This is a genomic window from Aeromonas aquatica (genome assembly GCF_000764655.1).
GTDB classification, from domain to species: domain Bacteria; phylum Pseudomonadota; class Gammaproteobacteria; order Enterobacterales; family Aeromonadaceae; genus Aeromonas; species Aeromonas aquatica.
Map to the genome: position 1 here is coordinate 1 of NZ_JRGL01000161.1, position 57,015 is coordinate 57,015.

At 60.3% G+C, this 57,015-nt stretch carries 55 protein-coding genes (1 of these 55 only partly in view); 33 read left to right on the forward strand and 22 right to left on the reverse strand.

The annotated features are described in order from the left end of the window. Positions 1-314 precede the first annotated feature (314 nt). Complete coding sequence (gene umuC, locus LG30_RS0119895) at positions 315-1,598, reverse strand: translesion error-prone DNA polymerase V subunit UmuC (protein ID WP_033132435.1); 1,284 nt, start codon at positions 1,596-1,598, stop codon at positions 315-317. Positions 1,599-1,600: 2 nt separating this feature from the next. Beyond that, entirely contained in the window at positions 1,601-2,017 is a 417-nt protein-coding gene (umuD, locus tag LG30_RS0119900) for a translesion error-prone DNA polymerase V autoproteolytic subunit (protein WP_033132436.1), read from the reverse strand. A gap of 163 nt (positions 2,018-2,180) precedes the next feature. Between umuD and LG30_RS0119905 the strand changes: the two genes are divergently transcribed. The 26 genes from LG30_RS0119905 (at position 2,181) to LG30_RS0120025 (ending at position 25,741) form a co-directional block, all read left to right on the forward strand. Further along, a complete protein-coding gene (locus tag LG30_RS0119905; RefSeq protein WP_052101226.1) occupies positions 2,181-2,819 on the forward strand; it encodes an SOS response-associated peptidase in 639 nt (212 codons plus the stop codon). A gap of 102 nt (positions 2,820-2,921) precedes the next feature. Next, positions 2,922-3,425 (forward strand): hypothetical protein, encoded by a 504-nt coding sequence (locus LG30_RS22290; protein ID WP_152599394.1) that lies wholly within the window; start codon positions 2,922-2,924, stop codon positions 3,423-3,425. 187 nt (positions 3,426-3,612) lie between these two features. Further along, positions 3,613-3,819: a hypothetical protein gene (locus LG30_RS0119910; protein WP_033132437.1), complete on the forward strand. Its 207-nt coding sequence runs from the start codon at positions 3,613-3,615 to the stop codon at positions 3,817-3,819. 11 nt (positions 3,820-3,830) lie between these two features. Beyond that, a complete protein-coding gene (locus LG30_RS0119915) occupies positions 3,831-4,313 on the forward strand; it encodes a lysozyme (RefSeq protein ID WP_274518513.1) in 483 nt (160 codons plus the stop codon). Beyond that, positions 4,313-4,852, forward strand: a complete 540-nt coding sequence (locus tag LG30_RS0119920) for a DUF2514 domain-containing protein (protein ID WP_033132439.1) — start codon at positions 4,313-4,315, stop codon at positions 4,850-4,852. The genes LG30_RS0119915 and LG30_RS0119920 overlap by 1 nt, the downstream gene beginning before the upstream one ends. A 182-nt stretch (positions 4,853-5,034) precedes the next feature. Next, positions 5,035-5,514, forward strand: a complete 480-nt coding sequence (locus LG30_RS0119925; RefSeq protein ID WP_033132440.1) for a terminase small subunit — start codon at positions 5,035-5,037, stop codon at positions 5,512-5,514. 70 nt (positions 5,515-5,584) lie between these two features. Continuing rightward, the gene (locus LG30_RS0119930) at positions 5,585-7,432 is read left to right on the forward strand and encodes a phage terminase large subunit family protein (RefSeq protein ID WP_238566465.1); all 1,848 of its coding nucleotides are present in this window, start codon (positions 5,585-5,587) and stop codon (positions 7,430-7,432) included. Further along, on the forward strand, positions 7,429-7,638 hold the full coding sequence (locus LG30_RS0119935; RefSeq protein ID WP_081966261.1) for a hypothetical protein: 210 nt from the start codon (positions 7,429-7,431) through the stop codon (positions 7,636-7,638). The genes LG30_RS0119930 and LG30_RS0119935 overlap by 4 nt, the downstream gene beginning before the upstream one ends. 53 nt (positions 7,639-7,691) lie before the next feature. Further along, entirely contained in the window at positions 7,692-9,197 is a 1,506-nt protein-coding gene (locus LG30_RS0119940; RefSeq protein WP_238566466.1) for a phage portal protein, read from the forward strand. Further along, entirely contained in the window at positions 9,109-11,202 is a 2,094-nt protein-coding gene (locus LG30_RS0119945) for a ClpP-like prohead protease/major capsid protein fusion protein (protein WP_238566467.1), read from the forward strand. The genes LG30_RS0119940 and LG30_RS0119945 overlap by 89 nt, the downstream gene beginning before the upstream one ends. Positions 11,203-11,260: 58 nt before the next feature. Further along, on the forward strand, positions 11,261-11,575 hold the full coding sequence (locus LG30_RS0119950) for a DUF2190 family protein (protein ID WP_033132443.1): 315 nt from the start codon (positions 11,261-11,263) through the stop codon (positions 11,573-11,575). A gap of 65 nt (positions 11,576-11,640) precedes the next feature. Continuing rightward, positions 11,641-11,874 (forward strand): hypothetical protein, encoded by a 234-nt coding sequence (locus LG30_RS0119955; RefSeq protein WP_033132444.1) that lies wholly within the window; start codon positions 11,641-11,643, stop codon positions 11,872-11,874. Positions 11,875-11,881: 7 nt separating this feature from the next. Beyond that, on the forward strand, positions 11,882-12,490 hold the full coding sequence (locus LG30_RS0119960) for a phage tail protein (protein WP_033132445.1): 609 nt from the start codon (positions 11,882-11,884) through the stop codon (positions 12,488-12,490). Positions 12,491-12,523: 33 nt separating this feature from the next. Next, entirely contained in the window at positions 12,524-12,703 is a 180-nt protein-coding gene (locus LG30_RS0119965; protein WP_033132446.1) for a hypothetical protein, read from the forward strand. Positions 12,704-12,736: 33 nt separating this feature from the next. Continuing rightward, complete coding sequence (gene gpU / locus LG30_RS0119970) at positions 12,737-13,132, forward strand: phage tail terminator protein (protein ID WP_033132447.1); 396 nt, start codon at positions 12,737-12,739, stop codon at positions 13,130-13,132. Beyond that, positions 13,132-13,608, forward strand: a complete 477-nt coding sequence (locus LG30_RS21075; protein WP_052101228.1) for a phage tail tube protein — start codon at positions 13,132-13,134, stop codon at positions 13,606-13,608. The genes gpU and LG30_RS21075 overlap by 1 nt, the downstream gene beginning before the upstream one ends. Further along, on the forward strand, positions 13,605-14,039 hold the full coding sequence (locus LG30_RS0119980) for a hypothetical protein (RefSeq protein ID WP_052101230.1): 435 nt from the start codon (positions 13,605-13,607) through the stop codon (positions 14,037-14,039). The genes LG30_RS21075 and LG30_RS0119980 overlap by 4 nt, the downstream gene beginning before the upstream one ends. Before the next feature lie 101 nt (positions 14,040-14,140). Next, positions 14,141-14,377: a hypothetical protein gene (locus LG30_RS0119985; protein WP_033132449.1), complete on the forward strand. Its 237-nt coding sequence runs from the start codon at positions 14,141-14,143 to the stop codon at positions 14,375-14,377. After that, a complete protein-coding gene (locus tag LG30_RS0119990) occupies positions 14,355-16,487 on the forward strand; it encodes a hypothetical protein (RefSeq protein ID WP_052101232.1) in 2,133 nt (710 codons plus the stop codon). Before LG30_RS0119985 ends, LG30_RS0119990 begins: the two co-directional genes overlap by 23 nt. Then, positions 16,488-17,084, forward strand: a complete 597-nt coding sequence (locus tag LG30_RS0119995) for a hypothetical protein (RefSeq protein ID WP_052101234.1) — start codon at positions 16,488-16,490, stop codon at positions 17,082-17,084. It begins immediately after the preceding gene. Next, positions 17,081-17,665 (forward strand): hypothetical protein, encoded by a 585-nt coding sequence (locus LG30_RS0120000; RefSeq protein WP_033132450.1) that lies wholly within the window; start codon positions 17,081-17,083, stop codon positions 17,663-17,665. The genes LG30_RS0119995 and LG30_RS0120000 overlap by 4 nt, the downstream gene beginning before the upstream one ends. A 5-nt stretch (positions 17,666-17,670) precedes the next feature. After that, positions 17,671-18,072, forward strand: a complete 402-nt coding sequence (locus tag LG30_RS0120005) for a DUF6950 family protein (protein ID WP_033132451.1) — start codon at positions 17,671-17,673, stop codon at positions 18,070-18,072. Next, positions 18,072-23,468, forward strand: coding sequence for a phage tail tip protein J-related protein (locus LG30_RS21205; RefSeq protein ID WP_052101236.1), 5,397 nt, complete (start codon positions 18,072-18,074; stop codon positions 23,466-23,468). Before LG30_RS0120005 ends, LG30_RS21205 begins: the two co-directional genes overlap by 1 nt. Positions 23,469-23,527: 59 nt before the next feature. Next, entirely contained in the window at positions 23,528-25,222 is a 1,695-nt protein-coding gene (locus LG30_RS0120015) for a phage head spike fiber domain-containing protein (RefSeq protein ID WP_033132452.1), read from the forward strand. Further along, the gene (locus LG30_RS0120020) at positions 25,219-25,449 is read left to right on the forward strand and encodes a hypothetical protein (RefSeq protein WP_033132453.1); all 231 of its coding nucleotides are present in this window, start codon (positions 25,219-25,221) and stop codon (positions 25,447-25,449) included. Before LG30_RS0120015 ends, LG30_RS0120020 begins: the two co-directional genes overlap by 4 nt. After that, complete coding sequence (locus tag LG30_RS0120025; protein ID WP_033132454.1) at positions 25,442-25,741, forward strand: hypothetical protein; 300 nt, start codon at positions 25,442-25,444, stop codon at positions 25,739-25,741. Before LG30_RS0120020 ends, LG30_RS0120025 begins: the two co-directional genes overlap by 8 nt. A gap of 356 nt (positions 25,742-26,097) precedes the next feature. Here the strand turns inward: LG30_RS0120025 and LG30_RS0120030 are convergent, their stop codons facing one another. Together LG30_RS0120030 and LG30_RS0120035 are read right to left on the reverse strand one after the other, a co-directional pair. Continuing rightward, positions 26,098-27,000, reverse strand: a complete 903-nt coding sequence (locus tag LG30_RS0120030; protein ID WP_033132455.1) for a nuclease-related domain-containing protein — start codon at positions 26,998-27,000, stop codon at positions 26,098-26,100. A gap of 182 nt (positions 27,001-27,182) precedes the next feature. Further along, complete coding sequence (locus tag LG30_RS0120035; RefSeq protein WP_033132456.1) at positions 27,183-27,899, reverse strand: metallophosphoesterase; 717 nt, start codon at positions 27,897-27,899, stop codon at positions 27,183-27,185. Between the two features lie 295 nt (positions 27,900-28,194). On the opposite strand from LG30_RS0120035, the gene LG30_RS0120040 reads away from it, so the two are divergent. The 3 genes from LG30_RS0120040 (at position 28,195) to LG30_RS0120050 (ending at position 32,508) form a co-directional block, all read left to right on the forward strand. Then, entirely contained in the window at positions 28,195-28,920 is a 726-nt protein-coding gene (locus tag LG30_RS0120040; protein ID WP_033132457.1) for a ferredoxin--NADP reductase, read from the forward strand. Between the two features lie 306 nt (positions 28,921-29,226). Beyond that, entirely contained in the window at positions 29,227-31,782 is a 2,556-nt protein-coding gene (mprF, locus tag LG30_RS0120045) for a bifunctional lysylphosphatidylglycerol flippase/synthetase MprF (RefSeq protein ID WP_033132458.1), read from the forward strand. Between the two features lie 9 nt (positions 31,783-31,791). Further along, the gene (locus LG30_RS0120050; protein ID WP_033132459.1) at positions 31,792-32,508 is read left to right on the forward strand and encodes an AcvB/VirJ family lysyl-phosphatidylglycerol hydrolase; all 717 of its coding nucleotides are present in this window, start codon (positions 31,792-31,794) and stop codon (positions 32,506-32,508) included. 134 nt (positions 32,509-32,642) lie between these two features. Here the strand turns inward: LG30_RS0120050 and LG30_RS0120055 are convergent, their stop codons facing one another. From LG30_RS0120055 to LG30_RS0120065, 3 genes are read right to left on the reverse strand one after another with little or no spacing between them, the layout of a single operon-like run. Then, on the reverse strand, positions 32,643-33,413 hold the full coding sequence (locus LG30_RS0120055; RefSeq protein WP_033132460.1) for an ABC transporter substrate-binding protein: 771 nt from the start codon (positions 33,411-33,413) through the stop codon (positions 32,643-32,645). 45 nt (positions 33,414-33,458) lie between these two features. After that, positions 33,459-34,292 carry a carbon-nitrogen hydrolase family protein gene (locus LG30_RS0120060; protein ID WP_033132461.1) on the reverse strand — a complete coding sequence of 278 codons (834 nt, stop codon included), beginning with the start codon at positions 34,290-34,292 and terminating at the stop codon, positions 33,459-33,461. Positions 34,293-34,300: 8 nt separating this feature from the next. Further along, a complete protein-coding gene (locus LG30_RS0120065) occupies positions 34,301-35,452 on the reverse strand; it encodes a methionine aminotransferase (protein ID WP_033132462.1) in 1,152 nt (383 codons plus the stop codon). Positions 35,453-35,568: 116 nt separating this feature from the next. Between LG30_RS0120065 and LG30_RS0120070 the strand changes: the two genes are divergently transcribed. Next, entirely contained in the window at positions 35,569-36,459 is an 891-nt protein-coding gene (locus LG30_RS0120070; protein WP_033132463.1) for a LysR family transcriptional regulator, read from the forward strand. Between the two features lie 222 nt (positions 36,460-36,681). On the opposite strand, the gene LG30_RS0120075 is transcribed toward LG30_RS0120070, so the two are convergent. Both LG30_RS0120075 and kdgK read right to left on the reverse strand, forming a co-directional pair. Beyond that, the gene (locus tag LG30_RS0120075; protein ID WP_033132464.1) at positions 36,682-37,302 is read right to left on the reverse strand and encodes a bifunctional 4-hydroxy-2-oxoglutarate aldolase/2-dehydro-3-deoxy-phosphogluconate aldolase; all 621 of its coding nucleotides are present in this window, start codon (positions 37,300-37,302) and stop codon (positions 36,682-36,684) included. 8 nt (positions 37,303-37,310) lie between these two features. Beyond that, positions 37,311-38,246 carry a 2-dehydro-3-deoxygluconokinase gene (gene kdgK, locus LG30_RS0120080; RefSeq protein ID WP_033132465.1) on the reverse strand — a complete coding sequence of 312 codons (936 nt, stop codon included), beginning with the start codon at positions 38,244-38,246 and terminating at the stop codon, positions 37,311-37,313. Between the two features lie 314 nt (positions 38,247-38,560). On the opposite strand from kdgK, the gene kdgR reads away from it, so the two are divergent. Then, a complete protein-coding gene (kdgR, locus tag LG30_RS0120085; protein ID WP_033132466.1) occupies positions 38,561-39,355 on the forward strand; it encodes a DNA-binding transcriptional regulator KdgR in 795 nt (264 codons plus the stop codon). A gap of 122 nt (positions 39,356-39,477) precedes the next feature. Here the strand turns inward: kdgR and LG30_RS0120090 are convergent, their stop codons facing one another. The 3 genes from LG30_RS0120090 to kduI form a co-directional block, all read right to left on the reverse strand. Further along, on the reverse strand, positions 39,478-39,999 hold the full coding sequence (locus tag LG30_RS0120090) for a YgjV family protein (RefSeq protein WP_033132467.1): 522 nt from the start codon (positions 39,997-39,999) through the stop codon (positions 39,478-39,480). 66 nt (positions 40,000-40,065) lie between these two features. Beyond that, the gene (kduD, locus tag LG30_RS0120095) at positions 40,066-40,827 is read right to left on the reverse strand and encodes a 2-dehydro-3-deoxy-D-gluconate 5-dehydrogenase KduD (protein WP_033132468.1); all 762 of its coding nucleotides are present in this window, start codon (positions 40,825-40,827) and stop codon (positions 40,066-40,068) included. Positions 40,828-40,912: 85 nt separating this feature from the next. Further along, entirely contained in the window at positions 40,913-41,749 is an 837-nt protein-coding gene (kduI, locus tag LG30_RS0120100) for a 5-dehydro-4-deoxy-D-glucuronate isomerase (protein ID WP_033132469.1), read from the reverse strand. Positions 41,750-41,992: 243 nt separating this feature from the next. Between kduI and LG30_RS0120105 the strand changes: the two genes are divergently transcribed. Further along, positions 41,993-42,325 (forward strand): SemiSWEET transporter, encoded by a 333-nt coding sequence (locus LG30_RS0120105; RefSeq protein ID WP_081966263.1) that lies wholly within the window; start codon positions 41,993-41,995, stop codon positions 42,323-42,325. An 81-nt stretch (positions 42,326-42,406) separates the two neighbouring features. Here LG30_RS0120105 and LG30_RS0120110 read toward each other — a convergent pair whose 3' ends face one another. The 6 genes from LG30_RS0120110 to brnQ all read right to left on the reverse strand — a co-directional run bounded on the left by LG30_RS0120110 (position 42,407) and on the right by brnQ (position 51,873). Continuing rightward, complete coding sequence (locus LG30_RS0120110) at positions 42,407-43,240, reverse strand: sugar phosphate isomerase/epimerase family protein (RefSeq protein ID WP_033132470.1); 834 nt, start codon at positions 43,238-43,240, stop codon at positions 42,407-42,409. Between the two features lie 211 nt (positions 43,241-43,451). After that, complete coding sequence (locus tag LG30_RS0120115) at positions 43,452-45,095, reverse strand: alpha-glucoside-specific PTS transporter subunit IIBC (RefSeq protein WP_033132471.1); 1,644 nt, start codon at positions 45,093-45,095, stop codon at positions 43,452-43,454. Positions 45,096-45,132: 37 nt separating this feature from the next. Further along, positions 45,133-46,206: a beta-galactosidase BglB gene (gene bglB / locus LG30_RS0120120; RefSeq protein ID WP_033132472.1), complete on the reverse strand. Its 1,074-nt coding sequence runs from the start codon at positions 46,204-46,206 to the stop codon at positions 45,133-45,135. Continuing rightward, the gene (locus tag LG30_RS0120125; protein ID WP_202963170.1) at positions 46,203-48,563 is read right to left on the reverse strand and encodes a PA14 domain-containing protein; all 2,361 of its coding nucleotides are present in this window, start codon (positions 48,561-48,563) and stop codon (positions 46,203-46,205) included. The genes bglB and LG30_RS0120125 overlap by 4 nt, the downstream gene beginning before the upstream one ends. Positions 48,564-49,196: 633 nt before the next feature. Next, positions 49,197-49,904 (reverse strand): oligogalacturonate-specific porin KdgM family protein, encoded by a 708-nt coding sequence (locus LG30_RS0120130; protein ID WP_033132474.1) that lies wholly within the window; start codon positions 49,902-49,904, stop codon positions 49,197-49,199. 649 nt (positions 49,905-50,553) lie between these two features. Further along, on the reverse strand, positions 50,554-51,873 hold the full coding sequence (brnQ, locus tag LG30_RS0120140; protein WP_033132476.1) for a branched-chain amino acid transport system II carrier protein: 1,320 nt from the start codon (positions 51,871-51,873) through the stop codon (positions 50,554-50,556). A gap of 812 nt (positions 51,874-52,685) precedes the next feature. Between brnQ and LG30_RS0120145 the strand changes: the two genes are divergently transcribed. Next, complete coding sequence (locus tag LG30_RS0120145; RefSeq protein ID WP_033132477.1) at positions 52,686-52,940, forward strand: DinI family protein; 255 nt, start codon at positions 52,686-52,688, stop codon at positions 52,938-52,940. A gap of 149 nt (positions 52,941-53,089) precedes the next feature. Here the strand turns inward: LG30_RS0120145 and LG30_RS0120150 are convergent, their stop codons facing one another. The 4 genes from LG30_RS0120150 to LG30_RS0120165 form a co-directional block, all read right to left on the reverse strand. Beyond that, positions 53,090-53,845: a DUF2927 domain-containing protein gene (locus LG30_RS0120150; protein ID WP_161785844.1), complete on the reverse strand. Its 756-nt coding sequence runs from the start codon at positions 53,843-53,845 to the stop codon at positions 53,090-53,092. Between the two features lie 80 nt (positions 53,846-53,925). Continuing rightward, the gene (locus LG30_RS0120155) at positions 53,926-54,429 is read right to left on the reverse strand and encodes a M48 metallopeptidase family protein (RefSeq protein WP_033132479.1); all 504 of its coding nucleotides are present in this window, start codon (positions 54,427-54,429) and stop codon (positions 53,926-53,928) included. Positions 54,430-54,577: 148 nt separating this feature from the next. Further along, positions 54,578-56,221, reverse strand: coding sequence for a hypothetical protein (locus tag LG30_RS0120160; RefSeq protein WP_033132480.1), 1,644 nt, complete (start codon positions 56,219-56,221; stop codon positions 54,578-54,580). Between the two features lie 492 nt (positions 56,222-56,713). Beyond that, positions 56,714-57,015: the 3' portion of a bifunctional metallophosphatase/5'-nucleotidase gene (locus LG30_RS0120165; RefSeq protein WP_033132481.1), read on the reverse strand. Its footprint extends 1,345 nt past the window's final position; the window shows 302 of its 1,647 coding nt (coding positions 1,346-1,647); its start codon lies off the right edge, out of view — the gene reads right to left on this strand; the stop codon is at positions 56,714-56,716.

The window sequence follows — 57,015 nt, forward strand, 5'->3', positions numbered from 1 at the left end:
GGTCAATACTCTGTTAGTCCATATAAAATTGAATCGTCAACTGAGCGGGAAGCTCTATTGGAAAAAATGAAAGTGACTTTCCAGAACTCAATTTGAGTCAGATTTTTTTTAAAAAAAAGGGGGCTTCGGCCTCCTTTTTTTATTCTTAAAATTCATCCTGTAGATAATTTATTATGTTATTTTCTCGCTTATGATTCTTGATTTTTCTTTAAAGTATATTTCCACATTCTAAACTACCCCATAATTATTACCTCTATTGCAAACGAGTGCTTTATATGCTTGTTAGCTGTTGTCTATTCGACACTTTTGATCTGTTAGGTGGGATCAATTTTTACCATAGGGAGTTCGCTGATGCAGGTGGTGTAGCGGGGGCTGAGTTGCTCTCGTTTCATCATCCACTCCCGCGTATCTCGGCCCCGGGCCGCGAAGTAGACCTTGCCCAGCTTTCCCCGATTTATCTGGTCAATCACCTTCATCAGCGCCTCGCTGCGAGGGGTCTGTTGCTGGTTGGTGAATAGGTCGCCTTGCTGCATGCCTGCGGGCATGAAGTCCGTCAGCATGACTCCGCCTTTCATATAGCGGACATCATTCCGCCATATCCGGCGCAGCAGTGGTTCAACCAGGGCAAGCAGGTCCCGGGTATCTGAGGTGGGTGTCTGCAACCGGGTCGATATCTGGTTGCTGTAGTAGGTTTCCCGCTCCGAGAAGGGGCTGCTCCGGATAAACAGAGTCACATGGCGGCACCGTTGCCCCTCGGCACGCAGCTTCTCGGCGGCCCGCTCCATGTAGCCGGCCAGCGCCTGCTGCATAGGGCCCAGTTCGGTGATGCGCTCGCCAAAGCTCCGGCTGCAGATGATCTGCTGCTTGGGCTGGGCCAATTGCTCCAGCTCGGCACAGGGGAGCCCCCGCAGCTCTTGTACCGTGCGCTCGACCACCACGCCATACTGTCGACGCAGGCTCTTGGGGTCGGCCGCCACCAGATCAGCCACGGTGTTGATGCCCTGTTTGTTGAGCTTGGCGGTCAGCTTGCGCCCTATCCCCCAGACTTCCTCAACTGGGGTAATGGCCATCAGCTTGGCGCAGCGCCTCTCATCACGCAGATCCACTACGCCGCCGGTGGCGGGCCACTTCTTTGCGGCATAGTTTGCCAGCTTGGCCAAGGTCTTGGTTGGTGCAATACCCACCCCGACGGTGAGGCCGGTCCACTGCTGCACCCGTTCGCGGATCTGGCGGCCATAGGCCAGCAGGTCACCAGCCCAAGATTCCCCGAGTTCAATGAATGCTTCATCAATGCTGTAGACCTCGACGGTTGGGGCCATGCTCTCCAGGGTCGTCATCACCCGGTTCGACATGTCGCCGTAGAGGGCGTAGTTGGAGCTGAACCAGATGCCGCCCTGCTCTTCATAGACCTCGCGGATCTGGAAGTAGGGTACCCCCATCTTGACCCCCAACCTCTTGGCCTCTGCCGATCTGGCCACCACGCAGCCATCGTTGTTGGAGAGCACGACGATCGGCACCCCCTTGAGGTCGGGGCGGAACAAGCGCTCGCAGGAGGCATAGAAGTTGTTCACGTCGACCAGAGCAATGGCAGTTGGCATGGCTACCCTCGCCGGGTTTTGTGCAGGACGAAGGTGACGACACCGAAAATATCCAGCTCTTGCCCTTCTTGCAGAATGATGGGTGAGAAATCCGGGTTGGCCGGTAGTAGCGCGGGTGGGGCGGACTGCAAGATCTTGACGGTGAACTCACCATCCAGACAGGCCAGCACGATGTCGCCGTGGCGAGCAGTGATGGCGCGGTCGATGATCAGCATATCGCCGTCATTGATGCCTTCCCCGATCATGCTGTGGCCGCTGGCCCGCACATAGAAGGTGGCCGCCGGGTGGGGGACGCAGTGTTGGTTGAGGTCGATAGTCTGTTCCACATAGTCCTGAGCCGGGGAGGGGAACCCGCAGGCGGCAGGGGTGAGGAATAAAGGGAGTTCTATGATAGGTGCATCGGTCGCGTGGGGGATCATGGTAAAGGTCACTGTATGAACATACAGTGATTTTAACTGAGGGATCCGGAAAGATCACTGGTCGGCGTTCGGGTCTTGGCAGGGCAAGGGGGTTCGTGGCCAATTATGCTTGGCAGAGACTGACCTGGTGAGTTTGGGCTCTCATACGACGGAGGGGCTGCGCATGTGCATCAACTACATCCCGACCACCAAGGCGGAGCTGGTGGAATACTTCGGAGTTGATGACCCTGGGTACGATTGGAAGGAGGAGGTGTGGCAGGACTATCAGGCCCCGATCTTGATCCAGCGAGACGGACGGCGACTGGCGGTGATCGCCAGCTATGGGATGGTGCCGAAGAGGAAGGTGCAGCCTGGCAACAAGCACTACACCACAATGAACGCCAGGGCCGAGACGGTGGGTGAAAAGCCGACCTACCGCCACGCCTGGCAGCAGGGGCATCTCTGCCTGGTGCCAATGACCGGTTTCTTCGAGCCCTGTTACGAAAGCGGCAAGGCCGAGCGCTGGAGGATCAGCATGGCCGACAACATGCCCTTCGCAGTTGCCGGCATCTGGCGGGCATGGCAGGAGGAGCAGGGTTACACTTTCAGCTTCTCCCAGCTCACTATCAATGCCGACACGCACCCACTGCTGTGGCGAATGCACAAACCCGGGGACGAGAAGCGGAGCCTGGTCATTGTGTCGCCGGATGACTACGACGCTTGGTTGGGGTGCAAGGCCCCGGAACTGGCTCTAACCTATCTGGTGCACCAGCATGCTGAGCGATTGGTAGGGGCACCAAAACCGGTCCAGCATTGGAGATGAGATAAATCGAAGCAGTTACAGAATCATGGATGAGGTGCTGTCATAGAATGTTGAGTGTGATGGTAGCGTGCCTTTGAGGGCATCAGAAAGGGAGTGTGGTGTATGAAACAGTCAAATGACATCGAACGCGCTCGGGAGGATCATGCGTGGAACACTGTGGGTTGGTACGCTCTGGCTGCAGAAGCCAAAGGAGCGGTACCGATACCACTGATGTCAGCAGCCATTGCAGTGAATAATGGTGTGATGATTACTCATATCTCAAAGCAGTTCTCAGTGAAAATAACTTGGGAAAGCGTTGTTCAGTCACTAGGGGTTGCAGGTGCTCTGAATGCCTGGGGCAGATTACTGTTCATTGAGGCTGCAAAGGCGATTTCTTGGGGAACCGCTAATCCATGGGGCGCTGCAGCTCTATCTTGCTGCGGAATGGCTACCGCAGGTTTGCAAACGCTGTTGATTGGTGCTGTTGCTATCACCATTGCGAAAAATGGTGGTCAGCCATTAACCGCTAAGGAAGCCGCGTCAGTTCTCACAATGGCAAAGAAGAATTACAAGTCCTTTATTGAAGGTATGAAGGGTAAGAATCCACCCGATCCTAGTCTGGCTTGATGCAGATAACTCCACCGCAGGGTTACAGCAACAAAGAGCGTATACGGTGGGCGTTTGACAGTAACTAGCTAATTTGTGTAAATTGCGTCCCAATGATGGAAGACTGCACCCGAAAGGATGCAGTCTTTTTCTTTTCTGATTCCAAACCTCGGCTCTGCCGGGGTTTTTTCGTTTCTGGGGTGGATTCATGAATCAAGGACATGAGCAGATCGCTACCACTGTGGTCGGTGAAACTGCGAAATCTGCCCCTCCTGTAGCGGTGGTGAGTATGTCGTGGGCTGGTGTCTCTTTGAATGACTGGGTGCTGATCGCGACGCTTGTGTGGCTTTCGGTTCAGATTGGCTGGTTTATCTGGTCGAACATCATCAAGCCACGCGCCAAGCAGGTGGGGTAGGCATGACAAAAATGCGAATTGCCATAGCGGCGCTCACGCTCAGTGCAGCTGGTTTTGTGGGGATACTGAATCGGGAGGGGTGGGGGCCGGTCGCTTACCCCGACCCGGTACACGGGACCAGGCTGCCCACTATTGGATTTGGGAGCACCGAAGGGGTCAAGATGGGTGACACCATCACGCCCGTCGCCGCGGTGAACAGGAGCCTTCGGGAAGTGCGGGTTTTTGAGGATGCCCTCAAGGCCTGCATCCAGGTGCCACTCCACCAGTATGAGTTCGACGCCTATGTCGAGCTCTCCCACAACATTGGCCCCGGTGCCTTCTGCCGCTCCACCATCGTCAAGCGCCTGAACGCTGGCGACTACCCAGGTGCCTGCGAGGCGATCCTGATGTTCAATCGTGCCGGCAAGCAGGACTGCTCGGCGCCAGGGAACCGGGTCTGCCCCGGGCTCTGGAAAGACCGGCTGCGCCTCAATGCAAAGTGCAAGGGGGCGTGATGGGAGTGACTCCGCAGAGCAAGGCGCTGCTGTTCCTGGCCAGCGCCTTGGTGATAGCCGCCCTGGTGGGCGGTGGGGTAGCGATCTATCGCTCCGGTCATTCTGCTGGGGAGGAGGGGGAGCGCAAGACCTGGCAGGCGAAGTGGAATGAAGAGGCTACCCGCCTCGCTACTGCCAGGACCAAGGCCGAGCAGAAGGCCCGGGAAGAGGAGCTGCGCCGTCAGTCTGAAATCGATGAGGTGAGAGACCATGCACAAGAAGAAATCGCCCAGGCACAGGCTGATGCCGCTGCTGCTGGCATTGAGTCTGGCCGGTTGCGCGAGCAAGCCCGCCGCCTGGCAGCCCGAGCAAGTCAGTGCGCCAGCGGTTCCGGTGCTCCCCAAGGAGGCCCGGCAGCCGAACAACCTGCCGTGGTGCTCGCCGACCTGCTCAGCCGGGCTGACGAAAGCGCGGGTGAGCTGGCAGCAGCGTATGACCGAGCTCGAGCGTCAGGATTGGCCTGTGAAAGAGCCTATATCTCATTGACCCAACCCCATTAACCCAACTACCGCAATACTCCCCCCCCAGGTCAAAGGTACTCCCCCCAGCCCCCCGTCCTCGACGGGTCGGCGAGGCGCGGGTTTTCACTACATACGAAACCCCAAGAAGTGAGGTTGTTGTTTAAATGTCGGAGTCATCAGACAAGGAACATGCAGCACCTGGTTGGCTAAAGAAATCCGACATGGCAGCCAGCCTTGGAATATCAGTTCAAGCCTTTGATAAATGGGGAGTTAAGCCGATAAAGAAGATTGGTCGCAACGTCTATTTTGATGTGCGCTCGGTTGTGGATAACCGGATCGAGAACGCGATCCAGAAACACCAACCAACGGATCCCCAAGACATGGATGCGGATCAATTGGATTACCAGCGGTGGCGTCTCACCAAGGAGCAGGCCGACAAGGCAGAGCGTGAGAACAAGATCGCCGACCGCCATCAGGTACCAACCGAGTTTGCCACCTTCGCTTTGACCCGCATCGCCGCCAAGATTTCCAGCTTGCTAGACACTATCCCGCTCACCATGCGGCGCCGCTATCCAGAATTGCAGACCAAGCATATCGAAGGTTTCCAGCGCGAGCTGGTCACAGCCAGCAACGAGGCGGCCGCCATGGGTGATCTGCTGCCGGAGTTGCTAGATGAATATATCGACAGCGCAAGTAAGTAGCCTAGCGGCAGCTGTCAGTCTTGGATTGTCGGCTCTGCTGAGACCACCGGTACAGACAGCCACCGAGTGGATGGATGAAAACTACTACCTGCCAGTGGAGTCCTCCTATCAGGAGGGGCGCTGGAAGTCGCTGCCGTTTCAGGTGGCCATCATCAACGCGATGGCCAACGACGATATCCGCGAAGTCAACTTCGTCAAGTCCGCTCGGGTCGGTTACACCAAGATGTTGCTCGGGGTGGCGGCCTACCTTCTGGAGCACAAAAAGCGCAACGGACTGATCTGGCAGCCTACCGATGGCGATGCCGAGCTGTTCGTCAAAAAGCACGTCGAACCCATGATCCGGGACGTGCCGAAAATCAGAGCGCTCGCGCCCTGGTTTGGCAAGAAGCACAAAGACAACACCCTGGATCTCAAGCGCTTCGCCAACGGGCGCGGCCTGGAGCTGCGCGGGGGAAAAGCCGCCAAGAACTACCGTGAAGCCTCGCCAGACTTCGGCATTTATGACGAGCTGGCGGCCTTTGACGATGATATCGAGAAAGAGGGCTCGCCCACCTTCCTCGGTGACAAGCGAATGGAAGGTTCTACCCATCCCAAGTCGATCCGGGGGTCTACCCCCAAGATTGCCGGCCAGTGCCAGATTGAACGGGCGGCCAGTGAGTCGCCGCACTTCATGCGCTATCACGTCACATGCCCGCACTGCGGGGGTGAACAGTACCTCAAGTGGGGTGGCCCGGATGCCGAGTTCGGTATCAAGTGGGATGGTTCAGATCATCACAGCGCCTTCTACCTCTGCGAGGTGAGCGGCTGCGTGATCCGTCAACATGAGATGAATTATGAGGAGGTTGAGCGCTGGGTCTGCGAGCGAACTGGCATCTGGACGCGAGACGCAATCGACTGGTTCGACAGCAAAGACCAGCCGATCCCTCCACCCGAGTCGGTCACCTTCCATATTTGGACAGCTTACAGCCCGTTCACAACTTGGGTTCGGATCGCCTCCGACTTCCTCAAGGCGAAGGACGATCAGGGCAAGCTCAAGACCTTCGTCAACACCACTCTCGGCGAGACCTGGGAAGAAGAGACCGGCACGAAACTGGAGTGGGAAGCTATCGGTGCCCGCCGCGAGGTATGGCCATCACCAGTGCCAGAGGGTGTGCTCTACATCACCATCGGCGCCGATACCCAGGATGACCGTTTCGAATTCGAGATCACCGGCTGGGGAGAGGGAGAGGAGTCATGGGTGCTGGACTATCAGCGCCTCTATGGCGACCTGCACCGCTCCGAGATCTGGGAGCGGCTGCACGAGCAGTTCTCCCGCCAGTTCGTAAAAGCCACCGGTGAGGTGCTGGATATCGGCCTGGTGCTGATCGACTCGGGCGGCCACTACACCGATGAGGTGTATCAGTTCTGCCGCCGCAACCCGCACAGATATATCCCTATCAGGGGCGCGCCGGTGATGGGCAAGCCCATCATCACCTTCCCTCGAAAGCGCAACCGCAAAGGGGTCTACCTATCCGAAGTGGGTACCGACTCTGCTAAGGACGTGCTCTATGGCCGACTGGGTGATGTGCCTGCGTCACTGTCCGGCCCGTTACCTGGTTATCGACACCACCCGGTGGCCGAGTGGGCCGATGATTTTTACTTCAAAGGTCTCACTTGCGAGCGCAAGCGGGTGGAGTTCATCAAGGGCCGCCGGGTGTACCGCTGGGTCGCACCGTCCGGTGCCCGTAACGAGCCGACCGACTGCGCGGTTTATTCCCTGGCGGCTATCCGCCTCGGGGTGCAGCACCGTGGCTGGCGCCTGGTCGCCAAGCACCGCCCGACCACTATCAACCCATCTGCGCCCATCAAGTCAAAACCTGCAGCTACTACGGCGGCGGGTAGCAGCTGGCTGGGCACATCATCAGGAGGCTGGCTGTGAAGCTGGAAGATATCGACAGCATGATCGCGCTGTACATGCAGGCCGAGCGCGATGTGCTGGCCGGCAAGCAGGTCACGTTTCAGGGGCGCACCGTCACCTCGGAAAACCTCAATGAGATCCGCGCAGGCCGCCAGGAGTGGGAGCGCCGCCGCCAGAACGCCGTTGCTCCGCGCCGTCAACCCTACTCAGTGTCGAGGTTTACATGATCGCATTGGATAAGCTGCTCGGGTTTGTGTCGCCCGGATGGGCGGCCAACCGGATGCGTGACCGTCTGCGCATGAAAGCCTATGAGGCTGCGATGCCGAGCCGCACCCACAACGCCAAGCGGGAGCGTCGAGGTGCCAACCTGGCGGTGCAGAATTCGGCTATCAGCCTGCGTGAACAGGCGAGGGCGCTAGACGAAAACCACGACATCGTGATCGGCCTGCTCGACAAGCTGGAAGAGCGGATCGTGGGCGGCAAGGGCATCCAGATCGAACCGCAACCGCGCTCGGTGGATGGTGTGCTGATGGTTGAGCTTGCCAAAGATATTCGACGCCGCTGGGGTGCCTGGTCACTTAAACCGGAAACTACCGGCACCTTCACCCGCCCGGCGATGGAGCGGCTGGTCTGTCGTACCTGGTTGCGTGATGGCGAGGTGTTTGGCCGCCGCTTGATCGGCACCGTGGCGGGCTACAGCCACCACAGCGATACCCCCTACTCGATAGAGGTATTGGAACCCGATTTCGTCCCGTTCGACCTCAATCAGGTGGCGGACGGGATCCGGCAAGGCATCCAGCTCGATGGCTGGCGTCGCCCGAAATCCTACTTTGTGATGTTCGATCACCCCGGCGAGATGCAGGGTTATCGCTATCGCACCAAGGAGGTCGCTGCCAGCGAGATGTATCACCTGGCCTTGCGCAAGCGCATACACCAGTTGCGCGGTATCTCGCTGCTACACGGCGTAATCACCCGCCTGGCCGATCTCAAATCGGTGGAAGAGGCCGAGCGCGTGGCGGCACGTATCAGCGCCTCGCTCGCATTCTTCATCAAGAAGGAAACCCCGGAAGGTTACACCGAGCCGGATCAGCGTGATGGCCCCCAGGCCCAGCGGATGATCGACATCACTCCAGGCATGACGTTTGACGATCTGCGCCCCGGTGAAGATGTGGGGGTGATCCAGTCCAACCGCCCGAACACAGCCCTCAACATCTGGCGATCCGGTCAGCTTCGTTCGTCCTGCGCTGGCACTCGCAGCCAATATTCGAGCGTGGCCCGCGACTATGACGGCACCTACTCCGCTCAACGTCAGGAGCTTGTCGAGGGATGGGAAGGGTTCGCCGTGCTGCAAGATGAGTTCGTGGCTGCCTGGTCTCGCCCAGTGTTCCGGGATTGGCTACTGGCCGAAACCCTGCGCAGCAAAGACCCATTGATCCTGCCTCCCGAGCTTGACCCGAAAACCCTGTACGACGCCATCTACCTCGCCCCCGTTATGCCCTGGATCGATCCAGAGCGGGAGGCCAACGGCTGGAAGGCAATCATCCGGGGCGGTGCCGGCACGGAGACAGAATGGATCCGGGCTCGCAACCGCAACCCTGACGAGGTGCGCGACCAACGCGTGGCCGAGTTGGAGTGGGCCGAGCAGAACGGCGTGATGACCGATACCAACCCAGCCAATGACCCAGGAGCACAACCCAGTGAAAGTGACCCCCCTGTCAGCCGCGATTCAGAGCGCGCTGATGCCAGCGCGGGCAGCCGCCAACGGCCAGTCCGGACCCGAACATGACACCCCCAACGCCAAGAGTTGGTACACCATCAACGCCTTGGTGGGGACAGTGCCCACGGTCGAGATCTACATCTACGACGTGATCGGCTACTGGGGAATATCTGCCCAGCAGTTCATTTCTGATTGCCGGGCAGCAGGGGTGTTTGAGGCCAAGCAGCTCAACATCCACATCCACAGCCCCGGTGGCGATGTGATGGACGGCTTCGCCATCTACAACACCCTTGCCCGTCTGACCTGCCAGATCGATATCTGGAACGATGGCCTGGCGGCCAGCATGGCCTCGGTCATTCTGTGCCTGCCTAATGCCACCGTGCATATGCCCGCCAATGCCTGGGTGATGATCCACAAGCCATGGTCTGGTGGGGTCGGCAATGCGGATGACCTACGCGATATGGCTGACTGGTTGGATCGCAATGAGGCGCTGTTGCTCAACGCCTATGAGAAGAAAACCGGCAAGCCCCGCGAGGAGTTGGCCGCGCTACTGTCGGCGGAGACCTGGCTCGATGGCACCCAAGCCAAAGAGCTCGGTTTTGTCGATGTCCTGGAAGAGCCAATATCGGCCGCCGCTCACGTAAATGAGAACAAAATGAACGACTTCAACGCTATGCCCTCTTCGGCCCGAACCCTGTTCGGCGCCAAGGCCACCGGCGGCAACTCCTCGGTTACCCCGCCAGTCGTTGCTCCAGCGCCAACCACTCCGAATCAGGCTGATGCGCTGGCCGCCTTCAAGGCTGCCGAGCAGGGCCGCCGCAACGAGATTCAGGATCTGTTCGCTCTCACCGGCGGCCGCTACCCCGAATTGATGGCTGAATGCCTGGCCGATATGGACACCACCCCCGCGATGGCGCGGGAGCAGATCAAGGCGAAGCTGGGTCAGCCGGTGAGCGAGCAAGGCCCGACCGGTCCCGCAGCTCATATCCACCTGGGCAACGGCAACCTGATTGGCGACTCGGTACGCGCCTCCCTGTTGGCCCGCTGCGGTCACGCCAAGGCCGAAGGCGATAACCGCTATGGCGGCTACAGCCTGCGCGAGCTGGCCCGTGCCTCCTTGGATGGTCGCGGTATTTCGACTGGCGGCCAGTCTCCACTGGGCTACGTTGGCATGGCCTTCACCCATACCAGCTCTGACTTCGGCAAGATCCTGCTGGATGTTGCCAACAAGTCGGTGCTGCAAGGTTGGGAGAGTGCAGAAGAGACCTTCGACAAGTGGACCCGCAAGGGCACTCTGACTGACTTCAAGGTATCGAGCCGTATCGGCCTGAGCGATATCCCCAGCCTGCGCCGGGTGCGTGAAGGGGCCGAGTACAAGCACGTCACTCTGGGGGATACCGGTGCCACCATCCAGCTGGCCACCTACGGCGAGCTGTTTGCCATCACCCGTCAGGCCATCATCAACGATGACCTCGACATGCTGACCCGCGTCCCGTCCCTGTTCGGCGCGGCTGCTCGGGGCACTATCGGTGACCTGGTTTATGCGGTACTGACCGGCAACGTCAAGATGCCGGATGGCAAGGCGCTGTTCCATGGCGATCACAAGAACTTGCTGGCCGGTGCGGATGCGGCGATGGGCATCAAGGCCCTCTCCGCTGGCAAGACCCTGATGCGCAGCCAGAAAGCAGTCGGCGCTGATGACAAGCCGGGCCGTGCCCTCAACATCCGTCCGGGCTATGCCTTGGTGCCGATCGAGCTGGAAGATACCGCGCTGCAGCTTATCAACAGCACCTCGGTGCCGGGTGCCGATGCCAACTCTGGCATTGCCAACCCGATCAAGGGCTTCGTGGATGTGATCGGCGAGCCGCGACTGTCCGACGCCAGCTCGCACGAGTGGTACTTGGCGGCCAAGGGGGGCGACACCATCGAGGTGGCCTATCTCGACGGTATGGACACCCCCTGGCTCGAACAGCAGGAAGGTTTCACCGTGGACGGTGTTACCACCAAGGTACGCATCGATGCTGGTGTGTCTGCGCTCGATTACCGTGGCCTGGTTAAGTCCAACGGCAAGTGATCCCATGGCCCACCCGGCGCGGGCCATCTACTGACAGCCTCAACACAGGAGTAATCCCATGGCTAAAAATTTTGTTTGTGAGGGCCGTCAAATGCCCTTCATCGCCCCAGCGGGCGGTGTCATCTCTGGCAAGCCGATCAAGATCGGCGCCCTAACCGTTGTTCCCCTTGAGTTGGCAAAAGTGGGGGAGGAGTTTACCGGCGCCCTCGGCGGCGTCTGGCTGCTCCCCTGCGACACAGCCTTGGCGGCTGGTGCTGCCGTGAAGTGGGACGGCACCAAACTGGTGGCAGATACCACCAAGGATGCCGATGATTTCGGCAAATTGGTTACCAGTGGCGCCAGCGGCTATGCCGAGGCGTTGATCGTCCAGTGAGCGGCGTGAGCGGCGGCCGGTGGCAGCGAGCTGCTGGCCGTCTTAACGTTGCTGTGGATGATGCCATGGCGATCTCCGCCATCATCGCAGGGCACCCCTTGACGGTGCTCTACGATGAGCAGCCTGATGCCTTTGCCGAAGTGGCGACTTGCTTGCGTGAGTTGGCCGTGAGCCGGCCCCCTGCGGGGGTACGTTTTCGCAAAGGGGACAAGGTTGAGATCGAGAGCATGTCGCTGGTCAGCTCCGTCAGGATATCGCCCTTCATGCGCGCCGGTCTGTTGATTATTCCTATCGTGTGAGGAAGCTATGTCCATCAAGCAGGATCTGGATAAGGCGCTGGACAACCTGAGTCTACTGCCATCCAAGCTGGTGCCAAAGGCAAGCGCCCAGGCGGTCAACCGGGTGGCGACCAGGGCATCTAGTCGGGCGATCCGGCTGACGGCCAAGGACGAACGGGTGAAGGTGCCGGCCAAGCTGCTGCGGCCCAGGGTGAAGATTTTCAAGGCATCGCAACAGAAGCCAACCGCGACGATCCGGGTGCGCCGCCGGCCTATCCCTTTGATCAAGGTGGGTGCCACTCAGCAGCGCATCATCCGCTATCGAAACACATCTTTCACCGGCATAGGGGATATGCAGGTCGGTCGCCACCGGGTGACTGGCGGCTTTGTTGCCGATGGCTCCCACGGGTTCGGTGAATATAACCGAGGTGGCGGCTATGCGGGCACCAAGCTCAAAAGTTGGCAGATCCTGCGACGGGTAGGCAAGGGGCGGCATGCCCTGGAGGTGATGCGGATCCCACTGGTGACCCCCATTACCGAACACTATGAGCGGGAATCAAAAGCGGGCATGGCCCGTGACATGCCCCGTGAAATGGAGCAGGCGCTTTTGCGACAGCTTCAAATGACATTCAAATGAGGATAGGATCGCGACTCCATACGAGGAGGGGGCATGATCTTACTTAAACTGCCGTTGGCCATCCTGATGATCGCCATGATTGCCGGCGGCATCTATGTCGGTGGCATCATTGGTTTCTTGGCCACGGTTGGAATGACCGTGGTGTTGAGCATGATGATAGGTCGCTGGGAGAGAAATCTCACCGAGCGCCGTCGGCGCAGCAAACAACCTTAAACCCGCCTCGGCGGGTTTTTTATTGGGTGACAAATGACAATCAGAACAGACATTCGCGAGGCGCTGGCCGCTCTGGTGCAGACAGCCTTGCCCGAATTGCGGGCCGTTTACCCTTCTCGGCCTTGCTCTGTGGACCCCGAAGATCTGCCGCTGGCCTTCTGCTATTTCACAGAGGGCGGCGATGGGGATTACGCCCTCGATGAGGAAGGCGAGGCCGCCCCGCTGACGGTGTCCATCTATGTCAGCGAACACAACCAGGCTGATGCTGAGCTCGATGCACTGGCTGACAAGGTGAAGCTGAAAGGGAATGAGCTTGGCGGTCTGCTCTTGGAGGGGTTATCCAGCGCCGGTTGGCAGTATGGCGCTGATGAGCAAGGCACCGGTCTTGCGTCTCTTACCCTGAACTTTAACGCAACCTGGAGTGAATAATGGCTGTTGATGCAACCAAGCCAGTCAAAGGGGCTGGCACTCAATTTTTCATGGCGGCCGAGTCGGGTGCCGCCAAGCCGAACCCTGCCACCGAGGGGACCGTCATTCGCCTGGCGGATGTCAAAGAGCTGGGCGCCCCAGAGATGAGCGCCGAAGAGGTCGATGATCCGTATCTCGATACGGATGACCCTGAGTGGAAAGAGAAGACGCCCGGCCAGATTGATCCCGGTCAGCTCTCCGTTACCCTGGCTTGGAAACCGGCCGACTCAGCCCAGAAGCAGTTGACCAATCTGCTCGGCAAGGAAAAGCGCTGGTTCTTCATCAAGTACCCCAATGGTGCCTGGGATGGATTCTATGGCTTTGTCAGCGGGGTCGGGAAAGCCATTCAGGCAAAAGAGACGATCACCCGCTCGGTGAAAATCTCGCTCTCTGGCCGCCAGTCGCCGGCTGAATCGGACTGGAACCCTGCCACATGATCGAACCACTGATCGACAGCCGCATTGTCAAACTGATCACGCCCGGCGGGATCAGTGCTGACGTCACTGTGCGGGCCTTGAACGCCCTGCAGTTGTTTGAATATCAGTCGGGCCTGGTTGACGTTGAATGGCCAGAGGCGCCGCCAGAGGGGAACGCCAGGGCGATCCACAAGTACACGCTCAAGGTGCAGAAGCTGATTTATGAGCTGAACGCGACCATGGCAGCCTTTGGCTTGCAGTACCTGCACCCCGGCAAGCCTATCGATGAGGTTAAGGCACTGGTGATGGAAAGCTACCTCCCAGACCATGCCTTGCGCTTGGCGATGGCCGTCAAGGCATTGAGCGGGTTGGCAACAGCCCCAGCCAGCGAAGGCTCGCCGGCAGCGGATGCAGATGAGCAGCGCGAGCCCGCCGACCCAAAAAAAGCCTAGCGGCTGAAAAGGCATTCATTCTAAGCCTGGCCCGCCAGTTTGGCCGAGCAGACTGGCGGCGCTGGCTGAGTGAGTTTTCAGCTGTTGAGTATCTCGATTGGGTGGCTGATTTCTCGGAACATCCGACCGATTACCGGATCCGCCAATATGAAACCGGCCAGATCTGCGCCCTCCTGTTGAATGTCCACCTCAAGTCCGAGCACTGGGTCAGCCCCTCAGAGTTTTTCTACAACCGCCCCGTCCCTGCGGTGGTTGAACAGAGCGATGAGGAGATCGCCAGCCTGGCTGCCACTATCCCCGGAATAGAGAGAACCTATGTCATCGACCCAGATTGCTGATCTGCGGGTTCTGCTGAGCGCCGATCCCAGCAAACTGAATGCCGATGTCCGGCAGGCTATGGGGGTGCTCAAGAGCTATGTGGCAGATGCGAAAAATGCCGAAGATGCCACCTTCAATTTTGGCCGTTCGTTCAATGACACCGCTGATCTGCTGTCCAATAAATCCATGGCCATCGTCCAGGGATTCAGTGTGGTGCAAGGTGCCGTGCTTGGCCTGACCGGTACGGCAGTGGGTCTTGCTGCCTCCGTCAGCTCACTGGCTGCCACTGGCCGCGAGATTGAACAGATGGCCCTCAAGGCGGGCGTCTCTGTCGAGAAGATGCAAGAGCTCGCCTATGCCACCGAACAGTACAACGTCAGCGGCGACAAGCTGGCTGACATGCTCAAGGATGTGCAGGACAAGCTCGGCGATTTCTCCGCCACCGGCGGCGGCGAGTTCAAGGATTGGATGGAAAACATTGCCCCCAAGGTTGGGCTGACTGTTGCCAAGTTGCAGCAGATGGCTGGCCCGGAGGCACTGATTGCCGTTCAGAAAGCGATGGATGCCACCAACGTTTCTGCGTCTGAACAGGTGTTCTACCTGGAGGCTATCGCCAATGACGTTTCCGTGTTGCAGCCCCTGCTGCGCAATAATGGCGCCGAATTACAGCGGCTGACAACTCATTATCGAAACCTCAACGTTGCCCTATCCCAGACTGACATCAGCCAGCTGAAAGAGCTGGATCAGAAGCTCAAGGACATCAGCCTGCGGCTGCAAAGTTCGTTCGCCCAGGGAGTGCTGGGCGCCTCCGAACAGATCGACTGGCTGACGGAAAAGCTCGGCTATGCGGTGAGTTATTGGGGCACCTTGCTAGATAGCTGGGCCGATAGCCCTCGCACGATTGACGGGATGAGCCGCCGCCTCGGCAACCTGCGCGAGGAGCTGAAGGGGCTGGATGAACAGATCAAAGAAACCAGCAACCAAAAGCAGTTTGGTGGAGTGGGATTTTTTGACGCCTTGCTGGGTGATACCGCCGGCAAATCTGCGCTGCCAGATCTGCAGCGCCAGCGTGCTGAGATAGAGGCCGAGATTGATCGGATTCAGGAGCTGTATGGCCGCAAGCGTTTAGGGATCGGCGAACAACCAGAGTACCAGCCGCCCGAACCGGTCAGCTCCCGCGACACCAGTGCCGACACCAAGAAGCTACTGGATCAGGGTGAAAAGCGGCTATCCACCCTTGATATGCAGTACGCCAGCGAGCTGGAAAAGCTGCGCCTCGCCCATGAGGAGCGGCTTGCCGAGATCGACGGCATGCAGGTTAGCGAAGCTGAATTGCGCCGCCGCGGCTATGACAGCCTGGGCGCCCTGCGTGAAGAGTACCGCCAGAAAGAAGCGGATCACTTCACCCAGGAGCAGGCCGATTACATGGCCAAGCGTGAAGAGGCGATGGCCAAAGAGCTGGAGGTTGATCAGCGCAAGCAGGATCAGTTGGCCGAGCAAGAGCGGCAGCGGGTCGAGAAACAGAAATCCTACCAGCAGCAGGCCGCCCGTGATCTGCTCAATTTCACCAGTCAGACCATTGGTCTGACTACCGACATGCTGGCGGAGTCTGGCAAAGAGCAGAGTGGTGTGATGAAGGCGCTGTTGGCTGCCCAGAAGCTGATGGCAATCCCTGCAATCTTCATCGCAGGCCAGCAGGCCGCCGCCGGTGCCGAAGCATTTGCAGCCCTCACGGGTGGCATGATTGGCGCCGCTACGGCTCGCAAGGTGATAGAGGCGCAGACCATGGTCTCTATCGGCCTGGTCACCGGCACAGCCATCGCCGGCATGGCGCACGATGGCATCGAGTCGATCCCGCGAGAGGGAACTTGGCTGCTCAATACTGGCGAGCGTGTCTACACCAACAAATCAGCCCAACGCATCGATCAGATGTATGACCAGCTGATGAGTGGTGGCGGCAGTGTCGCCGGCGGCGGTGGTGCCGTGTTTGAGCAGCATCTGCACTTTAGCGGCGACATGAACGAAACGGAGCGGCAGCAGATGATCGCCGCTGCTGCCCAACAGGGTTATCAGATGTTTATTGAAGACATCAGCAACTACGGCCAAGGCCGCCGTCTTTTGGGGGTATAGATGAACACCTATGACTGGCCTGCCGAGTTCCGGGTGCGTGAAAACTCGCTCGACCTGGAAACCATGGGGCGTGTATTCGAGTCGCCCTTTGATGGGTCAGAGCAGACGGCTACCACGCCGGGAAGCAAGTGGTTGATGGAGCTGACCATGGGCAAGATGGAGCCAGCGGTCGCCCGCCGGCTGGAGTCCTTCATCGCCAAGCTGGATGGCAAAACCAACCGGGTCCGGCTGTGGGATTTCGCGCACCCGAGGCAGCCGGTGCAGGGGGCGCCCATCGTGAGCGAGGCGTTAAACATGCGAACCGCCATGACCAGCCGTGGCTGGAAGCCATCTACCCTGGTGTTGCGTGATGGAGATTGGCTGCAGGTGGGGGATGAGCTCAAGCGGATCACGGCGGATGTTTGGTCTGATCAGTCCGGCGCGGCGCGTATCGAGTTCGCGCCCATGTTGCGGATGAGTCACCCGAGTGGCACCAAGCTGATTGTTGAGCGCCCCGTGGGGGTATTTCGTCTCGATGGCGGCGGCAAGTCGCGCCGCCCCTCCGGCCTGCGCCGCGACCTGGGCACCATCAAATTCAAGGAGAGCTTCTACCCATGATCACCGGCCTTGATCCTGATGTGGTTGCCGCGCTCAACCTGCCAAACGTGACGGCAATCTATGCCCTCAAGTTGGATCTGGTGAGCGGGATCAGCCGCCTGCACTCCGGCCTCGGCGAACTGGTGATCGGGGGTGAGGTTTATTACGGAGTCGGGTCATTGGGGGTGGTCAGCCCCCAGAAAGAACAGATCTCCACCTCACCGACCAAGCTCAATGTTTCCCTGACCGGGCTGGATAACTCGCTGCTGGCCGAGGTCATGCGCGAGCGCATCGTTGATCGGATGGCCTGGCTTTACCTGGTGGTGCTCGGCCCTGACGGCGCCCCCCTCAATGCCTGCCTGCAGTTCAGCGGCAAGATAGCCCAGACCCCCATCAAGGCGGGGCGTACCAATACCATCCAGCTCACCATCTCGAACAAGTTTGAGGATTGGCAGAAGGGGCTCAATCGGCGCAACACCGACGAGAGCCACCGCCGCCTCCATCCGAATGACCGCTTCTATCGCTATCAAAACCAGATGGCCGATCGCTCCATTTACTGGGGCTCAAAGAAAGACGCTCCGAGTTTCAACTATAAGGACTGACCGCCATGCGCCATCCAGACTGGCAACTCCGCATCATCACTACCATCCAGGCCGCCTCAGAGCGGCCTTTTTGTTGGGGTGAAAATGATTGCTGTCTGTTTGTCGCCGATGTCTGCCTTGCGGCCTGTGACAAGGATCCCGCTGCCGAATACCGGGGGCGATATGCCACCGAGATCGGCGCCAAGCGCGTGCTTGCCAAAACTCACGGCAGCATCGAGGCGGCGCTCGATGCCCAGTTCGCCCGCATTTCTGTTGCCATGGCGCAACGGGGCGATGCCCTGGTGTTCGATGGCCCCAATGGGCTGACCGCCGGGGTGATGTGGGCGGGGAAAGTCTGGGCTATGACCGAGCAAGGTGCCCGCCCCATCCCTGATCAAACCCCCCTCATTGCCTGGAGAGTTGAATAATGCCAGCCGCTGCTATTCCGCTGATTGCCGGTGTCGCGGCAGGGGCGGCCTCAACCCTGGTTGTGACCACGGCCACGGCCATCGCCATCGGTACGGCGGTGGCGAGTGCCACCATGATGTTGACGGCCAAGACCCCATCCATGGCCGACTATCGCAGCGCCAGCGAACGCAACCAGGTACTGCGGGCCGCCGCCAGTGATAAGACCTGTGTCTATGGGCGGGTGGTCTCTTCCGGCCTGCTGTCGTTCGCTGCCGAGCAGGCTGGTGAACAGGACGAGGGTGAGTTGTTGCACCTCGCCCTGGTGATCGCCGGCCACAAGCTGTCCCGCATTGGCGGCCTCTGGCTGGGTGATGACCCGATCGGTGACTTTTCGGATCTGGTCTCTTACGAGCTCCACGCCGACCGCCAGACCTGTGACCCCTTCATGTTGGCCAAGTGCGCCGATTGGAAGGAAGACATGATCGGCCAGGGTATTACCTGGTTGCGGATCTCCCTCAAATTCGATGCCCAGAAATTCCCGTCCGGCCTGCCCAACATCAAGGTGGAGAAGTTCGGGAAAGAGGTCTGGGATCCCCGCGATAGCAAGTGGAAGTGGAGCGATAACGTTGCCCTGATCATCCTCGACTATTACCGGTCGTGGCTGAAAGTGCCGGATGACGAGATCCGCATGAACGAGTTTATCGTTGCGGCCAATATCTGTGACGAGCTGCTGACTCGCCCGGATGGGACGCTGGAGCCTCGTTATACCGCCAACTTTGAATTCGACCTCGGCGAGCCTCGCGCCAAGGTGCTGGAAGCGATGCACATGGCTTGCGCCGGTCAGCCGACCTATATCGGCGGCAAGCACGGCATCATCGCCGGTGCCTATTACGGCCCCGCCAGCGATGAGCTGCGCGACTATCAGCTCGCCGGCGACATCGAGCTGCTGCCCGAGCCTGCCAGCAGCGACAAGATCAACCAGGTGACCGGGACGTTTGTGGACCCGGTCACCTTCAAGCAAACCGACTTCCCGGCGGTGATCGTCCAAGAGTGGGTGGAAGAGGATGGCGGCCTTGAGCTGCTTGAAGATCTCGACCTGCGTTGCGTGACCAGTGAATACCAGGCCCAGCGTCTGGCCAACATCATGCTGCGGCAGCGCCGCGCCGCCCGCACCCTGACCTGTCCGGTCAATTTGTCGGGCTGGCGCTACCGCCCCGGTAGTTCGCTCAAGCTCTATATTCCGGCCCTTGGCATCAACGGGCCTGAGTTTAGGGTGGTCGATTGGTCATTTTCTCTGACCAGCGGGGTCGATTTGACCCTGCGGGAGGAGTCGCCGCTGTTCTGGGCCGATGCCATCGGGAAGCCGATGGAGCGCCCGGAGATCACCGAGCTGCCCACCGGCGGCATGGCCATGCCGGATCAGCTGCGCTATGAAGTGGAGCAGGTCGGCGAGGTGCTCCAAGGGGTGCTGTCATGGCGCAACCTGGGCACGACGGCCTACAACCAGGTGATCATCCAGCGCCTTGAGCCGGGTAAACCAGCGGTTGTCGTCTTGACGGCCCAGGTGCCAGGGCAATCCTGCCGGGTCAACGGCCTGGCCGCCGGCAACTACGTGGGCCAAGTGAGGGCCATTGCCATGACAGGCGCCCCCTCACCGGTTGCCTCTGTCAACTTCGTCATTGAAGTCCCGGCCATCCCGGTCGGGGTGGAGGTTGAGGCGGGCAACTGGTCGCTGGCGTTCCGTCCCCGGTTCACCGGCGGCCAGTCCTACGGCACCTTGTGTGAATGGTGGGTGAGCACAGTCAACCTACCCCTCGCCGATGTGATGACCAAGGCCAGGGCTGGCGGGCTGGGATCTTACATGCTGTTCACTCAGCTCCAGCCCGACACCACCTATTACGTGTGGCTGCGGGCCGTCAATGCCTACGGCAAGTCTGGCCTGCTCGCGGCCAGCGGCAAAACCTCTTATGACGCCGCCAGCATCCTCGACATCCTGGATGGGGAGATCGGTGGCGAGCACCTGCGCGAGGAACTGCGCAAGCCCATCGAGCAGATCCCGGATATCGCCGGCAAGCTGGAGCTGGTCGAGCGGGGGTTTACCGATCTCAGCGAAACCGTGGCCCCGATTGCTGATCGGGTGCCGGTGATAGACCGTGAGTTGACCGGACTGGGCTCTGCCATGGTCGCGCTCGATGAGCGGTCAAAGCAGACTGAAAACCTGCTGCGGGATGAGCAGAACAACCTGGGTGAAATGGGGATCGATAACGCCCTGCAGCAAGACAAGCTGCACAGCAAGATCGACCGAGTGCAGACTGAAATGGGTGATCTGCGGGATGCCATTTTCACTGTCGATCCGGAGTCCGGCAAGATAGAAATGGATGTCGTGCGGGCCTTGCGCGACGAGACCCACGCCAGCTTTACCCAGGTCAAACAACAGCTGGACGCCGCGACCGGCACCCTGGCCACCAAGGCCGACCACGCCGTGGTAGATGCCCAGGGCGAGCGCCTGACCGAGGCCGAGCAGGTATTGGACGGCATCAATGCCAAGCTGACCCAGACCGTCACCAAGTCGGAGTTCACCACCGAGCAGCAGCGGCTGACAGAGGTCAGCAGCTCGCTCGATGCCGCCAAAGGTGAGCTGGTCCAGAAGGCCGCTCAGTCCACGGTGACCGAGCAGGGCGAGCGCCTGGCCGCCGCCGAGCAGAAGATCACCGCTAACAGCGATGCCACCTCGGCCATGGCCGAGCGGGTATCCGGCCTCAAGGCCGAGCTGGAAGGCGATGATAAAACCCTGCTGGCCAACATCACCGAAGTGGCCCGCGTCAGCACCGAGGCTGACAAGGTGCTGGCCCAGCGAGTCAGCGGGGTCGAGGTTCGCACCGGCACCGCCGAGGGCAAGATCCGGGCGCTGGAGGAAGTCGTTGAGGATGCGGGCGGGATCACAGCTGGCCGCTTTGACGAGATCGCCGCCGCCATCGACCTGACCGCCATGGCCGCCGAGCAGGCCGCCGCCGCTGGTATCGCCAACGCCCTGGCTGGTGATCAGGGTGAGCAGCGCCAACGCACGGCAGAGGCGGCGATCCGCCATGATCAAAAGGTGCAGCTCGATCAGCATCAAGCCCTGGCGAGCGAGGTCACCGATCTCACCGCCAAGTTTGAGGGGGAGCAAGCAGACACCGCTGCCCGGCTCACAGTCGTTCGGGAGGTGATCGCCGGGGTGGAGCAGTCCACCGCCAAGCAGATCACCCAGCTGAACACCGAGTACCAGGAGGCCGACCGCAAGACCAATGCCGCCCTGGAGGAAAGCAGCAAGGCCCTGAGCGATGCCGACCAGGCGATGAGCGAGCGGGTCACTCAGCTACAGGCCACCCTGGAAGGGGATGATCGGACGCTCAATGCGGCGCTTCTGGAAACCCAGCGCACTCAGGCGCAGGGTGATCAGGCGCTGGCTGAGCAGATCGGCCAGCTCAAGACCAGCAGCGGCGAGCAATCCGCACAGCTGACCAGCCTGGGCAAAGTGGTCAGCGATGGCCAGCAGGCCACCGGCGAGGCATTGCAACAGCTCACCGCCAAGACGGACAAGACTCAAGCCGCCGTGGGCACGCTCTCTGAGGTCGTTTCAGAGCAGGGCAAAGCCCTGGCAGCCAAACAGGATGACCTCTCGTCTGAGGTCGATCTGACGGCCCTGGCCAGCATCGGCAATACCCTGGCAGATGAAGAGGGGGAGGCGCGTGCCCGCAAGGCGAGCGCCGTAATAACTCAACGTCAGGAGACTCAGGCAGACGATCACCAGGCGCTGGCCCGTGAGGTCACCCAGTTCAAGGCTGATTTTGAGGGGGAGAAGGCCGACACCAGCGCCGCGCTCACGGTGGTTCGGGAGGTGATCGCCGGGGTGGAACAGTCCACCGCCAAGCAGATCACCCAGCTGAACACCGAGTACCAGGAGGCCGACCGCAAGACCAATGCCGCTCTGGAGGAGAGCAGCAAGACCCTGAGCGCCGCCGACCAGGCCATGGCCGAGCGGGTCACCCAGCTACAGGCCACCCTGGAGGGGGATGACCGGACACTCAACGCCGCGATCCTGGAGACCCAGCGCACCCAGGCGCAGGGTGATCAGGCACTGAGCGAGCGAGTCACCCAGCTGCAAGCCAAGGTGGTGGCCGATGACAAGGTGCTCGACGCGGCCATCAAGCAGAACCAGCAGGCCCAGGTGACCGGGGACAGTGCCCTGGCCACTCGCATGGATCAGATGCAAGCCACCCTGGAAGGGGATGATCGGACGCTCAATGCCGCGATTCTGGAGACTCAGCGCACCCAGGCGCAGGGGGATCAGGCGCTGGCATCGAGCATCAGCCAGCTGCAAGCCAAGGTGACGGACGGAGACAAGAGCCTCAGCGCCGCCATCCAGCAGACCCAGCAGGCGCAGGTGGAGGGTGACAAGGCCAATGCCGAGCAGATCAGCAAGGTGCAAGCCACCCTCAACAACACCACGGCCGCCGTGCAAACGGTGGCCAGCGCCGTGGCAGACCTTGAGGGAGACGTTGAGGCGGGCTGGTACACCAAGGCCCAGATCAACGGGGAGGGCGGCGGTTTCGGCCTGTCGGTCAAGCTGAATGCGGATGGGACAGTGCTGAGCACCTTTGTAATCGATGCAGATGTGTTCGCGGTGATGTCCAGGGCGGGTGGTGCCACCACCAAGCGCAACCCGTTCATCATCAAGAACGGCACCGTTTACATGAACCACGCCCTGATGGATACGGCAGAGATCGGTAACGTGATCGCCAAGTACATCAAGGTCACCAACCTGTCAGCGGTCACCATCGAGAACTCGGATTTCAAAGGCGGCAATGCCGGCTATGGACGGGGCGGGCCATATAGCGCCTGGGGCGAAGGATGGCACACCATCATCTATAACGATGGCACCATTCGGACTAACCGCCTCTATGCCGCAGATGGCACCTTTACCGGCGAGGTGAATGCCAACCGGGGCACGATGAACAACGTGGTGATCAGGGAAAACTGCCAGATCCTGGGCACGCTCGATGTGAACCAGGTCGTGGGAGACATTACCCAGCTCGTCAAAGCGCTGGCCAACTTCTCTATCCCGGCTTATCGACGGGCAAGGAATCTGGTTTGCCTAAAGCCAGTCACCGGCTATGGCAGTGTGTCGGGCCAGGGGACCATTGGCATGGTGGTGATCTGTTACCTCAACGGGGTGGAGGTAGATCGGGTGTCCCGTACCGAATACGTGGCCACGGGCGGCACCAGGTCTTTCTCAATTCAGATCCAACCCGCCTTCGATATACCGGCATACGCCCCCGCCAATATCACCTTTGGCATCGAGCCAATCGGCAGCAATTCCATTAGCTCAACCGGCTTTAGTGGCCAAGCCTCTTGGCTCACTGGCTTGAAGTAAATTTGACCCCAATCACAACCCGGCCCCGCGCCGGGTTTTTCTTTTGAAGGAACCTTGCAATGGCAGGACTTTGGCAACGCACCGGCAATGTCACGGTGACGAACGGCAGCAAGACCGTCACCGGTTTTGGCACCAAGTGGAAAACCGGCACCCTCCCGATCCAGAAGGGGCACTCCTTCTATGGCCCGGACAACGCCGCCTATGAGGTGGACACCGTGGTCAGCGACACCGAGATCCTGTTGGTGGAGGCATATCGCGGCGGCACCCTGGCCAACCAGCCATACCGGATCGACATCACCCGCACCTCGACCATCAGCCAGTTCGCCGCCGACCTCGCCTCCCTGGTGGGCAAGTACCGCGCCTGGTACGACGGCATGATGGCCTGGCTCACCGGCTCGGGGGATGTGCCTATCCTCAATCCGGACACCGGCACCACCATCACTATTCCCAGCTGGAAGAAGGTGGCCAGCGAAGGCGAGGGTCAGGCGGCCCGCGCCAAGGTGGAGGCCGACAAGGCCGTAGCCGCCGCAGCGGTGGCGGTAGATGTAGTCAGGGCAGCAGCATTACCTCTACCCGATGTGTGGATCCCCCTCACCGACTCATTGCGTATGTTCACCGGATATGGGCGGGAGGCTAAAGTCGGCGAGGATGTTGTGGCCCGATACGTTAACTTTTCTCGCGCGACCACAGCCACTTTCATCGATAAATCTGGGGGCTTGCGAGTAGCTGCTGTAAATGAGCCGAGGTTTGAAACGGAAGGGTTGCTCGTCGAGGGGTTATCAACGAACCTGACCAATTTCTCAGAGGGCTGGTCATCAAACAGTGGGGCTACAGCGGGCAATGCTTGGAGCCATACGTCGAAAGATTCAGCAGGATGGATAACAGTTAGCGGTGGGACTGATGATGGTCGCTCAGAGGGGTCCTATAGGGACTTCGCCCAGGGCGCGGCGATTCAGGGGCAGACGGCCACGTTTTCGTTCGATGTGAAAAAGGTGGCCGGGTATAAATTCCGGGTGTCAATTTTTGTCGGAGGGACCGGATCAGATGGGCTCGGCACTGGCTTGGCCGCGTTTGTGGATGGCCAAGCATTTCCTTCAATTCCTGGGCTGATAGTGAAGGATATGGGGACGTGGTTGCGCATCTCGATTACTCGCAAGTTTGGGGATGGCACGAGCATCTTTCGTCTGTATCCGTTCGGTAGTAACCCTGATTCAAACGGATCGCTAACATATCGGCGTGTACAAGTCGAAACCCAACCATATGCAACCTCATACATACCCACCACGGGCGCAGCAGCGAGTCGAGCCGCAGATGCGGTCAGCATCCCATCAGCCAGAAACATAAATCCGACAAACACCGATGTCACCTATGCAATGCAGGTGGAGTTTAGAGGTGTGCAAGTTCGTCCGTTTAGAACTGATGCGTCAATATCTCCGTCGGGCGCAGTGATTTCATCCAGCGGTAAGGCATGGTTTTTTTCGGATGCGGCAACGACAGTGCCTACATCATCGAATATGGCGGTGTTAGGGATGAATGACTTCGTTACGAACAACAACGCAGCCGGTGTCGTGGTGTGCATAAATGGGGTGCTCGGGGGGCCAAGAACTCCGTCAAGAGGGGCGGCGGAGACCAACGCCTCTACGTTGTTCATCGGCGCAGGACAATCCCTCACAGATCCGATAAACGGCCATATCAGAAACTTCCGCATCTATCACCAGGTAACCACCGATGCGCAAATTAAGGCCATCCGATGACCCGCCACTATTGCACGGGGCTTGGCCCCGTCTCACCCGACGCTAACAGCTGCTGCAAGCAGCACGACAACGACTACGGCGCTCGCGGTAAGGTTTCCCGTGTCGAGGCTGACAGGCGCTTGCGCCACTGCATGATTGCCCAGGGCAAGCAGGTGATGGCCTGGCTGTTCTGGGCCGCCTGCCGCGTGGGCGGCTGGTATTTCTGGAAGGACAAGACGAATGATTGATCTCTATCTTAAGGCCGGCAGCAAGTCGGCCATGACGCTGGCCCTCAAGGCGGCGGGCTTTAGCCAGGATCCCGACGGCGGGGCGCTCTATCATCCTGCCGCCGCGCTCGATGTGATCGGCACCATCTATGCGCCGACCGGTGAGACCGCCATGGTGGAGGGCGAGCGGGTGCCGGTGACAGCTCCAGTCCCCGGCTACCATGCCAACGTGCGCACCACATCGGAGGCGCTGGCCACTGCCCTCGATGCCCTGCGACTCTACCCCGATACGCCCGTGCGAGTGTGGGCCTGATGTGAATCCGCCCCGGCCAAGTGCCGGGGTGTCAAAATGTACGACGGCAGAAGGCCTAATCCTATCAAAGTCATATCAGGTACAAAATCTGGTACAGAATTAAAGTTGGTGGTAAGTTTTTAATAAAATTCAGATGTTTACTATGCGGTTTCGTAATCGTGGAAGTAGAAAGTGGGCTCGCTGCCGGGCTGTGCTGTTTTGCTCATGTTGCTCGAGGTGAGGTGTCCGATGGCGGCGCCATGGCGCCTGGGTGGGCGGTGCCATGCACCGCAGTTGTCAGCATGGTAAACCATAGCGCCGGCAGATCGAAGCACGGGCGTCCCGCCTGCCGGTTTAATCGGCAGGCGGCCAATATGCTACTTGGCGATATCCCTCACTTTTTGCTCTACCTGATGAGCAATGGCCTGGATATGTGCCAGTTCCAGCATGCCGACGCGCAACTGTGGCAACACCTTGGGTAGTGCCGCCGCGCTCACGACATAGGGGGCCGTGGCCTTCTGGCATAACTCTATGTACCAGCCAGGCAGCACCAGGATACCGCCCACAGGCACATCGGTGCCCGTGGCGCTATTGAGCCAGTTACGCACCGAGGTGACATTGCGTCTGACCTGCTCCAGTGGCTCGGTTTCCACATGGTTCGGGAAGTGAAGCGCATTGTTCTCCACCCTGACCTTGAACTGCTTGGTGCCGTCATTGATGGGTTTGGAACGCCCCTTGGTTTCGACCACGAAGACGCCGTTGGGGGAGATGATCAGATGATCGATGTTGAAGCCATTGAACGGAATATCGTGATAGACCCGATAGGGGTGATCCTTTGGCCTGACCAGATATTCGAGTTCCTGACCGACTGCGAGCTCGCAGGCATAACCGAGTGTCAGATATTGAAGATGTCTGACGATTTTATAGATGCGGTAGGAGAAATAGCTGAGAGTGCCAGCCGCCATTACGCCGAACATTACTAGCTGGTTCGTCGATATCCGAGTGTCATCCAGGGTGTTTTGCAACAGCGGCATCAGGGCAAACATCAACAGCATCAATGGTGTCACTACCATGGTGCCGAACAGCTCAATCTTCTTGTCATCGATCTGCTCCTGCAGGCTATGGCCCGCCGGTCTGAGCAGATCCCTGGTCAGCGGGCTGGCGTGAGACCGCTTGTACCTTTTCATGATGGGCACCATGGCACCAATCAGTAGGAAGAAGGGGCCAAAAAAGAGCAGGACGACGGCCAGCGTCGATGTGACCACAGAGGGGAGTTCCATTCCATCTCCTTGCATCGTGATATAGAGCGGGATAATTGAAGATTAATCCCTGTGCGGCGGTCCCTTTTTCTCGCTCGAACAGAGGGTTGCAGAGAAAGGATAGTGGTCGTGAGGGTCGGCAGGTAACTCATATGGCTGTGGGAACCATATAGGGCACCACGCCTAGTCTTGAGGAGCTCTGCTTAGGGGGAGGGAGATAGGCTTACCGGTGTCAGGCTATGCAGATCGAGCAGGGTAAAGAAGCCCCCTGCATGGGGATACCAGCCGCCGGTGTCGATGTAGAACACATTGCCGAGGCGGGCCGGGGCGCTCAGCGGGGTGTGGCCCACTATCAGGGCGACCAGACCCTCGATGCCGCGCTCATCCATCAGCTCGATGCGGCGGCGTGACCAGAGGCAGACGTTCTTGATGGCCCGCAGCTGGCCGCCGGTGACTCCGCCGTCCAGCCTGTCCAGCAGCGTTTGCCAGGAGGGGAAGGGGCAGTCGGCATGGAGCAGCCCGACGGGGCCGGCCGGGGTGGCCACCTCGATGGCGATCGGCAGCATGCGATAACGGGCGGCAAAGCTGTCCTGCTCGGCCCGGCTCAGGCACTGAAACCAGCTGCCCCCGTTCTGGATCCAGTTCTCCCGGTCGCAGCTCTGGTGGCGGCAGACGTAGTCGTCGTGATTGCCGCAGACCGGGTGGAACCAGGGCTTATCCAGCCAGTCGAGGGCCTCTGCGCACTCGGGACCGCGATCGGTCAGATCGCCGACGGAGAAGAGGCGATCCCGGGCCTGATCAAAGCCGGCTCTATCCAACGCCCGTTGCAGCAGCGCGAAGTATCCGTGGATGTCGCCGACGGCCAGATCGCGCCCCCGCTCGTTGAGGGGGAAACGGCTGATCAATGCTCCCTCGCTCATCTCTGCACTCCTTTCTGCACTCTTTGTCTGGTCGCCTGGCGCCGTCCGTGCCCGATACCCCGTGGCCGGTACTGACGGTTGGACTGTGGATAAGTGCAGCATGGCACGACCCGCCTCGCCGGGGTAGAGGGCTGCTTGCACCTGTCCTGCGTCTCTCGGCGAGGGCGGCCCCGTCGCGCCTTATCGCCGTCGATTTTCCGGGAATATTTCGGTGTGCTATCCCATCCTAATGAAACACCGCCATCTGCTTCACACGCTGTATCACACAAGCGGTACCACACAAGGGAGTCCCATCATGGCCGAATACAGGGTTCGTCTGATCGCCCGCCAGCCACTTGCCGAAGGCACCCTGGCTTTTCACCTCGAAAAGCCCGCCGGGTTTGACCACAAACCGGGTCAGGCCCTGAATCTCACCCTGCCAGGGCATCATGAGAACCCCAGATCTCCCGATGCCCGCCACACCTTCTCCATCGTCACGGCTCCCCATGAGGATGAGCTGGTGGTCGCCACCCGCATGCGGGACAGTCCCTTCAAGCGCGCGCTCGGGGCTCTTCCCCTGGGCACAGAGCTGCAAATCAACGGCCCCTTCGGCTCGCTCACCCTGCACAAGAGCCTGGATCGCGCCGGGGTGCTCATCGCCGGTGGCATAGGGATCACTCCCTTCATGAGCATGCTGAGGCACGCGGCGGCGCAACAGACGCCCCAGGATCTGCTGCTGATCTACAGCAACCGGCGTCCCGAAGATGCTGCCTTCCTGGATGAGTTGCAGCGGCTCGAGCAACAGAACCCGAGATTTCGCCTGCTGGCGACCATGACGGACATGGCGCACTCGGCGCAGCCCTGGCAGGGGGAGACCCACAGGCTCGACGGCGCCTGGTTGTGGCAGGCCATCAGTGGGCTGACCAAGCCGGTCTGCTATGTGTCCGGTCCGCCCCCCATGGTCGAGGCCATCAGCGAGACGCTGAAGGCGACCGGATTGGACGAGGAGGATCTGCACAGCGAATCCTTCTACGGCTACTGATAGTTGGCTGCGACAAAAGGGTGCCCGGCAGCCTGGTCTGCCGGGCACCCTTTTATCTGTTCGTACAAAAGGTTACAGAAGAAGCATGGCGGCCAGGGGAGGCGCTGATGAATCATAGGGGGCTTGAGCGAGGCCGGCAGGCTGAATCGTCAGCCTTGTTCGGGGCCCGGCCGCCCTCTATGGCGGGCGGCGGAGTGGTCTGCCAAGGTGCGTTCTCATTTGGGTTGTATTTTTTTCACCCTGGACTGATTTTGCCAGTAGTCTCAACAGGGTGTCTCCATCATCTCTTCTCGCGACAGGAAGCTTATGCGGCGTCAGCTGTTGATCTGGATTGGCCCTCTGTGCAGCTTGCTGCTGCTGGGGGTGGCATTGACCGTGCTCTATCGTTTGACTCACCTCTGGCATTGGCACGACATCCGGCTGGCTGTCTGGTCCCAGCCGCTGCCACAGCTGGGGGGTGCCCTGCTGCTGACCCTGCTCAGCTACGCCTGCCTCTGTTGTTATGACCTGCTGGCGGTGCGCATGATAGGCAAGCCGCTGCCCTGGCAGCAGGTCGGGGTGACCTCCTTCATCGCCTACACCTTCTCCAATACCCTGGGGTTTGCGCTGCTGACCGGCTCCTCGGTGCGCTATCGCCTTTACTCTGCCCTCGGCCTCGGCACGGGGGAGGTGGCCCGCGTCATCCTGTTCTGCTCCATCACCTTCTTCCTCGGCCTGCTGGGGTGGGGCGGCGGCGCCCTGTTGCTGGGGCAGGCCACCAGCCTGCTGCCCGGCTGGCCGGACTGGGCCGGCTGGTCGTTGCAGGTGACAGGCGCCCTGGCGCTGCTGGCGGTGTTGGGCTATCTGCTCTGGCCCAAACCGGCGATCGCCTGGCGTGGACACGAGCTGATCCTGCCGTCTTTCAAGCTGCGGCTGCTGCAACTGCTGATCGCCCTGTTCGACTGGATGGCCGCCGCCGCCGTGCTCTTTGTGCTGTTGCCGACAGAGAGCGTGCCCTATTCGGTGTTGCTCAGCGCCTTCGTGCTCTCCAGCCTGCTCGGGGTGCTGGCCCATGTGCCGGGCGGGATAGGGGTGTTCGAGGCGAGCATGAGCCTGCTGCTGGCCCAGTATCTGCCGGTGGACAAGCTGCTGGCGGCCCTGCTGCTCTATCGCTGCGTCTATTATCTGTTGCCCTTCCTCTGCGCCCTGCTGCTGTTTACCGGCCAGGAGGCGCTGCAGCAGCGCGCGCGCTGGCACCGGCTGCAGGGGATCATGATCGCCAGCCGGGAGTTCGTGCCGGCCCTGATCAGCATGGGAACCTTCGCGGCCGGCAGCTTGCTGCTCTGCTCCGGCATGATCCCGACCATGCGGGAGCGGATAGAGACGTTTTTACAGGTGCTGCCGCTGCATCTGCTGGAACTGTCCCACGTGCTCGGCAGCGTCAGCGGTGTGCTGCTGATCCTGCTGGCGCACAGTCTCTACCGCCGCCACGACGGGGCCTTCCGGATCACCCAGTGGTTGCTGGCGCTCGGTATCCTCTTCTCCCTGTTCAAGGGATTTGACTGGGAATCTGCCCTGCTGCTGGGCGGCTTCTTGCTGATCATCAGCCCCTGCCGCTCGCTGTTCTATCGCAAGGGCTCCCTGCTGCACGCTCAGTTCACCCCGGCCTGGCTGATGTCGGTGGGGGCCGTGCTGCTGGGGGCCCTGTGGCTGCTGCTGTTCTCCTATCGCCATGTGGAATACGAACACGGGCTCTGGCTCCATTTTTCGCCCCACGGCCCAGGGGCTGCGTCTCGTGGCCTGCGGGCCATGGGGAGCGTGGTCGCCGTGCTGGCGGTGGTCGGGGTGGCGCAGTTGCTGGCCCCCTTGCGGGTCTTTGGCAACAAGCCGAGCAAGGAGGAGTTGGCCCGGGCGCAGGCGCTGGTGTTGCGGGAAGGGGGAGGCCACGGTTATCTGGCCCAACTGGGCGACAAGTCCCTGCTGTTTCATCCCGCCGGCGAGGCGTTTCTGATGTACGGGGTCGAGGGAAACTGCTGGATAGTGATGGGGGAGCCCATCGGCCAGGCCGCCCTCGTCGAGGAGTTGCTCTGGCAGTTTCGCGAGCTGTGCGATGAGCACGACGTCAACCCGGTGTTCTATCAGGTGTCGGCCCGCTATCTGCCGCTCTATCTGGATCTCGGCCTCATCCCGTTCAAGCTCGGCGAAGAAGCCATCGTCGGTCTGCGCGACTTCGATCTCGCCGGCAGTCGCCTGCGCAACCTGCGCCAGAGCCATGCCAAGGGCAAGCGGGAAGGGTTGTCGTTCGAGGTGGTGGAGGCCGGCCAGGTGGCCGCCCTGCTGCCCGAGTTGAAGGCCATCTCCGACACCTGGCTGCAGAGCAAGCAGGGCAAGGAGAAGGGCTTCTCGGTGGGCAGTTTCGAGCCGGATTACCTAACCCTGAGCCCGGCGGCTCTGGTGCGGCACTGCGGGCAGGTGGTCGGCTTTGCCAACCTCTGGGTCAGCGACAACAGGGAGAGCCTCTCCATCGATCTGATGCGCTACAGCATGGACACGGGGGCGGCGCCCATCATGGACTTCCTGTTCGTCGAGCTGCTGTTGTGGGGCAAGGCAGAGGGGTATGAGAGCTTCAATCTCGGCATGGCGCCCATGTCCGGTTTCAACGATCACCCCCTCGGCGGTTACTGGGCCCGGCTCGGCAACACCCTGTTCACCCGAGGCAGCCGCTTCTACAACTTCCAGGGCTTGCGGCGCTACAAGGAGAAGTTCTCCCCGCGCTGGGAGCCTCGCTATCTGCTCTGCACCAGTCGGCTGGCGTTGCCCAAGACCCTGACCCAGTTGATCTCCCTGATAAGCCGCGGCCCGTTCGGGCTAATGAAGAAATAGGAGTTGGCCATGAGAGCCTTGCTGTTGTTGCTGGTATGTCTTGCGTTTCCGCTGTTCGCCGCTCCCTCATCCAGCGGGGTGAAGGCGGATCTGGGGCTGGTGGAGTTGCCGGTGGCGCAAGCCTCGTCTGCCCCCATGGTGGTGTTTATGAGCGGGGATGGCGGCTGGGCCGCGCTGGACAAGGGGCTCAGCGCCGAGCTGCAGCGCCACGGCATGCCGGTGGTGGGCTGGAGTTCCCTCAGCTACTACTGGAAGAAGAAGACGCCTGAGCAGGCGAGCGCCGATCTGGTGCGGATCTTATCGGATTACCAGTCCCGCTGGGGGCGCCAGCGCTGGCTGCTGGTGGGCTTCTCCTTCGGTGCCGAGATAGTCCCCTTCGTCATCAATCGCCTGCCACAGGCCTATCGCAATAGCCTGGTGGGGGCCGTGATGCTCTCTCCTTCGACCGCATCGGACTTCGAGATCCACGTCAGCGACATGGTGGTGCACGACAAGGCGGGCAGCTATCCCACCCTGCCGGAGGTCAAGGCCATCAAGAGCCTGCCGCTGCTCTGTGTGCAGGGGGCGGACGACGACTCCCCGGTGAAGCTCTGTCCGCACCTGCAGCAGCCGAACGTCACCGTGGTGACCCTGCCGGGATCCCACCACTTCGACGACGACTACGGGGTGCTGTACCAAAGCATCGCCGATCGGTTGCCCTGGGCGGGGGATGAGCCGGATCACTGAGCCAGCCTGGACCATCGGGTAAGGGAAGTTGACTGGGCGGGCCATTTAGCTGTCAATAGAATAAAACAACGCCAGTCAATTGACTGGCGTTGTTTTATTCTGTGATACGTCGTCTGATAGCGAGTCAATCGGCCTTAGAGCAGGTCTTCCAGCTGATACTTCTTGAGCAGTTGATCGAAGGTGCCATCGGCCTTGACGCTGTCGATAGCGGCATCGAATTGACCCTTGAGTTTGGCGTCGTTCTTGCGCAGCGCCACCGCCACCCCTTCACCCAGGGTCTTGTCCTGAGTGCCGTTGAACTGGGGGCCGACGAAGGCGAACTGCTTGCCCATCTCCTTGTCGAGGAAACCCACTTTCAGCTGCACCATGTTGCCGAAGGTGTAATCGGCGCGGCCGGACTGCAGATCCAGCATGGGGGACTGGGCGTTGACGTAGCGCTTGATCTTGGCCACGTCACCGTAGCGGGCGGTGATGAAGTTGTCCTGAGGGGTCCCTTCCTGCACCGCTATCACCTTGCCCTTGAAGTGTGCCTGGTCGTCGGCAAAGGTGGCGGCCTTGTCGCTGCGGCCCACGAAGCGGTTCTGCATCATGTAATAGACCTGGCTGAAGTCCACCTTCTGGCGCCGCTCGTCGGTGATGTTCATGGAGGACATGATGGCGTCGTACTTGCGCACCTGCAGGCCCGGCAGCAGGGCATCCCAGGGCTGGTTGATCACCTCGCATTCGGTCTTCATGGCTGCGCACAGGGCGTAGGCCAGTTCGACCTCGAAGCCGCCGAGCTTGCCGCTGCTATCGACCATCTCGAAGGGGGGGTAGGTGGCATCGGTGGCGATCACCAGGGGTTTGGCGGCGGCCTGGCCGGCGGTGGCCAGGGCCACCAGCATCATGGCGGTGTTGAGTTTCATGGTCAGTCCCTTGCAGTTGTGGTGTCTGTGGCGTCATGCCGATGGTCATGAGTTGTGTCGGCTTGCGGTGCCGACGGGTATCTTGCGATGGTTGAGGGCCGGCAACTGGCTGCGCACGTTGCGCTGGGCCGCCAGATCCAGGGTGGCGATGGCCATGCCCTGGCCCTCTTCCACCCGTGCCAGCACTCGGCCCCAGGGATCGATGATCATGCTGTGGCCGAAGGTACGACGGCCACCCGGATGATGACCCCCCTGGGCGGAGGCCAGCACGAAGGCCAGGTTCTCCACCGCCCGGGCCCGCAGCAGCAGCTCCCAATGGGCCAAGCCCGTGGTATGGGTGAAGGCGGCGGGCAGGGCGATGAAGTCGGGAGCGGGATCGAGTCGAAACAGCTCGGGGAAGCGCAAGTCGTAACAGATCCCCAAACGCAGCAGGCCCCAGGGCAGGGGATGGCTCACCACCTGCCGGCCCGGGCTCATGGTCGCGGCCTCGTCATACTGCTCCTGCCCGTTGCAAAAGCCAAACAGGTGCAACTTGTCATAACGGCTGGCGAGTTGCCCTTGGGGATCGATGAGCAGGCTGCTGTTGTGCATCTTACCGGGCTCTTCGCTTGCGAGCGGCAATGTGCCCGCCAGGATCCAGAGCCCGAGCTCCCGGGCCAGCCCTTGCGCCCATGCCAGCAGGGGATGCGCTTCCACGGGGGCCGCCAGGGCGACCCGCGCCCGCTCATCGGCTGGCATCAGGTAGAAATACTCGGGCAACTGGGCAAACTCGGCCCCTTCGGCCGCGGCCTGGCGCAGCAGCCCCTCGGCCTGCGCCAGGTTATGGGCAAGATCATCGCCGGACACCATCTGCAAGACGGCAACGCGTACGCAATCCATGGAGCCTCCTAGACGCCGCACAGGCGCTCGGCGCCTGCCAGCAGGGTGTCATCGTCCTTGGAGAAGGAGAGGCGGATGACCCGCTGATCCGTGCCGTCGTGATAGAAGGCGGAGACGGGAATGGTGGCGACCCCGTGCTCGCGAATGAGCCGCTGCACGAACAGGCTGTCCGACTCGTCGCTGATCCGCTCGTAGCTGGCCAGCATGAAGAAGCTGCCGGCGGAGGGCAACAAAGTAAAGCGCGAATCTGCCAGGGCCGAGACCAGCAGATCCCGCTTGCGCTGATAGAAGGCCGCCAGCCCCTGATAGTGGGCCGGTTGCTGCAACAGGTGGGCGAAGCCGTACTGCATGGGGGTATCGGCGGCGAACATGGCGAACTGGTGCACCTTGCGGATCTCCTCCATCAGGGGGCGGGGGGCGACGCAGTAGCCCACTCGCCAGCCGGTGACGTGGAAGGTCTTGCCGAAGGAGAAGACGGCGACGGAACGCTCCACCAGCTCCGGATAGCGGATGACGCTCTGGTGCAGGGCGCCATCGAACACCACGTGTTCATACACCTCGTCCGAGAGGATGACGATGTCGGTGCCACGCACCAGGCGGGCGAGGCGTTCCTGATCCCCTGCCTGCCAGACGGTGCCGGTCGGGTTGTGGGGGGTGTTGAGCACTATCATGCGGGTGCGGGGCGTGATGCGGGCCGCCACCTCGTCCCAGGGGATGGCAAAGCTCGGTGCCTTGAGGGCGATCACCACAGGGGTGGCCCCCTGCAGCTGGATCATGGGGCGGTAGCTGTCAAACGCCGGCTCGAACATGATCACCTCGTCCCCGGGGTGCACCAGGGCCGTGATGGCGCAGAACAGGGCCTCGCTGGCGCTGGCGGTGATGGTGATCTCCTCGCCGACATCGTAATGATGGCCGTAGCTGGTGGCTATCTTGGTCGCCAGCTGTTCGCGCAGGGCGGGCAGCCCCGTCATGGGGGCATACTGGTTTTCGCCGGTCAGCATGGCCTCATGGGTGACCCGGATGAGATCAGGATCGCAGGGGAAGCTCGGGGCCCCCTGGGAGAGGTTGATGCTGGGATGGCGGTCGGCCAGATCCCCGATGACGCTGAAGATGGTGGTGCCCACCTGGGGCAGTTTGCTGAGAATGCGGGGGGAGGACATGGCGCCATCACCGATGTGTGTGTGAAAGATGTCCCTTTTTAGCCTCGCGGGCCCTTGCCGGACAACGGATTATTCGGCATGTTATGCATGAGTTTTTCTCAAGCATGGAGCCTTGAATGTTGACCAGCCAGCCCCGTAGCCACTTGCCCCTCTACGGCCTGCAGGTGTTCGAGTGTGCCGCCCGCCATCTGAGTTTCACCCTGGCGGCCGACGAGCTGTGCGTGAGTCAGGGGGCGGTGAGCAAGCAGATAGCCCAGCTGGAGGAGCGGCTCGGCCATCTGCTGTTCGTGCGCGGTACCCGTTGCCTGAGCCTGACCCCGGCCGCCGAGCGGCTGCTGCCCTTCATCGGGGAGGGACTGGCTCGCATGGGGGAGGGGGTCAGCGCCCTGCAAAGCCTGGCCCATGAGCAGGCCATCAGCATCAAGGTGCCCTCCTGCGCCAGTCGCTGGTTGCTGCGACGGTTGCAAGCGTTCGAAGGGGAGGTGGTCGAGGTGCGCGGCAGCCACAGCCACGGCATCGATTTTTCCCGTGAGCCCTTCGATCTCGCCATCGTCTATCAATCCACCCAGGCCAGATACCCCCACAGCCAGCCGCTGTTTCGGGAGCGCTTGACCCCCATCTGCGCCCCCGCCTTCGCGGCCAGGCATCGGCTGTTCGAGCGCTCCCTCGAGGAGCTGCCCCAGTTGCCGCTGCTCCATGCCAGCGCGGATCGGCGGGACTGGCGCAACTGGTTTGGCGCCTTCCTCGATACCTCCTGGCAGCCTCAGGGAGGCCAGCTGTTCGATACCCTGGACCTGGCGATGAATGCGGCCTTGCAGGGCTTTGGTCTCTCCCTCGGGGATCCCACCATAGTGGCGGAGGAGCTCGGCAGCGGCTTGCTGGTAGCACCCTTTGCCCCCGTGCTCAGCACGGAGCATGAGTATGCCCTGCTCGCCCGTCCCGACAGCCAGCGCCCCGGTGTGGCCCGGGTCTGCCACTGGTTGCAGGACAGCCCTCCACATCCCTGATCCCTCTCTTTACTGCTGGCAGGGACCACGCTGCATCAGATTATCGATAGGTGAGGCGTTGATTAATCCGTTTGGGGCCATCAGGCAAGATAGGGTATCGCCTATCCCTGTTAGCCGGTAGCGAGGGGATGGTTGAAGCGGGGAATATGGTTGAGCCCGGAGGGTAAAAGAGATCACGAGGTGATGATGACGGGCCCGACCAGGATCGGGCCCGTTGCATTATCAGAGGGCGGCCATGGCCTCGCGCACCAGGGCGCCTATCTTGTCCCACTCCTGCCGATCGATGAGATCGCCCGGCACCATCCAGGTGCCGCCACAGGCGAACACCGAGCCTTGGGCGAGATAGTCCTTCACATTGCTCGGGCTGACGCCGCCGGTCGGCATGAAGCGGACCGGGTAGACGGCGCTCATGGCCTTGAGCATGGGCAGGCCGCCGGAGGGCTCGGCCGGGAAGAATTTGAGGGTGCGAAGGCCCAGCTCCATCGCCTGCTCGACCAGGCTGGGGTTGTTGACCCCGGGGATCATCAGCACACCGCGCGCCTGGCAATACTGGACGATGCGCGGGTTGAGGCCGGGGCTCACGATGAAGTCCACACCGGCGTCGATGGCTTGATCCACCTGGGCCGTGGTGAGCACTGTGCCGGCCCCGATGATCATCTCGGGGAAGGCGGCGCGCATCTGACGAATGGCATCGGCGGCGGCAGGGGTACGGAAGGTGATCTCCGCGCTCGGCATGCCGTTGTCCATCAGGGCACGGCCCAGGGCCACGGCGTCATCGGCGTTCTTGATGGCGATGACGGGGATGATCTTCAGGGTCGACAGTTTTTCAAGCAATGCTGACATGGAATGTCTCACAGGGTAGGGGTAGTTGCTGGCATCGCCAGGTGAGGAATGATGGCCCCGCGATGCTGAATGACGGTGCTGGCCAGCAGGTGGGCATAGCGGGCCGCCTCGCTTGTCGAGGCCTTGGCCAGTCGCTTGGCGAGGTACCCGGCACTGAAGGAGTCGCCGGCTGCCGTGGTGTCGATCACCTGATCCTTCGCCAGTTGCACGGCCGGTATTTCGTCACGCTTATCGCTCTGTACGATGAGGCAGGGCTCGGCCCCGCGCTTGAGGACGATTTCACCGACGCCGAGTGCTCGGGTACGTGTCAGCGTCTGTTCAACCTGAGTGTCTCCCCACAAGGCAAATTCGTCGTCCAGGGTCAGGAAGGCGATGTCGGTCAGGGCCAGCATGGCGCTATAGATCTGTTGTGCAGCCTCTTTGCTTTCCCACAGCCCTGGTCGGAAGTTGTTGTCAAAGGCGATCTTCACCCCCTTGACCCGACACAAGGCCAGTTGCTGCAGCAGGTTGGCCCGATCGGCGGGGGGGAGGATGGCGAGGCTGATGCCGCTCAAGTAGAGCCAGTCAAAGCGCTGCAACTGCTGGCAGATAGACCCGGCGTCCTCTCCCTGCAACCAGTAGCGGGCCGCCGCATCGTTGCGCCAATAGTGGAAGGTACGCTCCCCCTGCTCGTCGGTTTCGATGAGATAGAGGCCGGGCAGTTTGTGCTCGAGACGCTGTACCAGCTCGATGTGTACCCCTTCCTGCTGCCACTGGGTCAGCATGGCGTCGCTCATGGTGTCGGTGCCGAGGGCAGTGACATAGGAGACGGCCAGCTCGGGGTTGGTACGCGTCAGGTAGATGGCGGTGTTGAGGGTGTCTCCTCCAAAATGACGCACTATGCCCGCCTTGCTCTCGGATAGTTCGATCATGCACTCGCCAATGATGGCAATCTTGGTCGGCATATGCCCTCCCGTGTTGATGACACCGTCATTATATTTAATGATTTATCATCATCAAATAAAATGAAACATTATTTCATAAATATGTGATGCGACCCGTTGATGGGTCTGGCCGTATGTTCTTGATGCCAGGGGGCACTGCATGGGCAGCCGTGCCGCTCGGTTGCAAGGGGAGTGGAGTCGGTCAGCCTGGTCTGTGACCCCATCTGCAATAGACGAGGGCGATGGTGTTGTCCCATCCCTGAAACGCACCCATGGCTATGATTGGGCTTGCGTTTCAAATACACTAAAACGATGGAGCTTATAAGGAGAACCCTATGTCAGTGGTAGATACCTCGCCAGATTCCGTTTCATCGGTCCTGAAAGTTTTCGGCATCCTGCAGGCGCTGGGCGAGCAGAAAGAGATCGGCGTGACCGAGTTGTCCCAGCGGATCATGATGTCCAAGAGCACCGTCTATCGCTTCCTGCAGACGATGAAGACGCTGGGCTACGTCAACCAGGAGGGGGAAACCGACAAATACACCCTGAGTCTGAAGTTGTTCGAACTCGGTGGCAAGGCGCTGGAGCATCAGGATCTGATCCAGATAGCGGATGTCGAGATGTACCAGCTGGGCAAGCTGACCAAGGAGACCCTGCATCTGGGGGCGCTCGACGAAGACAGCATCGTCTATCTGCACAAGATTGACTCCGAGTACAACCTGCGGATGTATTCGCGCATTGGTCGTCGCCGCCCTCTCTACAGTACCGGGCTTGGCAAGGTGATGATGGCCTGGTTGCCGGAAGAGGAAGTGCGCAGCATGCTGGCCAAGGTGACGTTCGAGCGCTTCACCGAGCACACCCTGAGCAATGTCGATGAAGTGCTGGCTGAACTGGTGCAGGTGCGTGAGCAAGGTTATGCCGAAGACAATGAAGAGATGGAGCCGGGCCTGCGCTGCTTCGCCGTGCCCATCTACAGCCGGATGGGGCGCATCATCGCGGGGCTCTCCCTGTCGCTGCCCCTGGTGCGCTTCAGTGAAGAGAACAAGGGTGAGCTGGTGGGCTTGTTGCATCAGGCCGCGGCTCGCATCTCGGCCGGGCTTGGTTTTCACGACTACCCTTTTACCCCGCGCTGAGGCTTCCAGGTTTTGTGGTAGTTCATAGTCATATCGGCTGATTTATCAGCACAATATATGGCCTGAGGCCGGTGAGCACGCTGTTTGATGACGGCAATGCCACCGGCTTTTTTATTGCTGATTTAGCTTAATTGTCGCGCTGCTGCACCTCGCGCCCGATGCAGGGTCAAGATGGTGCGGCCGTTGACGATCAAAAAACTGCCTTCCAGCAAGATCCCCCCCATCGACCCCGCCCAGAGGTTGTGCGTCAGCCAGCAGAGGGTGCTGCTCAGCATGCACAGGCGCAGCGCAAGACCTTCCAGCCGAAACAGGGCATAGGTGCTCAGGGTGGTCCCGATCAGGGTCAGCACCTGGATCGGGTGCGCCACCTGCGGCATGACCAGCAGCCAGGCCATCCCCAGGAAAAACAGCATCACCCCCAGGCCGCGATAGTAACCGGAGACCCAGGTCCTCACCGCACAGAGCAGGCAGTTGATGGCGGCGGCCGTGGCGCCAAGCAGCATGAAATGCAGGGCCATTAGCACGCCGTTGAGGGTCAGGTGCAGTCGCAGCTTCCCGTCCTGGCGTTGCAGGAAGGCGGTGACACCGATGGCGCAGGCCAGCAGGCCAAGCAGTTGGGCTAACCAGGGGGCATCGAGCAGCATGAGGCGGTTTCCGTGACGATAAATGATAAAAGGCGCCTGATGGCGCCTTTCTTATGGGAGGAGCTGTTAGCGGGCCAGCCAACCACCGTCGACGGCGATGGTGTAGCCGTTGATGTAGTCGGAAGCGGCGGAGGCCAGGAACACCACTGGGCCCATCATGTCATCCGGCACGCCCCAGCGACCGGCCGGGATCCGCTCCAGGATGGCGGCGTTGCGATCTTCATCGGCGCGCAGGGCAGTGGTGTTGTTGGTGGCCATGTAACCGGGGGCGATGGCGTTGACATTGATGCCCTGGCTGGCCCATTCGTTGGCCAGCAGACGGGTGATCCCCATGACGGCACTCTTGGAGGCGGTATAAGAGGGCACCCGGATCCCGCCCTGATAGGAGAGCATGGAGGCGATGTTGACTATCTTGCCGCCCTGGCCCTGGGCGATGAACTGTTTGGCGACCGCCTGGGACATGAAGAAGACACTCTTGATGTTGATGTTCATCACATCGTCCCAGTCTTTCTCACTGAAGTTGATGGCATCGTCGCGGCGGATGATGCCAGCGTTGTTGACCAGGACATCGACGCGACCGAACTGGGAGACCGCCTGATCCACCAGGGCGGGCAGGGTATCCACCTTGCTGACATCGGCCTTGAGGCTCAGGAATTGGCGACCGAGCGCTTCAACTTTGGCGATGGTCTCTGTGGGCTCGACGATGTTGATGCCCACGATGTCACAGCCGGCTTCGGCCAGACCCAGTGCCATGCCTTGGCCCAGGCCGGTGTCACAACCGGTCACGATGGCAACCTTACCCTTCAAGTCGAATGCGTTGAGAATCATCTTGTTTCCTCTGCTGCCACCCGAAGTGGCAGATGTAAATGGGGGAAAATACGGGCAGTGCAGACTGCCCGGCACAGAATGGGAATTAGCGCAGATCCTTGACGGCCACATGATCCATGTCGCCGAACACCTGGTTCTCACCGACCATGCCCCAGATGAAGGTGTAGGCCTGGGTACCGACACCGGCGTGGATAGACCAACTCGGGGAGATGACGGCTTGCTCGTTGTGAACCAGCAGATGACGGGTCTCGTCCGGCTTGCCCATCATGTGGAACACGGCGGCATCGTCTTTCATGTTGAAGTAGAAGTAGACCTCCATGCGACGCTCGTGGGTGTGGCAGGGCATGGTGTTCCACAGGCTGCCTTCCTCCAGTTGGGTCATGCCCATCACCAGCTGGCAGGTCGGCAGCACGTCCGGCACCAGGTACTTGTAGATGGTGCGGCGGTTGCTGGTGGCGGCATCGCCGAGGGTGCTCGGAGACGCCTGCGCCTGGGTGACCTTGCGGGTCGGGAAGCTCACGTGGGCCGGGGCGCTGTTGTAGTAGAACTTGGCGGGTTGCGAGGCATCGATGCTGGCGAAGCTCAGCTCACGGGCACCTTGTCCCACATAGAGCGCCTCGGCGTTGCCGATCTCGAAGGGGGTGCCATCGATCATCACCACACCGGGGCCGCCGATGTTGATGAGACCGAGCTCGCGGCGCTCGAGGAAGTAGCTGACACCGAAAGTCTTGCCCAGCGCATCCGAAAAACCGAGGGTGCCGCGCACCGGCATGATGCCACCGAACACGATGCGGTCGATGTGGCTGTAGGTCATGGTCAGCCGATCGGCACAGAAGATCTCTTCCACCAGGAATTCACGGCGCAGGCCCTGAGTGTCCAGCTGTTTGGCATGATCGCTGTGAATGCTTTGACGAATTTGCATGGTTAACCTCAATGAGCGTCCGCACGTGTTGGCAGGCGCGTTGTCTGTAATGGAAACAATCCTATCAAAGAAAAATAAAAATCAAAACAGCGTTTTGTATTTTTGTTTTTGTGAGATTAAAATATGCATCACGGTGTGCCCAGGGTGGTTCGCCGTCGCTTGTCCCTGGTGGCTATTGTCCGACGGGGAGCTCAGGCGCCACAGGACGTTTATTGCCAATCTCACTCAACAACGGGTTTACAAATGAAGACGTGTGTTACCTCCAATCGACTGATCTTGCTGGCCGGCGTGGCCACGCTGAGCCTGGTATTGTTTGCCTTTGATACCGCTTCTCTCGGGCTCTGTGCGGCATTTCTGACCACGGGATCCTTCTCGCTGCAGGTGTTCGATATCCTCAAGACGCGGGAAACCAAGGCTATTTCCACCAAGATGTACCTGGTATTCATCAGTGGATTGGCGCTGTGGCTGACCTATGGTCTGAAGTCGGGCGACACGCCCCTGATCATGGCCAATGGCATCACCCTGCTGCTGGCCAGTGCCGTGATGTTGCTGAAATGGCGCAATGAGCGGGTCTGAGCCGGGGAAGGTTTCCTCTTTCCCCATCAGCGGCGCCTCGGGCGCCGCTTCTTTTTTCAGGCTTTCGAGCTGATTTGCGACTCAGCGACTCAGCTCACGTAAATAGGCCACACTCTCCTGCAGCTCGTCACCCGTCAGCTCCTCGACGATGATCGGGATATGACTCAGTTTGAAGCTGTCCAGCATGGCCAATACCTCCGCATAATCGATCAGGCCCTTGTCCAGGCCCACCGATACCTTGTCACGCCCTCGCAAGATGAAGTTCTTGAAATGGAACAACTGTATCCGCTCGCCGTGGGTGTGCAAAAAGCCCTTGAGGAGGGTGCGCCAGTCGGCGGCATTGTCGGCATCCAGCAGGTTGGCAAGGTCGAGGGTGACCGAGAAACGATCTCCCAGCCGATGGTTGAGTCGCGCCAGGCTATCGGCATCGTGGATGACGTGATCCCGCACGGCTTCCACCAGAAAGTCGCGACTCGCTTGCTCCAGATCGGGCTTGAGCTGCGCCAATGTCTGTTCCGCCTTGTTGAAGGCGGCAAGGCTGTGGTTGTCCGGGTGGAAGGTCCACTCATCATCGTTCAGAGAGCCGGTTTCACTGCCGATCAGCCTGATGCCACAACGCGTTCCCAAGTCAATGTTGAAGCGAGCCCGCTCCAGCTCACAAGCCAGAAAAGCGGCGTTCGAATGAACGGGATTGAAGTAGCTGGCCAGCAGGAAGATGGGCAGGCCAGCCTGCTGGAGATGCTGGATATGGGCGGCCAGAGTGTCGAGATCGCGGGCCTGATAGGCCTCTGGCCAGCTCTTGTGGATAGCCAGTTGCAGGCCGTCAATACCCGCCTCACGGGCTTGCACCACCAGTTCTTCCGGGGTTTGCCCCCTGAAGTCATGAGCGCGGGCACCTATCTTCAATGTGTGCATAAATACTCCTTGGGGAGCCAGGAGAAGCGAATGGCAACCGCACTGTCGGCGGCCTCTCACTGCCTGGAATAGAACGTCATTGTTCACCCCTGCCACGAGGTCAAGCCACCGGGACCGGGGTTCAAAAGATCTGTGTATCCTTCTGACGCAAGCGGCCATGCCACCCCGACAAGGGATTGGCATGGCCATTCTTTGGTTTGTCAGGTCAATATCAGGCTGCCGGCAACGGGGTTTCCTGTGCCGACAGTGCGGCCCGTTCCTTGTTGACCTCTTGCTCGAAATACTCGCGAACCAGAGGCGCTGACAGGCCGACCACTACCTGCAAGTTCTTGCCCGTGCGCATCACCCCAAGGGCGCCAGCCTGCTTGAGGGCCTTGTCATCCTGCACCAGGGCCTGATCCTTCACGACCAGGCGCAGACGGGTCTGACAGTTGCCTATGGTGTCGATGTTGGTGCAGCCACCTACGCTGCGCAGGATGGCGGCGGCCCTGAGGCGATCCGGTTCCTGGCCAGCCACACCCTTGCCAGCCTGTTTGTCGCGGTAATCCTGTTTGGAGTAGAGGCGTACGTCATCTTCCTCTTCATCATCGCCACGTCCCGGGGTCAGGAAGTTGAACTTCAGGATGAGGTAGCGGAACACGAAGAAGTTGAGGGCGGCAAAGCCCAAGCCCAAGGCCAGGTGGATCCAGATCAGGTGCGCGTGGTTCTTCGCATAGAAGACCCAGTTGAACAGGATGATGTCGTTCAGACCACCGCCCATGAAGCCGACGACACCGGACAGATAGAGCGCCACGCACAGGGTCGCGCCGATGAGGGCGTTGACCAGGTAGAGCACGGGGGCCACGAAGAGGTAGGTAAACTCGATGGGTTCGGTGATACCGACGGCCATGGCGGTGATGATGGCCGGGATCACCAGGGCGGCGATCTTGCGTTTCATCTTCTTCTTGGCGGTGGCATAGATGGCCAAACCGGCGCCCAGGGAGCAGAACACGCTGATGTTGCCGTACAGGGAGTAACCGGCAGCCGGGAACTGTTCAACCAGAGGCACGGTGGAGGCCGCATAGGTGGAGACGTTCTCGATCCAGTGGGTGTAGAGGCCACCGTCGACCACGGCCGGGCCGAAGAAGAAGGGGAAGTAGACGAAACGGTGCAGACCGGTCGGCACCAGGATCCGTTCCACGAAGGCGAGCATCCACATACCGAAGGCATCGGCTTCGACATAGAAGCCCTGCATGGCATTGATCCCGACCTGTACCTTCGGCCACATCAGGCAGGTCAGATACGCCATGGGCAGCATGGTGCAGAAGGCGATGATGAACACCAGACTCATGCCCTGGAAGATGGAGAGGTAGTCAGGCAATCTCTTCTCGAAGAAGCGATTGTGGATCCAGGTCACCACGCCACCGATGATGAGGGAGAAGATGATGCTGGTATCCAGCGTCTTGACTCCCCCCACCAGTGCCAGGCCGCTTGAGCCACCGACTTCCTGATTGAAATCGACCCCAAACTCGGGCCCCCAGAAGGTGAGCATGCTGTTGGTGAAGTAGTTGTATGCCATGTAGGCAAAGAAGGCGACCAGAGCGGCGCGCCCTTGTGCCGATTTTGCCAGACCCACCGGCAATGCCATGCAGAACAGCAGCGGGAAGTTCTTGAAGATGGTCCAACCGCCGGACTTGATGACGGTCATCACCTTGAAGAAGTTGGAGTCGGGATGGGCCAGATCGCCCATGATATCGGGCATGGTGAGCAAGCCGGTGAAGGCGAGCAACAAGCCGGTGAAGGGCAGGAAGGCGATGGGGACCGCCATGGCACCGCCAAAAGTCTGGAAGGCCCCCATAAAGTTCCGTTTGGACATTGATTTTTTTCTCCGAGTAATTACAACACTAAAACTGTTAGGCCAACCACTGGCCCTGCTCCAGCTCGAGCAGCAGCAACATCGTCAACGCCTGGGCATAGGGCACGGGCGCCATGGCAATGTCGCAGTAGTACTGATGATCGTGGCCAATCATGGTTCCCTTGGAGGCTTCAAGGACGATGCCGCCCTCATCGATGCGCTGCCATACCGCCCGGGCCGCCCGCAGGGCTGGCTCAATCACGCTCTCATCGAGCAGACCCAGACGGACGCCGCGCAGCATGCCGTAGGCGATCCCCGCCGTGGCGGAGGACTCTTGCGGTGAGTCGGGATCGTCGAGCACCGTGTGCCACATGCCGTTATCGGCCTGCAGCTCACACAGGGAGCGCACCTGGCGCGCCACGACTTGGGTGAGGAAGCGCCTCGTACCGGCATCCAGATGTTCCCCCATCAGATCGATGAACTCGGGGATGGCGACGGTGATCCAGGCGTTACCCCTGGCCCAGAAAGCCTCGGCGAAATGATGCCGACCGAGGTAAGTCCAGCCGTGATACCAGAGGCCGCTTTTGGGCTCGCTCAGGTAGCGGGTGTGCAGCAGAAACTGATAGACGGCTTCGTCGATCAAGTCTTGCCGCTCCAGCACTCTCCCGGCGGTACCGAGGAACAGACAGGTCATGAAGAGGGTGTCGTCCCAGAGCTGGCCGGTATTGGGTTGCTCCTTGACCACGTGCTGGAAGCCGCCTTCTTCGGTTCTGGGCAGGTTGGCGAGGAGATCGTCGGCCCAGTGACTGACTGCTTCACGCAGATCGGCGCGGCCGCTGTGGCCCGCCAGCAGTGCCAGGGTGATCATGGGCGCCGTGGTGTTGATCTGCATGGCAGGCAACCCCTTGGTGATCTGCCCTTCGTACCAGGCCAGCAGGGAGGCTTGCAGCTCGGCGTCGCCCTTGTGCTCGGCATAGCGCCAGAAGCCGTAGAGACCGACGCCGACCTCCCATTCCCACTGCTCGAACTGGATGGACAGACCCTGGCTGGCGGTCAGCTCCCCCATACCTTTCAACTGGCAGAAGCCATGGACCACCCGCTCCAGGGTGGGGATCAGTGCGTGTGGTTTCATTGTGCCTCTCCACGGTAGATCACGATGGGGTCAGATCCCGCCTCGGCGGGGAAGACGTGCGAGACGCCATTGACCAGGCAGTCACCCTGCCAGCTCAGGCGCATCAGTTCCTCTTGCGCCGTGCTGGCGATGGCGGTCTCACCCTCCATCAGACGTACCTCGAGGGTCGCCATGCGCTGACAGAAGGCGGCGAAGGCTGTCTCATCTCCGTGGCCGATCTCGATATACCAGGCCACCTGACGGGCGTAGGCGCGAACCTCGCAGCCCGCCGTCATGCCCTCGGTCACCGCCTGTAGCGGTGCCGAGCAGCCGATGGCGGCGAAGGCATTCCCCGCCCGCACTACACGGCTGTGGGGGGTGGTGATCACCCGATCGAAGGCCTCGGCCGGCAGGTAGAGGTGGGTCCAGGGGAAGGGCTCGTCCTCGGCCAGTTGATAAAGCTGCAGGACACGGTTTTCCACCTGCATCACCCGCGGCAACACGCCATTGCCGGACCAGTAGGAGGGGCGTTTCTCGCCGCCGGGTTCGGCCTCGCCCGGGTGGTTGACCCAGAGCTTGGCGTCATGGCAGGAGGCGAACTGCAGATCCACCAGATGCTGCTGGTGGCCCCGCTGGCCGCTGTGGTGATCGACGCAGCTGGAGAGGCTGACGCCGGGCTCCTTCCAGACGACGATCTTGCCGCCGCCGCACTGGTAATGGGCCGACAGCGAGCCTTGGTGCAGGGTTGCGTAACCATCGGCCTCGACCGGCGGTTGGTAATCGCTGGCGCAGAACAGCGGCAGTGAGGCGCATTTGCGGTTATACCAGCCACCGCTCCAGGCGACGTTGCCGTAGGCCGACAGCTCGGTGAGCACACCCGCCAGCAGCTCTTTTTCGTAGACCCGGCCCATGGTGCCGGTGGCGATGCCGGCCTGGTAGTGCAGGGCACTCAGCCGCATCAGCCGATCGATCAGTCCTTTGGCGCGCTCGCGCACCCAGGCATCGTCCGCCAGCTGATAGAGGGCAAACAGACCTATGTAGTCGACCGGGTAGTAGGGGGCCGAATTCCACTCGACGAAGCCGTGCTCCTCGATGGCATCGAACCACAGACCCAGGCGCTGGGCAGCCAGGGCACGTTGCTGCTCGCCCTTGCGGCCGGAGGCCAGGAACAGCTCATTCGGGAACATCTGGCCAGCCAGATACTGGGCTGCGTGGAAGCAGAGGGTGTGGTTCTCGCTCCAGAACCACATCACGTCGTTGCCCGGCTCATCCAGCCAGTAGCGGTAGCCGAGTATGGTAGAACGCACTCGCCGCCACAGGGTGGCCGGGAAGTGCTCACCCTCGTGCTGGCACCAGATCCAGAGCAGCGGCACCAGGGAGAAGTCGGAGCAATCCTCGCGGGCGCTGATCCGTTTCAGGGTATCGAGCAGCAGTTGCTCCGCGTCGGCCGTGATCTCGCCGCAGTGCAGCATGGCCAGCAGGCGGGCGGTTCTATCCATACCGTGTTGCGCGGTATAACGCAGGGCCTGCTGCTTGCGCGCTGGCAGGCTAGCCTCGGTCCCGGCCGCGCAGGGTTCGGCCATGAGGTTGACGCCGAAGCTGCGGTTGAGGCTGACACCGTCGCAGCTCAGGGTCAGGACTATCTGGTAGTGAGCGGGGCCAATCTCGGCGGGGAGGGTCAGGGTCAACGCCTGGCTGTTCGCCGCGAGTTCACCGAAGTCGACCCGGCGGGGCCTGAAGTTGTCGTTGCCCATGCCATGGATCTCGCCATGCAGGCGGACAGTACGGGCAGGGGAGGCGTCACCGAGGCGGATCCGCACCTGATTGTGCCAGGCCGCGAGCTCGGGGCGCATGCTGGCGGCCAAGCGGGTCAGGTCGTCGAGCACGGGAGCGGCTATGCCGGGCAGGGAGACACCCAGCGACACCTTACCCTGGTAGACGAGCTGCAGGGCAAAGATGGTATCGCGCTCGAACAGCTCCTCCAGGTGGATCCGCAGGTTGTTTTTTCCCGCCCGCAGCGGCAACGCCACATCGAGGCTCTGCATCTTGTTGCGGGTGAAGGGGGTAAATCTGGCAACGGCCACGCCGTCACACCAGAGGCGGGCGCCGCCACAGGTCGACAGCCGGAATGGATAGGTGCCTGCCTCATCGGCGTGCAACTCCACCTCCAGCCAACGCTGTACATGAAACGGCAGGCGATTGAAGGAGGAGAAGGAGACGACATCCCCCTCGCCAGTGAAGCTGACCTGGGTCAGTGGCAGGATCTGTGCCGGATCCACTGTCCGCTCGGCCATCTGCTGGCGGAAGATCTGCCGACAGAAGGCATCCTCTTTCGGCCCCCCGCCGTTCTGGAACCGATAGTCCATGGTCATGTCCATGGTTTCTCCGGTGAAGAACTCGGCGAATCGCTCCTCACGGGGAGCTGAGACACAAAAACGCGTGAGTGCCGAATTTGGCTCGAGCACCCAACTTCCAAGCTTCATACAACACTCCTTGAAGCTATTGACACCCATGAGGTGCTATTTATATTGATGACGCGGTAATCCCTCCGCTATTAACGGGGGATCACCGGTCACCTTGAACAGGCAAGGATTATGTCAGGCGACGGTGAGTCTCATCTTCGTGGGATGATATTCATTGCCCCTTTGACATATCCTTTTACTACTCGTTCAGCGGCTCATCTCGAACTGTGAGGTGAATAACAAGTTGAGATACTGCCTCCCAGGATCTTTTCTGAACCCAGGCATAACGACGAATAACAGCCGATAACGGGGTGAGGCCAAGTCAATATCGGATAAACCGGCATCCTGTGATCCACTGCACGTATTCCATAAACGCCAGGCGGGGCTTCGAATAAACAGGATTCATTAAATGCCTGCTTGTGCTTGCCTCGCGGAATTTATTTTTTGCGATGACGGCGGTCACCATTCCATGAATATCTGGCCCTAATGACTCTTTATGCCGGATTGCATGCGACGAGCGTCAATCCTTCCTGAACGAGCCGACCCTGCTTAGAAGATGTACTCAACCCCGACACGCCAGCGCCACTGCCAATCGTTGGGGTAGGGGCTGTCATCGGTCGGATCGTTGTAGGAGACATAACCAATCTCGGTAAACGGACGCCAGTTCTTGTTAATAGGGACGCGGATGGTGACGTTATTCAGATAGGAATAGTCTTCACCATTGAAATCAGGGTAGTCGAGCTTCTTATATTCGAAGTCGTAGGCGATGGACCAGTTCTCCGCGTTATAGCCGAGATAATAATTCAACTGGAAATAGTGACCATTTTCCTTGTTCATTTCGTCAACATAATTACGCTGACCCACCCGGAAACGTGCGGCAGTATAGAAGTTCTCGTTTATCCAATAAGTTGGCTTGAAATGAACACGCAGATCTTGCACGTCATCCGTGATCTCGGTATTGAATCCAGCCTCCCACCACCATTTATCGTTGGGCTTGGCAAGGTAGCTCAAATCATATTCTGTTCCCGTGGTGTGGAGTTCATCGAATGCCCCTTCTCCCTCACCCCCGCTGGTAAATTTGGACTCTACGCCAAAGCCCCAGCCATTATCGAAACGATGTGATACTACCAGGCGATCGCTCTGTTGATCCTGCTTCTCCAGAAACTCGTGGCGATAATTGAGGCTCCATGCATTGGCATTCATGCTGGTGAGCGCCGAGCAGGCGGCAATGGCGGCACATGCAAATTTTAACTTCATACCTTTCGATCAATCCTATGAAACGGCGGCTAATGGTGGTCCAAGTCAGATAGCGCGCTGCATGGCTACCAATCCAGGCTGGACTCATTGAGGTCGTAGTTGAACACCAAGTCGCGACAGTGGTGATGAAGTGCAGGGACGCTACCGGTTTGAGGTTCGTATGAGCACATTTCATTCTGCGAATCTTGATTTTCAAAACAACGGTTCAAATATAATGTTTTTGGCGTTTCATTTGCAATGATGGTGGCAGGATGACATATGAAAAATGAGACCTTCGTCTACATAAAATGAAATGGCGTTTCTTTTTGTGTTCAATGGGGTCTTCTATGGCATCTGTGCGACCGCAAAGCATGGGAAAGGGCCTGGGCGTCGAACGTCTGCCAACAAGAGGCCGAAGGTGGCCTCCGTTGTCCATGGCGAGAGGATGAGGCTGCCGCCAATGGCATCCTGGATTGGGATCAGGGGGTTAATTTCAGAGGGCTAGCTGAGGTGTTGCTGCCCGCAAGGATTCGTGTCAAGGGGGCGAACGTTGGGTCAGGGAAATGTTGCTGGGATGGGGGAGGGTTGCAAGCGCAGTGCGAGAGGTGATCCGGGGGGGGGGCGTTGTAACGGGGGCTTGCCTGCTCCCCCGTAACAACGAGTGGTGAGGTTACTGGTAGGCCGTCACAGACTCACGACCAAGCAGTCGGTCATAGATGGCGGCCAGCATCAGCCCCAGCAGGGAGGGCAGCAACCAGGCGAGGCCCTGCTCCGCCAGCGGTAGATGTAGGCTCCACTCGGGCAGCATGCCAGCCAGTGCCGAGCCCTTGATGCCGTCGATCATGCCAAACAGCAGGCTGATCTGCATGGTCGGGATAACGACGCGAGAGGCATTGTTCCACCAGCGCAGGGTGAAGCTCAGCAGCACCAGCACGATGCACGGGGGGTAGATGGCCGTCAGCACCGGGATGGAGAGCTGGATCAGGTGGCTCAGCCCCAGGTTGGAGACCAGGGTGGAGAAGCCCCCGAGCACAAACACCAGAGTGCGATACGAGAACGGCAGGTGGCGGGAGAAAAACTCCGCGCAGGCACAGGTCAGGCCAACCGCAGTGACCATGCAGGCGATGAAGATAAGCAGGGCCAGGAAGGCGCTGCCCATGCCCCCGAAAGTGTGCTGCACATAGGCATGCAGGATCTCGGCGCCATTCTGGGCATTGGGCACCAGCTCACCACTGCTGGCACCCAGCTTGAACAGGCCCAGATAGACCAGGGTCAGGCCCACGCCGGCGATGAGACCGGCCAGTATGGTATAGCGGGTCAGCAATTTGGCGCTGTCGACGCCCCGCGAGCGGGCTGCGTTGACGATGACGATGCCGAACACCATGGCCCCCAGGGTATCCATGGTCAGGTAGCCGTTGACGAAACCGTTGGAGAGGGGGAGTTGCTGATAGGCCTCGGTGGCGGGGATGGTGCCACCTGCGGGCCAGAGCAGCGCGGCAAGGCCGAGCACCGACAACGCCAGGATCTTCATCGGTGCCAGCACATGACCGACCGTGTCCAGCAGCCGTCCCGGATAGAGGGAGATGCCGATCACCAGGGAGAAGTAGACGACGCTGTAGATGAGCAACGGGGTCGCATCGCTGCCAAAGAAGGGGGCCAGACCCACTTCATAGGAGACGGTTGCGGTGCGTGGCGTGGCAAACAGCGGGCCGACGGCCAGGTAGCAGACGGTGGCCAGCAGCACACCGGCCCGCTTGCCGATGGGCAGGCTGAGGGCGTCTATGCCGCCGCCGACCCGCGCCAGCGCGATCACGGTCAAGACGGGTAGCCCGACCGCCGTCAGCAGGAAGCCCAGCGCGGCGGTCCAGACTTGTTCACCGGCCTGCAAACCGACCATGGGGGGGAAGATGATGTTGCCTGCGCCGACGAAGAGCGCAAAGGTCATAAATCCCAAGGCGACGATATCTTTGGGTGCTAATTGTTGTTTCATTGGTGTGTCATACCTGTCTGAAAGTGCTGCTGCCGTCAAAAAAACTGTAGCAATCTGTGTCTGCGGAATAATCATCCTGAGAAATCAGGGGAAAATATTTATTGGTTTTATATCGCTCGCCGTGGCGGCGGGTGGCAAGTAAATCGATTATCGCGTGGCAAGGCAAGTGCCATGGATTAATCAAAAATATTCCACTGGGTAATAAATTAAACAAAGAGAATGATGCTGGTTTTTCATAAAACCTCAATCTTATAGACTGCCACAAGAGGGCCTCTTCTGGGGTGCTCTGCCTCGCTATTCAGCTGCTATGAAACCATCCTGCGGGATTATCGTCTGAATCCTGCAGAGAGGGAGTACCCGCGGGAGTGAACAATCGGAGACATCTGGCAGCTTGCGTCAGCCTGCAGGCGAATCACGGTGGAAAGTCTGAGGGCAGATGTCTGCACAATCGGGAAGGACTGCGAGTCTTGGGGTGAAAAACCACTCAGGCTGTGGAGGCCGGAGACTCAGCACTGGCACGCCTTGGCGCTGGGTTGCTCTTGCCGATCACGGGCAAGTTGTCGCGGCGATGTGCGATCTGGCCACCAAGCGATCGGCAGATTTCAGGGACGCTCGCATTTTTATGGTTTTTTTTCCGGTACTGAGAAATGGGGTCAAACTGCCTATTCCTGGGGGAGATTTGGCTCTTGGGAGGCAGAAAATACGCCTCGGGTCGAGGCATTGCATGAGTCATTACCGGGGAGATGGTCGGGCACTTTACTTTTGACAATAACTGTATAAAAATACAGTTATAAATCATGGAGAGCTATCCTATGCGCCTGGAAATCATCATCGACAAGAAACATCAGATCCCCACTTCAACCATGGAGGCGCTGCGGCAGGAGTTGCTCAAGCAATTGGGCGAGCCGTTCCCCGACTTGCATGTGCGGGTCGCGCCGGGCAGCGCCATGGCGCTGACGGTCAGCCGCGCCAGCAAGGAAGACAGGGAGCGGGCGGAGGCCATGGTGCAGGAGGTGTGGGAGAATTCCGACAGCTGGATGCCCGAGGCGGAAAACGCCGACGCCTGAACGGGATAGTCGTGGTAGATGACAGTGTCTGCACAGGATGTGCGGTGCTACCCGGATCAAACAAAACGCAGCCAGGGGCTGCGTTTTTTGTTGGTGGCGTGGTCGGTGTCAGTGGGTGAAGGAATGGCTCGGCAACGCCGCCGGCTCGTTCAGAGCCCGGCCCACTGTTTGAGACTGTCTTGTTGCACCCGCTGGTTGGCCTGGGCGATGTCGCCGTTGCTGCGCAGGGCCTTGATGGCGATGGGCAGGGCGGTGCGTACCTCGTCGGCGCTCATGCCCGCATGCAGAGCCGGGTGATAGGCGAGCTTGAGCAGCACGTAATCGAGCCCGGTCGGGAAACGGTCGACGCTGTGGTCGTTGAAGATGGAGGGAAACACCTTGTCCGAGTCGTTGGGCAAGCCCATGATCTGGGTGAGCTCCTCCACCACGCAGTCCAGGAAGCGCCCCTTGTCACGGCTGTAATCCACCGGAATGATGACGGTGGCGCGGGTGATTTCATAGGCGGCATTGGTGGCAAAGTTGGCCAGGCAGATCCCCTCCTTGAGGGCGATCTTGACCGAGCCATCCTGGCCTATGGTGCGGCTGGCCCAGTGCGCCATCTGCTTGTGCCGGGTCATGATGAGGGTGAGATTGGGGTTGTCGTTGACGAGCCGGATCGGTTGGCCGGTGATCCTGGCCAGGTGCTGGCTCTGGATCCTGACCACCTCGGCCTGTAATGGCTTGTCGCCAAATTCGTTGATGAGTTTGAGGCGAATGGGGGTCTGCCAGCGCGAGAAACGCACATGCTGCTCGTGGCCGTATTCCCGCTTCATGGCGACCTCGAAGAAGCTCTGGATCAGGTAGTCATCGTTCTGCCAGCGCTCGGCTGAGAAGGCGGGCAGGGAGAGCAGCCACAGGCCCAGCATCCGGCAGATCCAGACGAGATGACCAGCTTGCCGCGCGGGGTGTCGCCATGGATTCATGTTGCCTCCTTGCAACCGGGGACTCAGCCCCTGGTGCGCTCAAGGTCGCGCCAGGTGAGCCAGAGCCTGAGATCGAACTCCAGTTGATGATAGTCCGGTTCCATATGCTGGCAGAGCTGGTAGAAGGCCTTGTTGTGATCCTTCTCTTTGAGGTGGGCCAGCTCGTGCACCACGATCATTTTCAGGAAGGCGGGATGGGCCTCCTTGAACAGGGCGGCGATGCGGATCTCGTTCTTGGCCTTGAGTTTGTTGCCCTGCACCCGGCTGACATAGGTGTGCAGCCCGAGGGCATCCTTGATCACGTTGATCTTGCCATCGAAGATCACCTTGGAAAGGGGGGAGGAGCTTTTGAGGTAGCGGTTCTTCAGCTCCATGGTATAGCTCAGCAGCGCCTTGTCACTCTGGATGAGGTGCGTATCGGGGTAGCGTTTGGCCAGCATGTCGCCGAGCTTGCCAGCCGCGATCAACTGCTGTACCTGAGCCTTGAGCGGGTCTGGATAGCCCCCCAGATAGGTCAGTTCCGCCATGATTTCTCAGCCTCCACACGAAAAAAGAGCGCCATTGTAGTCATGATGTGGCCGTTTGAACACCGCTGGCGTCTTCTCATAACCGACAAAAAGGCCGTCATCGTTGCCAATGACGGCCCTCTCTTGCTTGTCAGTCGGGATGCGCGGTTCAGCGACGGCGATAGAGGCCGGGATCAACCTCCTCATAGCGCTCCGTCAGGTATTGATAGAAGGCGAGGCTGGAGGGGGAGCTCGGCTTTTTCAGCTCAGCCGCGATCCGCTCCGGCTTGGCGATGATGAACTTGGGGTTCTGGCGTTTGAGATCGGCCAGCACTCGCTCGCGCACGTCGTAGGGCGGGTTGACGTTGGCAAAGAACAGGTAGGCGGACGCCGGCTGGCGATCGGTCCACAGGTAGTATTGCGGCTGGATGCCATCGACCCAGATCTTGTCGGTCGGGCTGGTCTCGGCCTTGATCCTGTCGACCCGCACCTGGGCCGGCGGGTTGAACGGCCTGCCCTTGAGAGTGCCCTCCCAGGCATTGTTGAGCAGCAGGGCCAGCATGGCCAGCGAGGCGAGCCAGGGGGTGGCACTGCGCACATCCCAGGCGCGCCACAGGGGCACCAGGATCAGCACCGGCAGGGCCCACAGCAGGCTGTTGCCGAGCACTTCACGCACCCGTTCCAGCGACCACTCCTTGGTGCTCCAGCCGTAGCCGAGCTGTTGGGCCAGCAGCCAGCTGGCCGTCAGCACCACCAGCGAGATGCAGAGCAGGCCGAGGGCATCGGTCTGCTGCTCGCTGCGATCCAGCAGGCAGGCGAGGGGCAGCAGGCCCAGTTGCAGATAGAGCACATCGTAGTGATCGAACACATGGCCGGAGACCGAGTTGGCGACCAGGGTAAACAGCACCCCGAGCAGGGTGGCGCACAGAACGGGCAGGTGCCACTCCTGCCGCCTGGTCAGCATCAGCACGATGAAGGCGGGCAGCAGCATGATGAGGCCGGTGCGCAGCAGGCCGACGGCGCCCACCTCGGGAGAGAAGCCGTTACCGTAGCTGCCCTCGAAGAAGATGCCGAAGGCGTAATACTGGAACTCGGCCAGCAGACCATGGTGCTGGAAGTAGGCAAACAGCGGGCCGCCGACCAGCGCCAACCCCAGCAGGCTGGAGAGGAGCAGGCCAAAGGCGCAGCGCCACTGCTCGCGCAGGCACCAGTGGCAGAACAGCACCAGATACCAGGCGCCCCAGAAGGCGCCGTTGTTGGTGCGCATCCAGGCGACGATGGCGAAGGTGACGGCCGCCACCAGTGCCGGTCCCCAGCTGAAGCGCTTGTCCAGCAGCAGGGTGATGAAGGCCCACTGGGCGATGAGGGCCAGATAGAAGGTCCAGTCCTCGGTCATGTTGCCGTAGTAATAGCGGGTGCCATAGAGCGCCAGCAGTGCCAGCATGCTGCCGAGCCGCGCCCGCAGGGAGAGGCCGAGCTGGGCAAAGGCTTGCCAGCTGGCGAGCAGCCCCAGCCAGCACAGTACCCACTCCAGCAGCCAGATCCCGAAGAAGCCACCCATCCCATAGCCGAGCGCATCGAGGGCGAAGATCATCGGGCCCTTGATGTCGATCATGTCCCGATAGAGCACGCCCCCCTCGCTCCACATCTTGCCCATGACCGCGAACAGCGAGGCATCGAAGCCCGGTGCCATGCCATGAAACAGCGGGTTGCGCAGGCAAAACAGCAGTGCCATCAGGGCGGTGAGCAGGACAACCAGTGGTTTGAGCCCCGGATTGTGGCGTTGTGGGGTAAAACGGATGCTGTTATTCATGGATGACCTGTGGCTGCGGGAGAAACGAAAAGCGGGCCTATCTTGCCGAGGCTAGCAGTTCTATGCAATGGGTGAAGGGAAGGTGCTTGAAATAATTCGTAAAAGTGTCGTTTTAGCATCTGTGGCGCGCGAGGCGAAAAGCGGGTCTAAGCGTTGCCGAGGCTAGCAGCTCTATGCAATGGGGTGGGGGGATGTGCTTGAAATAATTTATAAAAGTATCGTTTTCAGTCCTTCACGGGGAGACGAAAAGCGGGGCCCAGTGTTGCCGAGGCGCTCATTTCCTATGCATTTTGATAGTTAAAAATATCGATACACTTAAATTAATATAACTTTATGCTGACAATTGCATGTATATGCTCCTCATTTTGCTAATGAATCGCAGTATGGTGGACTTTTTGACTGCCATTGTGGCTGGTGTCGTCTCGTGGGATAAGGCCCTTCCCCCGCAAGGGGAAAGGGCCTTCGCTGATACCAGTCACCACGGGCAAGGGCCTAGCCCTGATATTCCACCAGCGCCGGCAGAGGCGCGAGTTCGGGCAGATAGCGGGCCCAGCGGATAAAGGCATCCGCCAGGGTGATGCCAAGCTCCTGATTATGCTGGGTCAGGGTGCGGGCCAGGGCTGTGTAGCCTTCCTTGCCGGAGGCGGTGTAGGCGCTGGAGACCCCCCGATAGATGGCATCCGGCTCGACCGCTTGCCACAGCCCCGGGCTCGCCTCCCATTCGAGACGGGTGATCCTGCGTCCCTTGGGCTTGTCCGCCTGATAGCAGAAGCGCACCCCGGCGGTGTAGGGGA

Coding starts and splice junctions, on each gene's coding strand:
- LG30_RS21075 (WP_052101228.1), top strand. CDS start 13,132: ATGGCTGTTGATGCAACCAAGCCAGTCAAAGGGGCTGGCACTCAATTT.
- LG30_RS0120000 (WP_033132450.1), top strand. CDS start 17,081: ATGATCACCGGCCTTGATCCTGATGTGGTTGCCGCGCTCAACCTGCCA.
- LG30_RS0120155 (WP_033132479.1), bottom strand. CDS start 54,429: ATGGCGGAACTGACCTATCTGGGGGGCTATCCAGACCCGCTCAAGGCT.
- LG30_RS0119955 (WP_033132444.1), top strand. CDS start 11,641: ATGGCGATCTCCGCCATCATCGCAGGGCACCCCTTGACGGTGCTCTAC.
- LG30_RS0120115 (WP_033132471.1), bottom strand. CDS start 45,095: ATGTCCAAACGGAACTTTATGGGGGCCTTCCAGACTTTTGGCGGTGCC.
- LG30_RS0120060 (WP_033132461.1), bottom strand. CDS start 34,292: ATGGATTGCGTACGCGTTGCCGTCTTGCAGATGGTGTCCGGCGATGAT.
- LG30_RS0119905 (WP_052101226.1), top strand. CDS start 2,181: ATGTGCATCAACTACATCCCGACCACCAAGGCGGAGCTGGTGGAATAC.
- mprF (WP_033132458.1), top strand. CDS start 29,227: ATGCGGCGTCAGCTGTTGATCTGGATTGGCCCTCTGTGCAGCTTGCTG.
- LG30_RS0119910 (WP_033132437.1), top strand. CDS start 3,613: ATGAATCAAGGACATGAGCAGATCGCTACCACTGTGGTCGGTGAAACT.
- LG30_RS0120025 (WP_033132454.1), top strand. CDS start 25,442: ATGATTGATCTCTATCTTAAGGCCGGCAGCAAGTCGGCCATGACGCTG.
- LG30_RS0120110 (WP_033132470.1), bottom strand. CDS start 43,240: ATGCACACATTGAAGATAGGTGCCCGCGCTCATGACTTCAGGGGGCAA.
- LG30_RS0120130 (WP_033132474.1), bottom strand. CDS start 49,904: ATGAAGTTAAAATTTGCATGTGCCGCCATTGCCGCCTGCTCGGCGCTC.
- LG30_RS0120125 (WP_202963170.1), bottom strand. CDS start 48,563: ATGGACATGACCATGGACTATCGGTTCCAGAACGGCGGGGGGCCGAAA.
- gpU (WP_033132447.1), top strand. CDS start 12,737: ATGACAATCAGAACAGACATTCGCGAGGCGCTGGCCGCTCTGGTGCAG.
- LG30_RS0119960 (WP_033132445.1), top strand. CDS start 11,882: ATGTCCATCAAGCAGGATCTGGATAAGGCGCTGGACAACCTGAGTCTA.
- LG30_RS0120015 (WP_033132452.1), top strand. CDS start 23,528: ATGGCAGGACTTTGGCAACGCACCGGCAATGTCACGGTGACGAACGGC.
- LG30_RS0119965 (WP_033132446.1), top strand. CDS start 12,524: ATGATCTTACTTAAACTGCCGTTGGCCATCCTGATGATCGCCATGATT.
- LG30_RS0119995 (WP_052101234.1), top strand. CDS start 16,488: ATGAACACCTATGACTGGCCTGCCGAGTTCCGGGTGCGTGAAAACTCG.
- LG30_RS0119940 (WP_238566466.1), top strand. CDS start 7,692: ATGCGTGACCGTCTGCGCATGAAAGCCTATGAGGCTGCGATGCCGAGC.
- kdgK (WP_033132465.1), bottom strand. CDS start 38,246: ATGCCGACCAAGATTGCCATCATTGGCGAGTGCATGATCGAACTATCC.
- LG30_RS0120005 (WP_033132451.1), top strand. CDS start 17,671: ATGCGCCATCCAGACTGGCAACTCCGCATCATCACTACCATCCAGGCC.
- LG30_RS0120055 (WP_033132460.1), bottom strand. CDS start 33,413: ATGAAACTCAACACCGCCATGATGCTGGTGGCCCTGGCCACCGCCGGC.
- LG30_RS0120020 (WP_033132453.1), top strand. CDS start 25,219: ATGACCCGCCACTATTGCACGGGGCTTGGCCCCGTCTCACCCGACGCT.
- LG30_RS0119920 (WP_033132439.1), top strand. CDS start 4,313: ATGGGAGTGACTCCGCAGAGCAAGGCGCTGCTGTTCCTGGCCAGCGCC.
- brnQ (WP_033132476.1), bottom strand. CDS start 51,873: ATGAAACAACAATTAGCACCCAAAGATATCGTCGCCTTGGGATTTATG.
- LG30_RS0119980 (WP_052101230.1), top strand. CDS start 13,605: ATGATCGAACCACTGATCGACAGCCGCATTGTCAAACTGATCACGCCC.
- LG30_RS0119930 (WP_238566465.1), top strand. CDS start 5,585: ATGGATGAAAACTACTACCTGCCAGTGGAGTCCTCCTATCAGGAGGGG.
- LG30_RS21205 (WP_052101236.1), top strand. CDS start 18,072: ATGCCAGCCGCTGCTATTCCGCTGATTGCCGGTGTCGCGGCAGGGGCG.
- LG30_RS0120150 (WP_161785844.1), bottom strand. CDS start 53,845: ATGCTGGGCCTGTGGCTGCTCTCCCTGCCCGCCTTCTCAGCCGAGCGC.
- bglB (WP_033132472.1), bottom strand. CDS start 46,206: ATGAAACCACACGCACTGATCCCCACCCTGGAGCGGGTGGTCCATGGC.
- LG30_RS22290 (WP_152599394.1), top strand. CDS start 2,922: ATGAAACAGTCAAATGACATCGAACGCGCTCGGGAGGATCATGCGTGG.
- LG30_RS0119990 (WP_052101232.1), top strand. CDS start 14,355: ATGTCATCGACCCAGATTGCTGATCTGCGGGTTCTGCTGAGCGCCGAT.
- LG30_RS0120040 (WP_033132457.1), top strand. CDS start 28,195: ATGGCCGAATACAGGGTTCGTCTGATCGCCCGCCAGCCACTTGCCGAA.
- LG30_RS0120105 (WP_081966263.1), top strand. CDS start 41,993: ATGAAGACGTGTGTTACCTCCAATCGACTGATCTTGCTGGCCGGCGTG.
- LG30_RS0119915 (WP_274518513.1), top strand. CDS start 3,831: ATGCGAATTGCCATAGCGGCGCTCACGCTCAGTGCAGCTGGTTTTGTG.
- LG30_RS0120070 (WP_033132463.1), top strand. CDS start 35,569: ATGTTGACCAGCCAGCCCCGTAGCCACTTGCCCCTCTACGGCCTGCAG.
- kduD (WP_033132468.1), bottom strand. CDS start 40,827: ATGATTCTCAACGCATTCGACTTGAAGGGTAAGGTTGCCATCGTGACC.
- kdgR (WP_033132466.1), top strand. CDS start 38,561: ATGTCAGTGGTAGATACCTCGCCAGATTCCGTTTCATCGGTCCTGAAA.
- LG30_RS0120090 (WP_033132467.1), bottom strand. CDS start 39,999: ATGCTGCTCGATGCCCCCTGGTTAGCCCAACTGCTTGGCCTGCTGGCC.
- LG30_RS0120075 (WP_033132464.1), bottom strand. CDS start 37,302: ATGTCAGCATTGCTTGAAAAACTGTCGACCCTGAAGATCATCCCCGTC.
- umuC (WP_033132435.1), bottom strand. CDS start 1,598: ATGCCAACTGCCATTGCTCTGGTCGACGTGAACAACTTCTATGCCTCC.
- kduI (WP_033132469.1), bottom strand. CDS start 41,749: ATGCAAATTCGTCAAAGCATTCACAGCGATCATGCCAAACAGCTGGAC.
- umuD (WP_033132436.1), bottom strand. CDS start 2,017: ATGATCCCCCACGCGACCGATGCACCTATCATAGAACTCCCTTTATTC.
- LG30_RS0120160 (WP_033132480.1), bottom strand. CDS start 56,221: ATGAATAACAGCATCCGTTTTACCCCACAACGCCACAATCCGGGGCTC.
- LG30_RS0119925 (WP_033132440.1), top strand. CDS start 5,035: ATGGCAGCCAGCCTTGGAATATCAGTTCAAGCCTTTGATAAATGGGGA.
- LG30_RS0120030 (WP_033132455.1), bottom strand. CDS start 27,000: ATGGAACTCCCCTCTGTGGTCACATCGACGCTGGCCGTCGTCCTGCTC.
- LG30_RS0120050 (WP_033132459.1), top strand. CDS start 31,792: ATGAGAGCCTTGCTGTTGTTGCTGGTATGTCTTGCGTTTCCGCTGTTC.
- LG30_RS0120145 (WP_033132477.1), top strand. CDS start 52,686: ATGCGCCTGGAAATCATCATCGACAAGAAACATCAGATCCCCACTTCA.
- LG30_RS0119950 (WP_033132443.1), top strand. CDS start 11,261: ATGGCTAAAAATTTTGTTTGTGAGGGCCGTCAAATGCCCTTCATCGCC.
- LG30_RS0120065 (WP_033132462.1), bottom strand. CDS start 35,452: ATGTCCTCCCCCCGCATTCTCAGCAAACTGCCCCAGGTGGGCACCACC.
- LG30_RS0120035 (WP_033132456.1), bottom strand. CDS start 27,899: ATGAGCGAGGGAGCATTGATCAGCCGTTTCCCCCTCAACGAGCGGGGG.